The following is a 40,737-nucleotide window of genomic DNA, read 5'->3' on the forward strand; positions in this document are numbered from 1 at the left end:
GGAGAGCCGGGACCAGATTGCCCGGGTTGCCCGGTCGGCTCGCGCGACGGCGCGGCGGTTCCACAGAAAGCTCTCCGGACTTCACGCCGTTTCTGATCGCATTGTAGACAGCCATCTCGTCTTCGCAGTCGGCGAGCACGCGGTGTGCGTCGTCGTTTTGGATGTCCAGTAAATCTCGAAGGTCCTCCATGCACCAGCGTCCGAGATTTGGCCATGCGCGTTGCGCGAGCTGATAAGTGTCGATTGCGATGTTGTAGTTAAAGTCCAGGCCAAAGCCGTCCCAGGCAGAACGGCTTTGTTTCCTTGATTATCAACTTTATCCGGACACTTCCCGGATTCACCCGTGTGTGTACGGATGAATGCGGGGCTCGATAGCCCGGCGGCCTGATCGGCAGACCGCCGGGAATTCTCACTCCTCGAAAAAAGCCGGCACTCGGTTAGTCCTGCGCATCTTGAAATCGCCAGACTCGTGGGAGACGTAGAGAATGCCGTCCATCCCATCTCGTGATGCATACGACAGGTGAACTGAACCGCAATCCGCTCCATCATTGTCGAGAAGATCGAACGAATTCGGGTCGCTCGTTGCGGCCAAACGACCACTCAGACAAGAGCCATCGTCATTACAGATTTGCCATTCCATGTCTTCGCCTGCAAGAATCGCCATAGACGGCCTGGTCGCGCCATCGTTGACATACATCCCGTCTATGCCAAACCCATTTTCAGCGCCATCGATGAACGACTGCTCGGACCTATACCTCGCAAATGATGCACATAGCACCATTGCAAGACAAAGTACAAAGCCAACAATCGCTATCTTTGCATAGCTCTTGCCTATCATGTCATTCACCTCCTTCGTATGTATCGAGGTATTCCTGCTTGAGCGTCTGCGAGGACGACTTGATCTTTTCCACGAGCGTGCCGGCTTCGATGAAGTAGAACGAGTTGGTAAGGTCTGCCAGGTCGTCGAGTAGATGGCTTGAAATGAGCACGCTGCGTCCCCGCGCCACTTCGCTGCGCATCGCGTCGCAGGAGGTTTTCCGTTTTCCCGGATCGAGGCCGTTCAGCGGTTCATCGAGGATGAGGTACGGGCAATCGGTCGCTATCGCCATGGCAAGCTTTACCTGCTGCTTCATTCCTGTCGAGAGTTTACGGGTCGGCTTGTCGAGATATGGGGAGATTCCGAGGGAGTCGCAGAGCGAGTCGATGTCGGCGGCCGATTTCCACGCCTCCCTAACGAAAGCAAGGTGCTCGATGGCCGATAGCGTGGGATAGAGATCCGCGCTGCCCGAAGAGCTCAGGTAGACGAGTTCTGCAAATTCGGCTGATCGACGCTGGCAGATTCCGTCTGCCGCCAGGCTTCCCGAGCGGATGCGGGTGGGAAATTGGCCCGACAGCGCTTCAAGAAGGGTGGTTTTCCCCGAGCCGTTGGGAGCAACGAGGCCCGCCGCCGTTCCCGGGCTCAGGAAAAGCGACCCGATTGAAAGTATCGTCGTGCTTCCGTATCCCACGCTCGCGTCTAGAAGCTCGAGCCCATGGTGCTTTTTCGCGGGTCCAGGCTGTTTGGGGGAACGTGTCGCAACGGCGCCGACCGCAAAAAAGACCGCGACGTATATCAGGGCCACGGCAAGCATCGATGCACCGCTTGAACCGGAGTCAATGAATTCTGTCGGGAAGCATCCTACGTAACCCGTTGCCTCGATAGGCGAGAATACGGCCAGCGGCAGGAGATTGAGCGCGGCGTTATGCTCCAGTGCCGAATCGGACAGTAACGGGAATACCGGGGCCGCGACAAGCAGCGCGGAGGTAAGGGGGCCCGCGAGGACGCGCCTCGTTGCGGTCGATAGGACGGCGGAGCAAACGGATATCAAGGTTCCGCCCGCAAGCAGCGCGAGAAGCAGGGCTGTGAAGACGTTTCCCGCAGTCGTGGTGGTAAGCGCGCCGTCATGGAAGAAGGCGATCGGGTACCCAATTTGCCCGAAGCCGTTTAGGGCCAAGGCGTAAATGCCCCCGGGCGCAAGGCCGGCGAGGAGCATCGCGGTCCCCGCGGCGATTATCGAAAACACGATCTGGATAAGGCGCCGGAATTTGGGCACGGGCGCCTTCGCCGCCAGGGTCGCAGGCCTTGTGGCCCCGAGCAGGAGTATCGACGAGAGAAGGAAGGGAATGAAGGGGAGGAAAGACGGCGCCGTGGCAATGGCGTAAGGCAGGAAGGAAAGGAATGGCAGGTCGTTTGCGGAGGCCGGGATATCCGTGATGCCGGAGCTGCTCAGGGCACGGCAATACGCGAGGTCTGCGTCATTGGTCTCTCGGTCTCCCACGATGGACCCGGATTGGAAGCCTTCGCCCATGAGCGCGTAGTAGCTCTCGGCAGAATCGAGAAAGGCGGCGTCGGTTTGAGCGGCAAGGGCGGCGTTCGCGTATCTTGCAAGCTCCGCGTCAGCTTGCTGCTCTGGCGATAGGTCTGTGCCGTTGGCCTGGGGTGCGCGCGTATTGAATGCGTCGACAAAGCTCTGCATACCCTGCTTCATAAAGAAGGGCCCGTAGATGGGTGAATTGAACGCAATGGGGACGGAAAAGGCTGCAGCGAGAACGAGCGTACAAATCCATGCGGCCTTGTCTCTTAGGATCAGTTTGAGAAGAAGTCGACAGTACATTTGGAAGCACCTACATTCCTCAAAGAATCGTTAGATTAAAAGTAACAAACCGGATGAAGATACGTGCGACGGGGGCGAGGCGAATGGCTGAGCGGTATCGATACGCGGGTTCAACGGTATTATATTGACCACATAGATTTTTAACTTGCATTTCTAACAGTTAAGGAGACGGGTGCTTTCCAGCACACTCCTTCGATGATGCCTTCCGCTAGTTGCTATGCCGGTTTCAGCCAACAAAGAATGTGCCCGGGCGCTCAGGTTCACCGTTAGCGTTGGCAACATATGAGATGGGCCAGACCCTTGCCGCGCGCCGATTGCGCGAGAGGTGTCGGGCTCCATGTTTATTCCACCTGCTTGTTATCAACCAGCTTCGTTCAACGTTAGACATTCAAGATGTCAGACGTCGAACCTGCGCCAAAGACGCAGCTGGGGCTACTAGTTGCCTACAATCGCTCGCGAAGCTCGCCTGTTCGTGCGTGAATATCTGACAGCTCCGTCAGACATTGTCGGACATTTGATTGTTCGACAAATGCGCACGTGGTCGCGTTCGCAAAGATTACTGAACGGTCGATGGGTGCGTTGAGACCGGAGCAAACGGCGGATGCCAGAAAAATGGCCTCACAGAATCGCACCCATGGTTGATAAAATTGACCGCCTTGGCGCAAATACCCGGGCGGTCAATTCATCCCCTCGTTCGCGATCCTGTTGGGTTTTGGGGCTTTGACATGTTGTTGACGGATGGATCAGCCGTACAGCTTGATCTCCCGGGGTTCCATGTGGTCGTCCCCCAATAAGACGTCCCTGATGTAGCTCTGCGGCAGGAACTCAACGGGCAGCACTGGGTCCTCGACGTAGCCGGGCACGGGGAGTAGGCGTGGCCTTTGGATATAGCGTGGCCGCCTGCCGGCGGTCGGACTGCCACTTCAGTCAAAAGCTCAGGCGCGCGCATTAAAATAATGGATATATCGCTTGATGGGCTTTTGACCAAGCATGATCATCGCAGGTAAATCCGTGTACCAATTTTTGGTACACGGATTTACCTGCGGTTTGTTGAAAGCTCTGACATGCGCTGTCGACTTCATTAAAATCGATTGCCGATCAAGTCTTCCTATATATGCGAGCCCCAAGAAACTGCGCTGTGAACCTGAGTCCTCTATCGATCGGCCCGGTGCACCGGGCCGCTGCCCTCGAGCCGGCAACAGCTTGCCGGTCTCAAAACGTATACTTGATTTAAGTCGGAGTGGAATGTGGGCGCGCAAGGAGATGCGGAATCGATGAGAGCCTCAAAAAAAATTACTGCAGTGTTATCATCTTTCATCCTCTCTATTCTTCCATTTCTGATTCTATGGGCGGCTTGGTCAGTCCTCCCTGATACAATTCCCGCTCATTGGAGTGGGGGTGTGGTTGATCGATGGGGTAATAAGCTTGAATTGCTGGTTGTTCCGCTGTTTTCTCTGATTGGTTCTATTGCAATTTCTGTGTACCTTATTGTTTCCACGCGGCGAAGAGAGTTCGCGGATTTCTCTGTTCGAATGCGACGGGACTTTGTTGCGTGCTATATTTCTAGTCTTCTTTTATCGACAACCTGCTCAGTGATAATTGCCGTTTGGGTTCAGTTGATTCTTACGCAAAACACTGCGGTTGATGGGGGGCTTGGACTATCGATCCTGTATTCCCTTCCCGGGCTATATGTGATCTTGTGCGCTTTGCCGCCTTTTTATGCGAGCGGCGAGAGTAAAAAGGCAGAGCGCCTGATAACAGTTCTTATTGGCGGCGCGGAGATTGTTCTTTGTGGAATAGTGCTTGAAGGTTCGGCTGCCTCTTATGCGATGATTGGACTGATGATTCTGTTCTGTGCGTTTGAGATTGTGTCACAGGTAAGGGATAGCCGGTCCTTATGAGTTGAATTACGCGCGTGCGGATATAAAGGGTGGCATGTTAAATTTGTTGAAAACTCTGACATGCGCTGCCGACTTCATTAAAATCGATTGCCAATCAAGTCTTCCTATATATGCGAGCCCTGAGAAGCTGCGCTGTGAACCTGAGACCGCTATCGATCGGCCCGGTGCACCGGGCCGCTGTCCTCGAGCCGGCATCAGCTTGCCGGTCTCAAAACGCATGCCGTCCGGTACGACCAACAGCCGAGTCTTGCGCCCAGTTCGAGCAGCGCCAGAGCCCCGTGCCGGAACCCACGCAGCCGATGGCAGGGGAATTCAGCCGCGGCCATCGAGGAGCCGACCCAGGGACGGCGCCCCCAGTCCTCAAAAGATTTCCACCGCCCCCTACAGGCCTGGATTGATTTAACAGTTGATTTAATCCGGCTGAACAAGCCGAGCATGGGCCGGTTGACAAAATGTAAGGTAAAAAAGCAGATACGACCGTACGCCGGTGCGGGGTTCGGGTGATGTGATAGAAAGTAATACACGTATTACATCTAACCGGGAGGTGCATCATGGCAACCGCCACCGCAGCCCTGAGAACCCCCGAGGACCTCGCGAACAGGTACGACCGCCTGGCGAAGTCGACGGGCCGCACGAAAACCTTCTACATGACGGAGGCGCTTGCCGCAGAGATAGGCAGGCTCGAATACGAGTACGGCCTCATGAATTATCCGGGAAGCGTTTGGTTGCGAGGTATGCCAGTGTGAGGGCCTGATTCGTCAGGCCCCGCACAGGGGGACCGCGATGGTGGCCACCGCGCCGCCCGAGGGGCTGTTGGCGAGCGAGACGGAGCCCCCGTGGGCGCTCGCGGCCTCGGAGGCGACGTGGAGGCCGAGCCCGTAATGGCGGCCTCCGTCGCGCGAGGAGCGAGAGGAGTCGTCTGTGAAGAGGCGCTCGCAGCCGCGTTCGAGGGCGGCGGGAGAAAAGCCCGGTCCGTCATCGGCGACCTCGATGACGAGGTATCCACCAGCGACGTCGCAGGAGACCACCACGCGCGAGCGCGCGTGCTCGGCGGCGTTGGCCACGAGGTTCGCGGCGGCTCGCGCCAGGGTGGTTCGGTCGAGTGGGGCCTCGGGCGCGCCCGCGACAGCGGGGCCCGTGGCTGCGTCGAGCGTCACGCCTCGCGCCCGGGCGATCTGGGCGGCCTCGGCGAGGACCTGCTCGCAGAGCTCGGCCGGCCGCATGGGGGCCCTCTCCGCCCCGCCGGACCCGCGCGAGGCCTCGATGAGCAGGCGCACGTAGCCGTCGAGCCTTTCGACACTGCCGGCTATGTCGCGCGCGGCGGCCGCGAGGTCGGCGTCTTTCTCGTCTTCCAGCTCCTCCGCCACGAAGTCGGCGTTGGCGCGCAGCACGGTGAGCGGCGTCTTGAGATCGTGGGCGAGCGACGCCACCTGCTCGCGCTGCCCCCGCTCCGCGATCCAGCGGGCCTCGAGCGACTCGGCGAGGGAGGCCCGCATGGCGTCCATCGCGGCGAGGACGTCGTTCACCTCGCGCACGTTGGTGCTGTCGACCGCGAAGTCGAGCTCCCCCGCGCCGACGCGCCCCGCCGCCTCCGCGAGCGGCGCCATCTTGCGCGAGATCACGCGGCTCGCGCGGCGCGCCACGAGCGCGAGCGCGAGCGCGCTTCCCGCCGCGGCGCCGACGAGCATGAGGTTCTGCGGGTTGGGAAGCAGGCCGGCGAGATCGCGCGAGACCCACTGCGGCAGGTACTCGCTGACGAGCGCGCATGCCCCGCCGTCCTTGAGCGGGAACGCGGCGTAGGTGAGGCCCGAGCCCCCGCCCTCGATCTCCACTGTGCCCGGATCAGCGGCGAGTGCCGTACGGGCCATTTCCGTCGCGTCCTCGAGCCGCGTGCCCTCGAGGTCTGTCATCAGCGCGTATCCGTCCTTGTTCAGGATGAGGTAGCGGTACGCCGTCGGCACGTCCTGCTGCCCGCAGACGCCGTCGCGTGCCAGGCCCTCCGCGACCTCGCGCGCATTGGCCGGCCCCCAGCTTGCCTCGTAGACGAAGCCCACATTGATCGCCGCGGAGAGCGCCATGAACGAGGCGAGCCACGCCGTGGCGACCGCCGCGAACGCGTAGGCGAAGTAGCGCGCGATGACGAAGGAGAGCGGCATGCCCCCGCGACCTCGCGCCCCGGTCCTCAGAGCTGCCACTTGTACCCCATCCCCCAGACGGTCGCGATCGGATCGGCGCCGGCCTCGGAGAGTTTCCTCCGGGCGCGGCTGACCTGCATGGGTATGGCCGCGTCGTCGGCGTCGCTCTCCCAGCCGAGCACCGCCTCGCGTATCTGCGCGCGGCTCATGACCTGCCCGGGGTGGCGGGCGAGGTACTCGCAGATGGCATACTCGGTGGGCGTGAGCGGCACGGCCTCGCCGCCCACGGCGAGGCCGCGCGCCCCGAGGTCGATCCGCACCTCCCCGAAGGAGAGGGCGTGCGAGCGCGGCCGGCGCTCACGGCGTAGATGGGCCGCGACCTTGGCGCGCAGCTCCGCGGCCCCGAAGGGCTTGCGGACGTAGTCGTCGGCGCCCAGGCCGTAGGCGGCCACGGCATCCTCCTCGGCCACGCGAGCGGTCAGGAAAACGATGGGCCCGTCGAAGTCCGGACGGATCTGCCGCACGAGCTCGAAGCCGTCGAGCCCCGGCATCATGACGTCGCAGAGCACGAGGTCGAAGCGCGAGAGGTCCATCCCCGGGACCGCCGTCGGGTCCGCCGCCCTGACGACCTCATGGCCGTCGCGGCCGAGGACGCGCGCGAGCGCGTCGAGGATCGCCCGTTCATCATCCACTGCCAGTATCCTCGCCATGTTCGACCTCCTGAAACTTCCGTCGGAATTGTACTAGCGCCGCGCTCAGCGGTCCAGCGCCCCGCGCGCAGCGCCGACCCCCAGCCGGCGTCGAGCAGGGCATTCCCGCCCAGGACGAGCGCTGCGGAGAGGAGGACGAGCATGGCGGCGAGCGGCCTCCTACGCATCCGCCCTCCCGTCCTCGAAGCGGCAGAACCAGGCGAGAAGGACGGCGTCGGCTGCCAGGGTGAGCACGAGGCTAGCGAGCGCAGTCGTGAGGAGAGGGCCCGCCGCGCGTGCGGCGTCGATGAAGGCCTCCACCCCGAGCGACCCCAAGCGCGCGGGCCAGGCGAGCGGCACCCAGCTCAGGGGCGTCGCCAAGGCACCGGTGAGCTCGCCAGTCATGAGGCCGTGAGCAAGTCCGCCCACTGAGAAGAACGCGAGGAGCATACCCGCCGCGCCGGCGCCGATGGCGGCGTTGCGGCCGAGGCGCAGGGCCACGCCGAGCCCCAGCGCGTAGAGGGGCAGGCTGCCCAGCACGATGCCCGCCCAGGCGGCCGCAAGCGGAGCGGGCCCGAGCGGCAGGCGCCCGGCGACGGCGAGCACGGCCCCGAACACGCCGAGCGCCACGGCCAGCGCGCCCGCGCCGAGCGCCGCAAGGGCGAGTAGCTTCGCCGCGACGGCGCGCCCGCGCGAGGGGACCGCCGTGAGGTTGGCGAGGCGCCCGGCAGCGCGCTCGTCGTCTACGGCGAGCCCGCAAACGATGGCGGACATGAGCGGCATGAGGGCGCCGAGGAACTGGACGTAGGCGTCCGCGCCCAGCGCCGGGTCCCATCGGGCTATGGAGAAGTACTCGCCGCAGGCAAGTCCGGCTGCCAGGCCGCAGACGAGGTGCACCGCCGTGAGCGGGGAGCGCGTCAGGCGCAGGGCCTCGGAGAGCAGGGCCCGCGAGAGAGTCATGCGCGGCGTCGGGTCGGAGAGTCGTGTCATGGCCATCACCTCTCCTCGGAGCGCGCGAACCAGGCCGCGCCCGCCGCCGTGAGCGCGGCGAACGCGAGCGCGCTGACCGCAAGGCCCGCCAGCGTAAGCATGCCGTCCGCCGCGAGCGCCCCGCCGAGCGCCATGTCCGCCGCGAGTGGCTCGCCGCTCGGCAGCACGGGGATGAAGCTCGTGGGGATGACCATGCTCGCCGACGGCGGAAAGAGCTGCGGCAGCGGCACCAACGACCAGGCGAACCCGCCCACGAGCTGCGCGGCGAGCGGGCAGAAGATGCCCGCGAGCATTCCGAGCCGCGCCGTGAGGAAGAGCCCTGCGGGGATCATCCACGCCGCAGTCACCGTGTTGGCGAGCGCGCAGAGGAGCATCGTGAGCGTGCCCGCGGCCGTGAGGCCCTGCGAGGAGAACGCCGATCCCGCGAGGTAGATGCCGAAGACCACGAGGTTCGAGAGCGTGCAGAGCGCGAGGCACCAGAGCGCCTTGGCCCACCAGGCGCGCCCGAGCGGGAAGCCCAGGCCCAGAAGCCCCCGCATCCGCGTGCGAGCGTCCGCCCGCGCGACGCACGCCACCACGAGCGAGAGAGACACAGGCAGGAAGAGCGCGTACCAGTAGTTCCACGCGCTGAAGATCTGCACGCCCCGGTAGGGCATCGCGCCGAGCAGCGGCATCGGCAGCGCCATGAGCACGGCCAGGCGAACCGGTGCCGCGTGGCGCGACTTCAGGGCCTCGGCGCGCAGGCCCGCGAGCAGGCCGCCTTTCTCGCCCGTCATGCCGCCACCTCCCCGCGTGCTCGTCGCCCTTCCCGGCAGAAGCTCATGAAGAGTTCCTCGAGGTCCTGCCCGGGCCGAAGCGCATCCTCGTAGGCGAGGCGCCCCCCGCAGATGATGCCGATGGTGTCCGCCATCTGCTGCACCTCGGAGAGGATATGGCTCGAGACGATCACCGTCGTACCCGCCGCCGCGAAGCCGCGGATCTGGTCGCGCAGCTCCTCGATGCCGATGGGGTCGAGGCCGTTGGTGGGCTCGTCGAGCACGAGCAGGCGTGGCCGGGCGATCAGCGCCAGCGCGAGCCCCAGGCGCTGCCGCATGCCCATCGAGAAGCGCCCGGCGCGCTTCTTCCCGGTGTCCGCGAGGTCCACGGCGGCGAGCACCTCATCTATGCGGCTCTCGGGAAGGCCCAGCAGCGTGGTGCGCACGCGCAGGTTCTCGCGCGCGGTGAGGTTGGGGTAGAGCGGCGCCTCCTCGATGAGGCTGCCGATTGCGTAGAGGTCCTCGCGGCGCCAAGCGTGCCCGGCAAAGAGGATCTCCCCGGCCGTCGGCCGCAGCATCCCGCAGATCATCTTAAGCGTTGTCGACTTGCCGGCGCCGTTGGGGCCGAGCAGCCCGTACACCTCGCCCTCGCGGATATGAAGGTTCACGTCGGCCACGGCGTCCTGCGCCTGGTCGCCGCGGCCGAAGCGCTTGGTGAGCCCGCGCGTCTCGAGCATGTAACCCATGGGTTTATCCTTTCTCTTCCGGGCGCGCGGGCCGATTCACCGTGCCCGCGCGTCTTACCTTTCGGGTTCACCATCCATGGTGGGGCGCGTTTCTAACGAAGCCGTAACGGCCGATGGGCTCTTTTGGTGCCAGCCAATCTCGACCCGCACGCATTTGCTTAAAGCAACAACTTTCCCGATCGATGTAATCACCGAATCAAAACGTGTACACCAGCCACCAAAGATGCCGAAAAATGTCGCTTTTGGAGGCTGATGTACACAAATGCAGAATCCAGCGCAGCCCAAAGGCGCCCTCCACATGTCTGGACTCTCTATGCTTACGCTGGATAGACATCGCTAGAACGGGTATAGTATCGAAAGTTTTGTCGTTTACCAGCGGGGGAGTCCTGTGGGCATCAAGAAGAAGATCAAAAAGGAGCTTATCGGCACTTCCGATTACCCGTCGAATAAGATCTTTACGATCTCCAATTTCATCACCTTTACGCGCCTGGTCCTCACGCTCGTCTTCCTGTACTTGTTTGTGACGGACAACAACCGTGTCGTCGCCATTGTCATCTATGCCATCGCGGCTTCCACCGACTGGATGGACGGTCAGATTGCCCGTATGACCAAAACGGTCTCGTGGCTCGGCAAGGTCATGGATCCCATCTGCGACCGTGCGCTGCTGTTTACCGGCGTGCTGGGCCTGGTAGTCCGCGGCGAGCTTCCCATCTGGGTCTGCGTGCTCATTATCGGCCGCGATATCTACCTGGGCATCGGCACGCTCATCGTGCGCCATTATCACCGTCGTCCCATTGACGTCGTCTTTCCTGGCAAAATTGCAACGGCGCTGCTCATGACCGGCTTCTCGCTCATGCTGCTTGGGTTCCCCGTCGTGGACGGCTGGCATCTGCTGCCTGCCACGTTCACGGCATTCCCGGGCCTCAACGGCAGCTCGGTGCCCCTCGGCATCTTCTTTGTGTATGGCGGCGTGATTTTCTCCATGCTCACCGCCGTCATTTACTCTGTTAAGGGCGGTATGGCCATTAAACAGGCCATCGCGCATCCCGAGGACGAGGACACCGACTTTCTCAACCCCGAAATCGAAGACTGATTCATTGGGGTATGATTACGTACGGTACATTTTTTGCGGCACGTCCGCGTTAGATAGGGGTTGTCATGGACAACAAGGTTAACAATATGCCTCAGAACGATAAGACCGCGGACGCTACCTGCGTTTTCCGTGTTCCTTCGAGCGATGTCACCGTTCCCGACCTTATGGCCAACGTGCGCATCACCGCTCCGGTTCTGTCCATCGTCAAGGGCCCGCAGACCGGAGCTGCCTTTGAGCTCGAGGACGACGTGACCACCATCGGCCGCGATCCCGCGAACGGCATCTTCCTCAACGACATGACTGTCTCGCGCAGCCACGCACGCATTATTCGCGAGGGCCTGGGCGCCCGTATTGAGGATCTGGGCTCGCTCAACGGCACCTGGGTCGACGGCGCCATCGTCAACGGTGCTCCGCTGCACGACGGCTCTTCCGTTCAGATCGGTACGTTCACGCTCATCTACCACGAGAGCACGCCGGAGCGCATCGAAACCGGTGAGTAGGTAATGGCCGAACGCAACTATCTGAGTATCGGCCAAGTCGTCAACCTTCTTCGAGGCGCATACCCCGATCTATCGAACTCAAAAATTAGATTTCTAGAAGATGAGGGGCTCATCACCCCTCATCGTACGCCTAAGGGGTATCGCCAGTACTCCAAGGAAGACGTTGACCGTCTCGAGGTCATACTGCACCTGCAGAAGACCCGCTATATGCCGCTCAACGTCATTAAGCAGCGCTTGGAAAACGCAACGGACCTTTCCACGTTGGCTTACGAGGTGGGTCTTCTGTCCGATGTTCCGCTTAAGACGGAGCCCAAGGAGACCAAGCAAAAGCTGCATCCTATCGAGACGATCCCCGACATGCTCGGTGTTGAGATTTCGTTTATCCGCTCCCTTGCCGAGAACGATCTAATCCGCATCATCAAGAGCCCGCAGAACCGAGAGCTCGTCGATGGCCGAGATTTCCCGATTATCCGTTACTGCTCGGAGCTGTCGCGCTTCCACATTGAGCCGCGTAACCTGCGTCAGTACGTATCGTCGGCAAACCGCGAGTCTTCGATGTTTGAGCAGGTTCTCGTGAGCATGCTCGGCATGGATACTTCCGATGACGAGCGCGACGCCAAGCTCGAGCGTGCTTTTAAGAAGCTGCACGACCTCACCGAGGGTGTGCACACCGCGCTACTTAAGAACCGTGTCTTTGAGTCGCTCAACGCCGTGGTCGAGGACGCTGACATCGATGCCCTCGATGAGGAGATCGCGCGTTCTGAATCCACCAAGGCTAAAAGCGATGGGGCAAGCGTCCCCGCGGTTGCCGCGCACGACGAGTCGCTCGTGCAGCCGTCCAAGGTCGTCGTCCCCTCGCATAGCTCGTCTGCTAACACGGACAAATAACCGCCGTTCACCCGGCAATCCATGAAAGGTCACGCCATGTACGACTTCGAATCTCATATCGTCGATATCCCCGACTATCCCGAGCCCGGAGTCGTCTTTAAGGACATCACGCCGCTCTTTGGCAATCCCGAGGCCCTGAAGGCCATGGTGGATGCCTTGGCCGAGCATTTTGCCGACATGGGCATTACCAAGGTCGTCGGCCCCGAGGCTCGTGGCTTTATGGTCGGTGTGCCCGTGGCCGTCGCCCTGGGTGCCGGCTTTGTTCCCGCACGTAAGCCGGGCAAACTGCCGCGCAAGACGGTAAGCGAGAGCTACGAGCTCGAGTATGGAACGGATTCTATCGAGATCCACGCCGATGCCATCAGCTCTAAAGATACCGTGTTGATTCTGGACGACTTGGTCGCGACGGGCGGAACCGTCGAGGCAACAGGTAAACTGGTGCGAGATATGGGCGCAAAGCTTGTGGGCTACGGTTGTATCCTCGAGCTTGCGTTTCTCAACCCGCGCAAGAAGCTCACGCCTTCTAACGAGGACGTTGAGCTCTTTAGCCTGGTAACGGTGGACTAGCCGCTACCCTTAGATACCGGAAAGGAAGCTACATGCGCACAGCAAATACGCACAAAAACATGGCACGCTGCGCTGCTACGGCAACCCTCGCTTGTGTTTTGGGCCTGGGCCTCGTGGCTCCGGCCTACGCCGATACCGCATCCGACCTTGCCGCTGCTCGAACTAAACTCGAGCAGATTGGCACCCAAACCCAGCAAATTCATGAAGAACTCTCCGCACAGACGCAGGAGCTTGATCAGACTGCAGGCGAGATCACGCAAAAGCAGCAAGAGATTGCCGAAGGTCAGGCAAAGCTTTCGAGCTATGTTGCCGGTGAGTACAAGACCGGCGGCCTGAGTCTCCTTCAGGTCCTGACGGGCGTCGACGATCTGGGCGACATGCTCAACCGTCTGTTCTACTACGGTAAGGTGTCCGACAAGCAGGCCCAGACCATTCAGGAGGTCAAGGACCTTAAGCAGCAGCTCACCGATAAGCAGACCGAGCAGGAGAAGAACGTCGCCGCGACGCAGAAGAAGGTCGACGAGCTCAATGCCCAGCAGGCTGAGGCCCAGAGTGTCGTGAACTCCCTGGATTCTCAGCTGCAGGCCGAGCTTGCTGCCGAGGCCGAGGCCAACGCCGCGCTGCAGGCCGGTATCAACGCCAGCACTGCCGAAAAGGCCACGGTGAGCAACGATACCGCCGGTACGACTGAAAACACCAACAATGGTGGCGGTACGACCAACAACGGCGGCGGCAACACGCCCGCGCCTACGCCCGCTCCTGCTCCCACGCCGCAGCCCGTGACGCCCGCTCCGACTCCGACGCCTTCCGCACCGAGCCAGTCCGTTGACGGCGGTTCCGTTGTTTCGCGCGCCTACAGCAAGCTCGGATACGCTTACTCTTGGGGCGGCATTGGTCCGAACAGCTTTGACTGCTCCGGTTTTGTAAGCTATTGCCTCACGGGCCGCTACTGCCGTCTGGGCACCACCGGCACTTTCATGGGTTGGACCCGCGTGTCCGATCCCCAGCCTGGTGATGTCGTGGTTAACTCTTACCACACCGGCATCTATATCGGTAATGGTCAGATGATTCATGCTTCCGACTACAAAACGGGCGTCATCATCAGCTCCGTCGCAGCCGGTATGAACAACAACTACATCTTCGTACGCTACTAATTTTATTACTGCAGCGAACGAACGTGGGCCTCGCGATCTTGAATCACGAGGCCCATTCTTTTTGCCCCAACCGTTTGCCATAAGATCAGTACGGCTATCTAGTATTCAAAACTAGATAGCCGTCCAATCAATCAAAAAGATGGCTATAATTGTTGGGGAACAATTAGAAAGGACCCTCAATGAGCTGGGCACTTATCTCCGATTCGAGCTGCAATCTTCGCGATTGGCAACCAACCGCACCTCATACCACCTTTGCATTTGCACCCCTTAAGATCCGAGTGGGGGAGCGTGAATTTGTTGATAACCTCTCGCTCGATGTTCACGAGCTCAATTGCGCCGTGCAGGCGGAGTCGAGCGCTTCTTCGAGCGCCTGTCCAAGCGTAGGGGAGTGGGCTGAACTTTTTAAGCTTGCCGACAAGACGATCTGCATGCCCATCTCGGAGGGCGTATCGGGAAGCTACAATGCCGCGGCCACCGCACGTGACATGGTGCTTGCCGAGGAGCCCAACCGCCAGATTCATTTGGTTAACTCACGAGCCGCGGGTGGCAAAATGGATCTGATCTTCTTGCTGTTCGACCGCTATCTTGCGAGCAACCCGGACGTTTCCTTTGAAGACGCCTGCGCTTACTTCGATAGTCTCGAGCAAAACAGCAAGATCCTCTTTAGTTTATGCAATTACGAAAACCTTGCGAAGGCCGGACGTATCCCCAAGGCGGCCGGAGTTATTGCCAACAAGCTCAATATCCGCATTTTGGGCACGGCGAGCGAAGCGGGCAAAATTGAACTCGTTGGGCACACGCGCGGCGAAAAGAAGATGCTCACCAAGATTGTCGACACCATGGAGGCCGAGGGCTTTACTGGCGGCGAAGTCGTTATCGACCACGTCGAGAATGAGACGGGCGCCCAGGCACTAGCCAGCCGCATTGTGGAGCATTGGCCCGGCTCTAAGACCATCATCATGCCCTGCAACGGGCTAGATTCTTACTATGCCGAGATGCACGGCCTCATCATCGGCTACGGCATGGGCGTGGCTTCGGGCCGATAATATCCAACTAGACAAACGTACGGGCGGGATAAGGAGCCTTGGCTCTTTATCCCGCCCGGTCTTATACCTCGGTTAGCTATTAAACCCATTGAACTTTAGGTAGCTCATCAGGTACGCCTTCGATACAAAAGACGAAACCGCACTGCGTACGAGCAGCGATTCGCGCGTAACCTGGTGTGCGGTATCGGGCACGGGAGTCTGCTCGACGGAAAACGCCGCACGAATCGATGCCTCAAGTTGATCGACTACATAATCGAAGGCCGTCGGAGCATCGTAGCTCAAGCGCTGAATATTAAAGAGCGCCTGAACCGCAGCGATGGGCAGCACCTGCTTAAAGATGCAAATGGCGATGAGACGCGCAATCTGCTCACGGCCATACTGCTTTTTAACCGGAGCAGGAATGAGGCCGACCTTCACGTAGTTATTGATCATCGAAGGCGTGATAACGGGCTGCTCAACGCAAATCGAAAGCGGCTCCATCCACAGCGCAACATATTCAATAACCTGATCGCGATAGAGCGTTACGTTGGGCAACTGGTCATAGCGTGGCAGGCTCAACGCGTTAAGTTTACCCACCATATCGGACTGAATAAATGCATCCGGCAGCACCGTCGGCTGAATATCCTCCGGCTTAATGCTGACCGATGTATCGGACATCGGGATAACATGTTTAACGTGGTTCATAAGGGTCCTCCGTTCGTTTACTATATTGTATTCTAGGTTATCTAGTTTTGCATACCACATAGCCGCTAAGTAAAAGTGGTTGGACAGCACATTGTTGCACCGTCCAACCACTATGTTTAAAGATAGCAACCTTACATAAGATATATTATCGTACTTATCCACGGAGAAATGCGTATGCGCTGGTTGCCGCTATGGCTCCATCAGAAACGGCGGTCACAACTTGGCGTAAACGCTTGGAACGGATGTCGCCAGCGGCAAATAGACCTGGCGTGCGGGTCGCCATGGATTCATCAGTCAGAATGCCGCCATCAGGCGCCAAATCAACTAGATGCTCAACAAGCTCGGTATGGGGTTGCGTTCCGGTAAAGACAAAGATGCCAAACGAGCCGGGCTCAAATGACTCGGTATGAGTCTCGCCGGATGCATTGTCCTTAAAGGTAATCGTCGTTGGCATGACTTCGCCGGAGAGCTCCACAATACTAGTTTGGTACCTAACTGAAATATTATCTTTTGCAAGAACTTTTTGAACCACACCATCGGGGGCACGGAACTGATCGCGGCGCAAAACGACGGTCACGCTGCTGGCAATTTCTGACAAGAACAGAGCTTCCTCACAGGCAGCATTGCCGCCGCCGATGACAAAGACCTGCTTGCCGCGGAAGAACATGCCGTCACATGTTGCGCAATATGAAACGCCACGACCGCGATACGTATCCTCGCCAACGAAACCAGCAGATCGCGGCGTGGCACCCATGCAAGCGATAACGCTCGAAGCCAGCGTATCGCCCATATCATGATGCACCGTAAACAGCGCTGTATCGGCATCGTAATCGATACCCGTAACCATGCTCCATGCAACCTGTGCTCCCAGGCCCTCTGCATGTTGCTGAAAACGCTCGCCGAGTTCGGCGCCACTCAAGAGCGGAATGCCCGGATAGTTCTCGACCTCATTGGTTGTGGCGATCTGCCCTCCCGACATGCCCTGTTCAATCACGGTCGTCGTTAGGTTGGAGCGCGCAGCGTAAATGGCGGCAGCATAGCCCGCGGGGCCGCCACCGATAATAGCAACATCGATCGGCTGATGGGTAGTCATGAAGAGACCTCCTGTCGAAAGATTGGCGTTCTTTGCGCTCATACCCAAATTTAGGCAAACGTGACACTCATGCACTACAATGATTCTTTGCAAAACAAAGATTAAGGGGAGTTATCGATGGATCAAACGCAGACGAGCGACGACGCTCCCCTGCTCACGCACAGCACTCCCCAATCGGAGCAAACCACGCTCTTGGCGAAGCAAAAACCTCTCGTGACCATCGTGCACGCCTCCGTCGGCTCGGGCCACAAAGCCGCTGCAAATGCGATTGCGCAGGCATTCGACCTCATCCGCGGCACCAATGGCATCCCCGAGGATGTTGAGATTGAAGTGCTCGATATCCTTGATTTTGGACGTATTAAATTCGACGGCAATAAGACCGCGGCTTCTTTTACGGGAGCCACGCGCCCCATTTACGACCTGACCTGGCGATATACGCTTACGGGGCATCTTCTCTGGGGTGGCGGCACGGCATGGTCGCGTATTATGTTCCCCGCCTTCAATGAATATGTCCGCAGCCGCAGGCCCATAGCCGTGGTTGCAACACACATTACGGCAGCCAATGTTGCTGTGGGCGCCCGCGTCATCACGGGTATCGATTACCCGGTCATCTGCGTACCAACAGACTATGAAGTCGAAGGCTTTTGGCCCCACAAGGACACCGACCTGTTCTGCGTAGCCAACGAATTTATGGCCGAGACACTTCGCCCCCGTAAGGTTCCCGAGACCAAAATCCGCATTACAGGCATCCCCATTCGCGCCGGGTTTGATACGGACTACAATCGCGAGGAAGAACTTGAGAAGTTCAATCTCCCCGCTGACAAGACCGTTGTGTTGGTGATGGCCGGTGCCAGTTTGCCTCAACCGTACGTTCGCTTTCGCGCGGAGATGGACCGCACACTCCCCTTCCTGCGCAGCTTCGAGGACATGCACTTTGTCTTTTTGCCGGGCAAGGACGAGGAATACGCCACCCGCCTCAAGACGCTCTTCGACGCCATGAAGCTCGACAACGTCACGGTTCTGGACTACGTGGACGACATGGCGGCCCTCATGCACGGCTGCGACCTGGCAATCCTCAAATCGGGCGGACTCACGGTCACCGAGTGCCTATGCGCACATCTGCCGATGATCCTGCTGGGCAAATCATACGGTCAGGAAAAGGCCAACACCACGATGCTCACCGGCATGGGCGCCAGCATGCATGTCACCACCGCACGTGAACTCATCGTGACGTTGCGCCATCTCCACGATCATCCAGAGTCGCTCAAGGCACTGCTCATCAATGGCGAAGTGCTGCGCCGCCCCCGCGCAGCCGAGGACATCGCCATCGCAGCCATGGAGCTCGTAGGCAAACCCCAAAAACGTAAACGAGCCTTCTGCCGCTTCTACTGGGGCGGAAAACCTGCTCATATCAGGTAGACGAAAGTCCGCTGTTCAGCGGGAGCCGCCCATATATCATTCCATGCTCAAACATTCTCGCTGCGCTGCGAAACTGCGCGTGGAACGATATATGGGCGGCTCCCGCTGAACAGCTACGTTTACTTACTAGCAGCTACTTCGGTATCCCCTCCATTAGAACCTGCAAAGGTAAAACAGGAAAATATAAATAGAGTTAGTCGATGCGACAAAGGAGGCATCCCTTTATCGCATCGGCTAACTAGAAAGATTGTTTTATGTCAAGCATGGAGCCCTTTCGCCTGAGCCCCATACATATCGTCCCGCGCGCAGTTTCGCAGTGAAGCGAGAATGTTTGAGCACGGGATGATATGTATGGGGCTCAGGCGAAAGCGGGATCCGTGCGCCCCTGCGAAGCGAGAATGTTTGAGCATGGAATGATATGTGTGAGAGGCGGGCGGGAGGAATACGAGCGTCCCTAGGCGACGCCGCTGGAGCCGAAGCCTCCTTTGCCTCGGTCGGTTTCGTCTAGTTCTTCTACTTCTACGAGGTTGACCGTGGGGACTTCTTGGATGACGAGTTGGGCTATGCGGTCGCCTTTGTTGATTTGGATGTTGTTCGTGGGGTCTAGGTTAATGAGGATGACTTTGAGTTCTCCTCGGTAGTGGGCGTCGATGAGGCCCGGCGTGTTGACTATAGACAGGCCCTGCTTGATGGCCAAGCCGCTGCGGGGCTGGACGAAGCCGGCGTAGCCATCGGGCAGGGCGATGGCCAGCCCAGTAGAGACCAGACGGCGTTCGAAGGGCTTCAGGACGCAGTCCTCGTTGGAGCGCAGATCCAAGCCGGCATCGGTGGGATGGGCGTATTTGGGAAGCTCGACGGTGGGGTCGAGACGCTTTATGTTGACGGTAATGTTGGACATGGAATCACCTTAGCTTGTCGAGCTCTAGCAGAAACTCATCGACGTCTTTGAAATCGCGGTAGACCGAGGCAAAACGGATGTAGGCCACCTTGTCGATCTTGGCCAAGCGCTTGAGCACCATGTCACCCAACTCATGGGACGTGACGGCCGTCAGCGTGCGAGAGCGCAGCTCGACCTCGATGTCGTCGATAATCTCATTGAGCTTCTTAGTGTCGATATCGCGCTTGATGGTGGCGCGCATCAAGCCGACGAGCAGCTTATTGCGATCGAACCGCTGCTTGGTTCCGTCTGACTTAATGACCTCGATTGGGTCTTCGCATCGCTCAAACGTTGTAAAGCGATAGTTACACGAGCAACATTCGCGACGGCGCTTAATGGTGTTATTTGACTCCTGCATACGAGAATCAACGACGCGGGTATGTGCCTTGCCGCATTTGGGACAGCGCATGGTACCTCCTCTTAAACGATAACAAGGGTACCATGCGCAGCGCGATAATGATTACGAACGAGCAGGAACCTTAAGATGCGCACCGGCGGCGAGCGAACCATGCTCCAGATGATTGACGTTACGGATCATGTCGGAAGTCTCTTGCGTGGAAAGGCCTTTGATAGGATATTCCTCGGCAAGCGACCAAAGAGAATCACCAGGCTGAACGCGAATAGTCTCGTAGGTAACGTTGGAAACGGACTCGGCATACGCGGCGTGACGAGCGCTAAAGACCGACGTAGCGAGGACAACGAAGAGCGTAAGCGCAACGGCAACGGCGACAATCGTCGGAACCTTCAGGGCAACGCGGGCCGGCGCAACTACAGCCTGCTGATTGCGAGCAGACTTTACGGTCAAAGGCTGAAAGCCGGAGCGGCCACCCTGAACAACCGTAAAAGTGGGTTCTGCAGGCGTCTCGAGTTTAAGGGCAAGGTTTCCCTGGACCATATTCGTTGCGTTCATCATGTTCTCCTCTCGCGTGTTTTGCTGAGAACAGTTTTATCAAGCCGCGCGGACAAAAATGTCTAGCGCGAGAACGAATGTTCGGTTATTATTATCTTCGAACAGTTGTTCCTGTCAAGCAAAATTCGAACATTTGTTTGACATGGGTAGAGAGGATGCCCTGATGGCTCGCAAAATTACCAAGCGTCAGCAGCAAATTTACGACTTCATCAAGGAATATCAGCAGGAGAAAGGTTATCCGCCCAGCGTGCGCGAGATGGCTTCTGCCGTGGGCCTTTCCTCCCCCAGCACCGTGCACGCCCATCTATCTGCCCTGGAGGCGCGCGGGCTACTCAAGCGCGATGCCACCAAACCGCGCGCCCTGGAACTCTTTAACGAGGACGGTTCCTCTGTCTCAATTTCTAAATCTGACGAGCCCACCGCACCTCGCGGAACGGTCTCGCTACCGCTCGTTGGTCGCGTCGCGGCTGGGATTCCCATTCTGGCCGAGCAGAATATAGAAGACACTTTTACTATCCCGACCGAAATCGCCACTGATCAGGGTTCCTTTATCCTTGAGGTGCATGGGAGCTCAATGATCAATGTCGGCATCTTCAATGGCGATTACATCATCGTCCGTGAACAAAAGAGTGCCATGAACGGCGAAATTGTCGTGGCCATGATTGATGGCTCAGCGACCGTCAAGACATTCTACAAGGAGCAGGGACGCGTACGCCTGCAGCCTGAGAATGACACCATGGAGCCTATCTATGCAACGAATCCCGTTATCTTGGGCAAAGTCGTCGGCTTGATGCGCCGGTTCTTGTAATGCAAAAACGCATCACCATCTTTGATACCGTCCGCGGGTTTACGATGATTTCAATGGCAGGTTTTCACGCTTGCTACGATCTCGCCTACCTGTACGACTGGGATATGCCCTGGTTTACCCAGACCGTCTTTCAAGACATCTGGCGCGCCAGCATCAGCTGGGTATTTTTGTTTATCGCGGGTTGGATGTGCACGCTCTCACGCAACAATGCCAAACGAGCGGCCAAGTACGCTGCCGCAGCTTTGGTCGTCTGGATCGCAACAACGCTCGTATCGGTCGACGATTCAGTGAACTTTGGCATCATTTATTGCATGGCGGCGTGTACCGCTGTGACAACCGTAGCACGACCGATGCTTAAGAAAGTGCCCAGCACGTGGGGCATTGCGATATGCCTCGCTCTCTTCGCGGCGACATGGGGCATCCCGAAATCGACCTATTCATTCCCCTATTTGGCGTGGCTAGGATTTCCCGGCCCCCGGTTTGTTTCAGGCGACTATTATCCAATCATCCCGTTCATATTCATGTATCTCACAGGATACTTTGCTGCGCGCACCGCTCAAAGATGCGAACATCCCGCCCCAAGCTGGGCCTACGCCAACCCCCTGCCGGCGCTCGCCAGCCTTGGACGTCATGCACTCCCCTTTTATCTGCTACATCAGCCCATCATACTGGGCATTTTGGAGCTCGCCTACTCGGTGCGATAACGCTCGAGCCGCGGTGCAATACGAGCCGGCAGTTTCGCCACAATACGAACGCCATCCTCAAGATATTCCTCGTGCAAAAGGGTCCCCTGCTCATGCACGACTGTGATGAGTGCACCTTCACGATATGGAATGTCGGCGGAAAGCAGCACATCGGTGGCGGCCGCCTCGCGAGCAATGCGATCGACGAGATCGTCGAGCCCCTCGCCCGTTTGGGCCGAGAACAGAACAGCTTCCGGATAACGACGACGGAAACTCAATCGATCGACGCTATCGAGAAGATCGATTTTATTGAACACCGTAAGCGTTAAACGCTCTCCGGCACCGATCTCATCAAGCACGCGGTCGACAGCCTCAAGCTGTCGCTCATAGTCCTCATCAGACGCATCCACGACTTTGAGAATTAAATCGGCACCCAACACCTCAGACAACGTCGATTTAAAGGCATCGACCAGACCATGCGGCAGCTTTTGAATAAAGCCGACGGTATCGGTAATCGTCATGCCGCGACCGCCAGGCAGGCGATATGAACGCGTCGTCGGGTCGAGCGTAGCAAACAGCTTGTCCTGCGAAAGTACCGTAGAGCCGGTCAGACGATTGAGCAACGTCGATTTACCGGCATTGGTATAACCGGCTAACGCGACGCGAAACGCCGGTGACTCAATACGACTCTTGGATTGAACATCACGACGCTGTTCAACCTGCTTGATCTCACGTCGAAGCGCAGCGATCTTATTACGAATGAGGCGACGGTCGACCTCGAGCTGACTTTCGCCCTGACCAAAGCGTGAGCCGATGCCGCCGCGCGTCTGTTCCTTGGCGAGATGGCTCCACATGCCGCGCAGACGAGGCAACAGATATTGAAGCTGCGCCAGCTGTACCTGTAGGCGTCCCTCACGCGTCTGAGCATGCAGGCCAAAGATATCCAAGATCAGTGCAGTACGATCGATAATCTTTACCGGCTCGCCCACGGCTTTCTCCAAATAGGATTGCTGCGAGGGCGTCAGGTCGTCGTCAAAAATAACGACATCGGCATCCATGCGATGTACCAGGCCGCACAGCTCTTCAACCTTACCGGAACCGATAAACGATTTAGGATACGGCTTTACCAAACGCTGCGATAAGCGTGCCACGCACTGGGCACCAGCCGTGTGGGCAAGGCGCTCCAGCTCATCAAGTGAGCGATCGAGCGGCCATGCATTGTCGCGCCATTCAACACCAACCAAAATGGCACGCTCGGGCTCGGGTGCCGTGGGAACAAGAGGAAAACGGGCCATTAGGCAGCCTCAATACGATGCAGGATATCCTCAACGAGCTCATCGATCGTACATTCATCCATATCAAACCACACGATACGGTCATCGCGCTTAAACCACGAAAGCTGACGCTTGGCATAACGACGCGAACGCATCTTGATGAGTTCGCGAGCCTCATCCATGCTCATCACACCATTGAAAGCATCGATGATCTCTTTATAGCCAATTGCCTGCATCGACGTCAGGGCATCTCCCAGCCCCTGGCCCATAAGACCGCGGACCTCATCGACAAGGCCCTGCTCAAACATCAGATCGACACGCAGGTTAATGCGCTCGTAGAGCACCTCGCGATTACGCGTCAGACCAAACCACAGAGCGTGATAATGCTCGCGCGGAACACTAAACTGCGACTTTTGCTGCGCATAGGAGACGCCATCATCGTGCATTTCGAGCGCGCGAATCACGCGACGCACGTTATGGGGATGAATAACAGCAGCCGATTCTGGATCACGCTCGGCAAGCAGGGCATGCAGTTCTTCCTCACCAATACGCTCGGCAAGCTCCTGATAGCCCGCACGGCGATCGTCCTCAAGTTCACCCGAGGGAAAGTCCATCTCATCAAGGGCAGCCTTGAGATACAGCCCCGTACCTCCGCAAAAAACAGGCAGGCAACCCGAACCAAGGAGACGTTCAACATGCGCGCGAGCGTCAGCCTGATAAAGCGCAGCAGAATATGCCACACCCGGCTCTACAATGTCGACGAGACGCAGTGGCGCCGTACACTCATTGGGCGCCATCTTTGCGGTACCGATGTCCATGCCGCGATAGATTTGCATCGCATCGCACGACAGCACTTCGGACGAAAGACGAGCTGCCAAACGGTCGGCAACATCACTCTTACCAACCGCCGTCGGACCGACGATCGCAACGGCGGAAAGACCTGTCCCGGGAGAAACCATTAGCGCGGCTCGCCCACAACGGAGCCGGATAAATACCAGGTCTTGGCAACGTCAACGTCAACATCAACGATCTTGCCAACAAGCTGATCGATGCTGTAACCCTCGGGGATAGGCGCATGCACGGTCTGATTCTTGGGACTCTTGCCCAGCAGGACCGCGTCGTTCTTTTTACTCGTTCCCTCAATGAGCGCCGGCACCACAGTATGAAGCTCACCCTGGTTATACTCGTGTGCCGTGGTCTCGATAACCTTAACCAGGCGGTTGAAACGCTCGAGAATAACCTCATGCGGCGTAGGGTCGTCAATCTCTGCAGCCGGGGTACCGGCGCGCTTGGAATAGATGAAGGTATAGGCCTGAGCATAGCGGACCGTCTCGGCAAGTGAGAGCGTCTGCTCAAAGTCTTCTTCAGTCTCGCCCGGGAAGCCAACGATAATGTCGGTCGAGAGCGCGATATCGGGCATGCGATTGCGAATGCGATCGACCAGGCCCAGATAGTCCTCGCGTGTATAACGGCGATTCATCTCTTTGAGGATGCGCGTGGAGCCCGACTGAACGGCCAAGTGAAGCTGCGGCATGACGGCGGGCGTCTCGGCCATAGCGTCGATGGTCTCGGGCAGCAGATCCTTAGGATGAGAAGAGGTAAAGAAGATGCGCTCGACGCCCGTATCGCCCACCGCGCGCAGCAAATCGGCAAAACGCAGCTTGCCAAACAGATCGCGACCATATGAGTTAACGTTTTGGCCCAACAGCGTGATCTCGCGCACACCCTGGCGCACCAGACCGGTCACCTCGTCGACAATCTCCTCGAAGGGGCGGCTCTTTTCGCGACCGCGCACGTACGGCACGATGCAATAGGTACAGAAATTATTGCAGCCCGTCATGATGGGCACCCAGGCGTGATACTGGGTCTCACGATGCCACGGCATGCTCATGGCATCCGTATCCTCATGCTCATTGGTGCGGATATGACGCTTACCGTCCAGGAACGCCTCGGCAATGAGCTCGGCCACATGCGCGATGGAATGCGTACCAAAGATGACATTGACGTTATCGACGTTGGTGAGCAGGCCCTCACCATCACGCTGCGCGATACAGCCACCCACGGCAACCACGCGCTTGCCCGAAGGCGAAGGCGGCAGGCTTTTGCAGGAATTGCACTGACCGTACAGGCGAGTATCGGCGGCCTCGCGTACGCAGCATGTCATGAAGACAACAATATCGGCATGCTCGGGATCGAGCGCCATGAGGCAACCATACGAATCGAGCAGACCGCTCACGCGCTCAGAGTCGTGCTGATTCATCTGGCAGCCAAAGGTGCGGATAAAGTAGGTTTTACCGGCAAGAATATCGCGTACGGAACGCTGGTCCATGTGCATAAGTCCTAACGATGGGGAGAGGGGGGGGGCGAATCGAGGCAAGCAGAAGCTATGCCACAGGCTTAACATCATCCATGACGACGTTATCCATAGCAGCTCGATTGATCTGGTGAACGTAAATAGAAAGACGGATGGCCGTGCGCGACTCCCCGTTAATAAGGATGTCGGAGAACACGGGCGCGCAGGAAATATCAAATCCGGTTGGAATCAAAAAACCGCGCGCAATAGCCACGGCCTTTATGGCCTGGTTGACCGCACCGGCGCCGACACACTGGATGTTGACGGGTACACCATCCTTGACCATGCCGGCGATGGCGCCGGCAACGGACGCGGGCGATGATTTGCTTGATACCTTCAGGCAATCCATGAAGAAACTCCTGCGTTTAAAAGTACGTTTTAACTGCAATAACTTTATCGTACCGAGTGGACTCGGTAAAGGCACTATTCCTCTTTGGCAAGATCGAAGGTCACGGTGATTCGATCACGCGAAACGCGAATCTTTGGGTCGCCGCAAAGGTTGAGATAGTACCGGGCGGCAAGGTCATTAAAGTCGCGCTCCACAGCACGCGAAAACTGTGCCATGTCATCCTTGGCAATACGTAGCCCGCGACGATCTTTCGCAAGATCGACAGGAGCCGGCGCATGCGAGGAAGAATCACGCTCGCGCAGCAAACGCGCGGTCACACCGCGAACGGGCTTAATCTGCCCTGCCAAAATGCGATGTGCCGTGCGCTCGGACATCTCAAGACCCAAACCCGAACAGATGCGGATAAAGTCCTCGGCATCAGAGGCAAGGCCTAAACGATCGACAACCGGAAGCTCGCTCTCGTCATCAATAAACAGGAGACGCGACGTATCGAGCCGGCTTGACGCCTGAGCATAAAGGGTCGCGGCAATCTCAGACGGAGAACCAAGATAGACATCGCAACCACGCAACTCCTCGAGCGCAAACTCACAGGCAGCGCGAATAATATTATGCGGACCGCGAGCACAGACATAACGTCCGTCCTCGTCCTTGACGGCCTGGGGCCAGCTGGACTGATCGGCGCGCTCACTGAGGCGGTCGGCCGCAACGCTCACCTTAAAGGCTGAACCAAGATCGACACCGGACGTGACCACACGGGCCTCGTCGGTGTTCTGCTTGATCGAAAACAATGCCATGCCACGACCGTGAACGCCCCAACGGTCCATCTTCATGCTCTCGAGCTTGGAGGTAACGCGAGCATCGAAGATTTGCTCTTGCATATCCTGCGGAACACCCGAGCCGTTATCCAGAAAGACAAGCGTGCGGACGCCATCTTCCTTGGTCGTGGCGAGAAAGATCTTGTCGGCGCCGGCATCGCGAGCATTACGGAGCATTTCGATGACGATATCCTCGACATGCTGAATGTCGTGCTTTGCCTGGCGCCGCTCGGCCTCCGAAACGCGGAGGCGGACATACCCCTCGCCAAGGTTCTCCTCGACGCGAAGGTTGCCCTCCCCCGACATCGACGCGATAAATGAGATGAGCTCGTTCGCGTCGCTCATGTTATTTAGCGATATCGACAGCGCGGCTCTCGCGAATCACGACGACGCGCACCTGACCGGGATACTCCATCTCTTCCTCGATCTGATGGGCGATATCGTGAGCCAGAACCGTGGACTGGGCATCGGAGATCTTGTCCGGCTGAACCATGACGTGGACCTCGCGACCAGCCTGCATGGCATAGGTACGCTCGACGCCGTCATGGGAGTTGGCGATCTCCTCGAGCTTCTCAAGACGCTTGATGTAGTTCTCGGCAGACTCGCGACGGGCACCGGGGCGAGAGGCAGAGACAGCATCGGCGGCCTGTACCAGGACATCGAGCACCGTGTTGGGGTCGACGTCGGCATGGTGAGCCTCGATAGCGTGGACGATAACGGGCTTCTCGCCATAACGGCGGGCAAGCTCGGCGCCGATGACGGCATGCGGGCCCTCGACGTCATGGTCGATTGCCTTGCCCAGGTCGTGCAGCAGGCCGGCGCGCTTGGCGGTAACAACGTCCAGGCCAAGCTCGGAAGCCATTACGCCGCACAGGTCAGAGACCTCGAGGGAGTGCTGAAGCACGTTCTGACCAAACGAGGTACGGTAGCGCAGGGCACCAAGGGTCTTGACGATCTCGGGGTGCAGGTCGTGAATGCCGGTATCGAATGCAGCTTGCTCGCCAGCCTCGCGCACGCGCTGCTGAACCAGGTCGGCAGCCTTGTGATACATCTCCTCGATGCGGGCGGGGTGAATGCGGCCGTCGGCGATGAGGTTCTCCAGGGCAACACGGGCGGTCTCACGACGGACCGGGTCGAAGCTCGAAAGAACGACGGTCTCGGGCGTGTCGTCGATCACGAGGTTGACGCCGGAAACCTGCTCGAAGGTCCGGATGTTGCGACCCTCGCGACCGATGATACGGCCCTTGAGGTCATCAGAGGGAATGTGCACGGAGGTAACGGTGACCTCGGCAGTGTGGTCGGCAGCGCAGCGCTGAATCGCCAGGGACAGAATCTCCTGGGCGGTCTTGTGGCACTCGGCGCGAACCTGCTGCTCGGACTCGCGAATAATCGTGGCGGCCTCGTGGGTGACCTCGCCGCGAACCTTATCGAGGAGCTCCTTGTGGGCATCCTCGCGGGTAAGGTCGGCGATACGCTCGAGCTCGGAGGTCTGCTTTGCGCAGAGCTCCTCGAGCTCACGGGAGCGCTTCTCGACCTGACCGGCCTGACTGGACAGCTGATGCTCGCGCTTGTCGAGAGCGTCGTTGCGGCGATCGAGGGATTCCTCGCGCTGCATCACGCGGTTCTCGAGCGTACGAATCTCGCTCTTGCGCTGCTTGTCCTCGGCCTCGGCGGCCTGCTTGTTCTTGATGATCTCCTCTTTAGCCTCGAGCAGAGCCTCTTTTTTGAGGGTCTCGGCCTGACGCTTTGCATCACCGATCAGGGACTCAGCCTGTGCGTGTGCCGACTGGATCTTTTCGTCGGCCTCGTGAAGACTACCCTGCTTGGCGGTGCGCATGTAGGCAATGGCGGCGATGGCACCCAAAACGATGCCAACGAGCGCTGCAATGATAGGCATGCTCACTCCTTTTTATGGATTCGTTACACAACAAAGCGAACCGTCCTTATGAACGGCTCGCGACATTTGAGTAATATGGGCGCAGCTTATGCGGGTCGGATACAGATAAACATATAAACAAACTCATCACAGATGAGCACATATCACAAAGCAAATGACAGTGTTTATCGTACGTTGAACCACAACAACTGTCAAATAAATGGCCCCAGTACGGCGGCTAAAACGCGGTGAGCGGCGGGGCCACAAAACGCATACGCCTAAAGCGCACATTCCTCGCATTCGGCATCGAGACGTGCCTTAACGGCATCGGCGGCGATGTGATACGAGAAGCCCTTGCCCATCAAAAACCGAACCAGTTTTTCGAATCCGCGCGTCTCTGGAACACGCCGCTTGGCGAGCAGGGCTGACGCACGCGCCAAATCGTCTTCGACGGCAAAATAATCCTCGGGATAACCGGGAATGTCATCGAGCACGACATGACGTCGCTTGAGCTCGGTCTCGATTTTGCGCTGTCCCCAACCGCGCCGCTTGCGTTCCTCGATAAAGTACGAGCAAAAGCGGTTCTCGTCTAAAAAGCGATACTCGGTGGCGCGCTCGACGGCGAAATCGATCGCGGGCTGGTGAAAGCCGTAGCGAGCCAGCTTGTCACGGACCTCACCCGTCGCATGGTCGCGGCGCGATAACATCTCAGTCACCATGGTAAGTGCACATTTACGCTCGATGAGCTGCACCGCCTCACGAAAGTTATCCCAATCACAGGGAAGATCGGGGCGGTTTTTGACATACAGGCGCGCGACCCGCACGGGAATCCAAATAGACCGCTCAAAACCGCCCTCAAGCTCACAATCGATATGTGCGCAAGGCTTTTTGGACGCATACCCGCTCGAGAACGAGGAGGCCGCCTTCTTATCGGGAAAGACGGCCGTGGCCTCGGTCACCGTATACGACATGAGCGTAACCGCTACTCGTCGTCATCATCGAGCATGGCGGAACCATCGATGGCGTAAAGCTCGTCAAACTCCTCAGGCGCAGGCTGATCGGTCAGCTCTACCTCGGACGGAGCATCGTCATCAAACTCAAGCCCGCAGGCAAGACGGACCTTATGCTCAATCTCGTCGGCGCAATCGGGGTGTTCGCGCAGGAACGCCTTGGCGGCCTCGCGACCGTTGCCGAGCTTGTCCTCGCCATAGGCAAACCAGGAGCCCATCTTCTTGCAGATGCCGCACTCGACAGCCATGTCCAGAATCGAGCCCTCCTTAGAGATGCCCGTACCGTACATAATGTCGAACTCAGCAGAACGGAACGGAGCTGCCACCTTGTTCTTAACGACCTTAGCGCGCACGCGGTTACCGATAACCTCGTCCTTAAGCTTAATGCTATCGATACGGCGAATGTCGATACGCACCGAAGAGAAGAATTTAAGGGCGCGGCCGCCCGTCGTGGTCTCGGGGTTGCCGAACATGACGCCGATCTTCTCACGCAGCTGGTTAATGAAGATGCACGTCGTGTTGGACTTAGACAGCGAGCCGGCGAGCTTGCGGAGCGCTTGGCTCATCAGGCGAGCCTGAAGACCGACCGTAGTGTCGCCGATTTCTCCCTCGATCTCGGCACGCGGGGTCAGCGCGGCGACGGAGTCGACAACGATGGCATCGATGGCGCCGGAACGCACGAGCATGTCAACAATCTCGAGCGCCTGCTCGCCCGTATCGGGCTGAGAAATGAGCACCTCGTCGATATCCACGCCGATACGCGCGGCATAAGTGGGATCGAGCGCATGCTCGGCATCGATAAATGCCACAACGCCACCCATTGCCTGGGCCTCGGCCAGGATCTCGAGCGAAAGCGTCGTCTTACCGGAGGACTCAGGACCGTAGATCTCGACGATACGGCCACGCGGCACGCCGCCGATACCCAACGCGGCATCGAGTGCCAGAGCGCCCGTAGGGATGGCCTCGACCTCGAGCTCGGGGCCACCGTCGCCGTACCTCATGATGGAACCCTGGCCGAATTTCTTCTCGATCTCGGCCTTGGTGGTGGCGATCATCTCATCGCGCTCTTTACCCGTCGTGCGAGCATGAACGGTACGTACGGGACCTGAATTCTTGGCCATGAATAGCCCTCCTCTTAACAACCTGCATCGATAATAAACGAACGGCTGTTCGTGGTCAACCGTTCAGATAAATCATATGCAGCCGACCTTTCCAAAACCCAACCAAAAGCCGACCAAACACTGACCAAATGCTTGACCATAAAGGGCCAAATAAGAACAAGGCAGGCAAAAATACACCTATGAACAGCACAAACGCTAAATTCTTCTGAGGTCCCCATCTCCACAATTAAGGGGCCCGGAGGCCCCTTAAAACACGTCTATTCCATAGAATCGAGCACGCAGACAATGCGACCCAATGCCTCCGTGACCGCATGGGCACGAACACACGAACGGTCGCCCTCATAGTGGCAGCGCACAGAGTCCACGACCGGCACTCCCCCATCGGCGGAACGATGTGCCCAACCAATATAGAAAGTGCCAGCAGGATCGTCCTCAGTACCACCGCCGGGGCCGGCATAACCCGTTGCGCTCACTGCAATATCGCTCTGGTACAGCTCCAGCGAACCCGACGCCATCTCGCGCGCAGTTTGATGCGACACCGCGGTGTAGCGGTCGAGCGTCTCCTGCTCAACACCCAGCACGCGATGCTTAATCTCATCGCAGTAGGTCACCGCACCGCCACGCAGCACCGCCGAGGCGCCCGGGATATCCGCAATCGTCGAGGCGATCATACCCGCCGTCAGCGACTCAGCCGTCGAAACCGTCACACCCCGAGCGCTCGCGCGCTCGACGATATCGCGCGCCAACTCCTCGTTATGTGCGAAAATCTGCTCAAAAGAGTCCGTCATACCCACCAGGACCTAGACCGAAAAGACGATCTTGCGGCAGTTCCAGAAGTACTGGGCGCCCGAGATAACGGTCAAGACAACGGCAACGGCATACAGGAAGCGCGACACCGAGTAGATGCCGAGCGTCAGCGCCACCGGGCCAAGGTGCAAGCCGGCCATAGCAAAAACGCACAGGTAACCGCAGATGGAGACCATCGTGGTCGCCGTCTTGTACTTGCCGAGCTTATCGGCCGCAACGACCACACCGGCCGCACTCGCGACCATGCGAAGGGCGCTCACCAGAAGCTCACGGAACAGGATAATGAACACGGACCACACGGTCACCGCGCCAAAATCCAAGAACAGCAGCAGGGCCGAAAACACGAGCAGCTTATCGGCGATGGGGTCCAAGAATTTACCGAAGTCGGTGATCTCGTTGCGCGAACGCGCCAGATAACCGTCGACCTTATCGGTGCACGACAGGATCACATACAGAATGAAGGCAGCGGCGGCGAGCGGGCCGTCGAAGGTGCTCCAATCCGTACCGGCAACACTCGTGTGAGAAAGCGCCGACACGATCATGAACACCGGGATAAAAACGATGCGAACGCACGTCACGATGTTGGCGGGCGTCCAAACACTCGTCAGTTCCTTATTGCTCTCGTTTGCCACGATGCTCTCCTACTCCACAACATGGCCGATAAGCTCATAGCAGAAGCTATCGGTAAACTCGGCCGTCAGAATATCGCCCACAGATGCCTCGCTGGCATCCAAGTGCACCGCGCCATCGGAATCGGGCGCCTGGAACCAGGCATGGCCGATCAGCTCGGCGCCGTCCTCGGTTTCTTCGATACCGTCGACGATCACCTGGGCGCGCTCGCCCACATGTGCGGCGGTGGCGGCAAAACCGAGCGACTCGGCCAGGTCCATGGCCTCCTGGGCGCGCTCGAGCTTGACCTCTTCGTCGACCTGACCCTCCATCTTAGCGGCCAGGCTGCCCTCCTCCTGCGAGTAGGCAAAGACGCTCGTGTAGTCAAAGCCGACGGTGTCCATAAAGTCGATAAGATCACGAAACTCGTCGTCGGTCTCGGTCGGGAAGCCGACCATGGCCGTGGAGCGAATCACGATACCGGGGATGCGCTCGCGAAGGTCGCGGAACAGGTCCTCGAGCTCCTGGCGCGAACCGGAGCGACGCATGGCCTTGAGGATGCGCGCGTCGCAGTGCTGCACGGGGATATCGATATAGGGCAGCACCTCGGGCGTATCACGAATGGTCTCAATGAGCTCGTCAGTCATGCCCTCGGGCTGCAAGTAGAGCACACGGACCCAGACGTTCTGCGGGCGCACGGCCTCGGCGACGGCACGCAGCAGCTGCGCCAGATTGCGCGGCGAGCCCTCGGCGACGTCCTCGTCGGCAAAGTCGGTGCCCCAAATTCCCGTGTCCTGGCCGATCAGCACGATCTCGCGCACACCGCCGGCAACCAGGTCGCGCACCTCGGAGATAATACTCTCGGCATTGCGTGAATGATAGCGACCGCGAATATAGGGAATCATGCAGAAGCTGCAGAAGCGGTTGCAGCCATCGGAAATCTTGACGTAGGCGACAGCGCCCTCGACAGTGCGCTTGACCTGCGGAATATAGGCTGCGATCTCACGCTCGACACCCAGCACGCCATCGATGACCGCTACGATGCCGTCCTCCTCGTCGGCCTTCACAAAGGCAGCGACCTCGGGCAGCTCGTCAGGCAGGTCGTCGCCATAGCGCGACGGCACACAGCCGCACATGACGATGGGGCAAGAACGAACGCCGTCCTGAACCTCGTTGGCGAGCTCGAGCGTGGTCTCGATGCTCTCGGACGTTGCGGAGGCGAGGAACGAGCATGTATTGACGATGGCGATATCGGCATCCTGCGGGTCGAATGCCTCTTCGTAGCCTGCGGCGGTCAAAAGAGAACGCATGCGGTCGGTGTCAACCTCGTTCTTAGCGCAGCCGAGGGTGATGTAGAGCACGGAGCCCAACGGTGTATCCATGTTGGAGAGCGGTCCTTTCGAATGATATTAGCGGTAGTTGGTGAACTGCAGCGGCTGGCCGTAGTCCTGGTCGCGCAGAAACTGGATCACGGTCTGCAACGCGTCCTTCGAAGCAGAGGAAACACGCAGCTTGTCGGCTTCTATGGTCACCTTGACCTTGAGCTTTTGGTCCTTGATGTCCTTGTTGATCTTCTTGGCGGTCGCCTGGTCGATACCCTCGACGATATGGCCGAGCACGCGCACGGTGCCGCCCGATGCCGCCTGCGGAGCATCCCACGAGACAGCCTTGAGGTCGATGCCGCGCTTGATGAGCTTGGAGCTCAGCACGTCGACAATCTGCTTGGAGACAAAGTCGGCCGGGGCGTTGATCGTAAAGAGCTTGTCGCCCTTGGAAAGCTCGATCGTGGCGCCGGAATCCTTAAGGTCATAGCGCTGAGAAATCTCGCGCGTGGTCTGCTGAAAGGCGTTGTCGACCTCTTGCATGTTGACCTCGGACACGACGTCGAAGCTGGAATCTTTAGCCATGATGTTTCCTTTCGCGTACGAGTGGCTTAGTAGCTATCGTACGAATAGTCGGTAGAATCGGTGGGCGTCTGACCGTCAGTTGCGGTATCGGCGCCATCCGTGGACTGGGCATCGGTACCGTCGGTGGTATCGGTACCATCGGTGGTGTCGGTACCATCAGAACTTTCACCATTCTCGGAATCAGTCGTCTCCTTCTTGGGAACGGTGATCGTCACGCGCGCCACGCCGGAGGTCTTGGTATCGTAACGGACCTTTTCACCGTTCTTGGTAACGGTGACATCGGAAGGCTTGGACGTGGTGATCTCGATCGAGGACTCGGGCGTGTACTCCTGCTCAAAGGGACCAGTCGCCTGGGCGCCATAGACCGACTTGCCGTCGACCTTGACCTCAATCCACGCGGTCTTTCCCTTGGCAACGGAGACCTTGACCTTCGTTACCTCGTTCTCTTCCTTTTTAGCCGTCGTCTTGGTAGCGTCCGAATCAGTCGACTCACCCGTCGCTTCATCGGTGTCTTCGTCCTCGTCGACCGTTTCGGTCTTCTTAGAAGACTTCTTGGTCGTCGTCTTGGTAGCAGTGGGCGTCTCGGGCGTGGTCTCGGTCGCCGAAGATGCGCAGCCGCGCAGAAGCACCACGATGAGCACGATCAACAGCAGCGCAACGGCACCGATGCCGGCGTAGACGACACGCGGATCGAGCCCGTTGTTTTGAGGAGTAAGGGATCCGCCGCGTCCACGACTGGAACTGCTGCGGCCGCCTCCCTGAGGCATACGACCACGATTGCTATCGGAACGGCCGCGATAGCCACCCTGGCCCTGAACGCTGCGCTGACCCGAGCGGGGCGCAAGTTCACCGCGGCCTTGATAGCCACGCTGGCCCGAACGCGGAGCCGAAGAGCGCTGGCCATACGGCTGTGATTGAGAGCGAAGACGCGGCGTCACCTGCGTGATATCGGCATCCGCATAGCCACCGCGAGAGCGTCCCGTAGAGGCACCACGGTAACCGCGATCGGAATAGCCACCGTCGCCGTAGCCGGCACGAGGGTCACGCGCCACGCCGCGGGCAGCGGGGAGTGCGCGGTCCTCGGGCATCGGCGTACTGCGGAACCGGTCACGCTGTGAGCGAATCTCCTCGCCTGAACCCGTCTCGGTAATATAACCGGCCTGCTGAGGACGCTGTCCATAGCGGGTCGAACGACCGCCCTGAACCATCAGGAAGCGCCCGTTGTCGACCGAGGAACGCGAATTGACGTAGCCCGCGGCGTCCTGAAAACGACCGCCCTGCTGCGACGTCTCGCGCTCATATGCCATCAGGTCGTCAAAGTAGGCATTGACGACCTCGCGCGGATTGAGGCCCAAAAAGCGAGCATAGCTCGAAATCATGCCCTGCGCATAGCCGCGCGGCGGCATCGAAGCAAAGTTACCGGTCTCGAAAAACTCGATGATCTGCGGCCTGATTTTGATGGTATTGGCGACCTGCTGAATGGAAAGGCCCATCCGGCGACGCTGCTCGAGCAGCATGTCACCAAAGCGTGCAGCCATCAGAATCCTCCAAACTCACGATCTTCACGTGCCATCTCGGCGTCGACAGATTCCAGCGCGGCAAGCCCCTCCTCGTCCAACAGGACCTCACGCGGCTTGGAACCGTCAGGCGGTCCGACGACACCCTTTTCTTCCAGCATGTCCATAATACGCCCGGCACGCGCATAGCCAACCTTCAGACGACGTTGCAGGCCAGATGTGGAGCCAAGCTGCGATTCCACCACAATATGGGCGGCTTCCCAAATGAGCGGATCGTCGTCTTGCGGCTCGGCGACTCCGGTGCGGACAATGCCGCCGCCACCCGCCATGGACATGGAAGCGGGCGCCACGGCAGACAGGATCTCCTCGTGGTAGTCGGGCTCGCTCTGCGACTTAACGAACTCGACAATCTCGTTGATTTCGTCGTCCGAGACAAAGCAGCCCTGGATACGGCGAGGCTTGCCCCAATCGACCTTGGAGAACAGCATGTCGCCCAAACCGGTGAGCTTTTCAGCACCCATCTGGTCGATAATGACGCGCGAGTCGATGCCCGTGGCGACGTTAAAGGCGATGCGGTTGGTGATGTTGGCCTTGATAAGGCCCGTCACCACGTTGGAGCTGGGGCGCTGCGTGGCCACGATAAGATGAATACCGGCGGCACGACCCAGCTGTGCAATACGTACGATCGAGGCCTCGACATCCTTACCGGCGACCATCATCAGGTCCGAGAGCTCGTCGATGATAATGACCAGATAGGGCATCTTTTGCGGCGGGTTATCGTAATGCTCAAACTCGCCGGCGGCCTGCTTTTCGTTGTAGGTCGAGATCTTACGCACGTTAAGGCGCTCGAAGACCATCAGGCGACGCTCCATCTCGGACACGGCCCATTGCAGAGCGCTCGCGGCCTGCTTGGGCTCGGTAACGACCGGCACATAGAGATGCGGCAGGCCGTTATAGCCCGCGAGCTCGACGCGCTTGGGGTCGACCATGATCAGGCGAACGTCCTCGGGAAGCGCGCGCATGAGCAGGGTCGTGATGATGGAGTTGATCATCACCGACTTACCAGAACCCGTGGTACCGGCGATCAGCAGGTGGGGCATCTTGGCAAGGTCGGCGACGACCGGCGTGCCCTCGGCATCGCGACCGATGGCCAGCTCGAGCGGACCGCCCTTCACATAGGGAAGTACGTCGCCCAGGTTGACGTTCTGGCGCTTACGATTGGGGATCTCGATACCCACAAGCGAGGTACCGGGGATCGGGGCAAAGATGCGCACCGACTGAGCAGCGAGCGAAAGCGCGATATCGTCCTCGAGGCTCGAAATCTTGCTCACGCGCTCGCCCTCGCCAGGTTGCAGCTTAAAGGTCGTCACCGTGGGGCCGGCGATCCAGCCGACCACGCGGGCACTGCGGCCAAACTCAAGCAACGTGGACTGAAGCGACTCGGCAGTCTGCTCAAGTTCCTTGTCAGAAGACGCGGAGGATGCCGACTGCGGGTTGGCGCGCAGGATCTCGAGCGGCGGAAGCTTAAGGCCATCCTCTTCTTCGCCCTCTTTATCTGCGGCGCCGCCGTCCGCTCCCTCATCGCTAGCCGCAGCCGATTTGACAGCACTCGAGGCAGGCGCATCGGCAACCTTGGGATGCTTCAAGAAGTCGGGAATCTGAGGTGCAGCCGAGACAGGATTCACGGCAAACGGCGGCTCGGACTCGTCAATCTTATCGGGATCGTCTTCCATCGAAAGCTGGCCGGTTACCTGGTCGTGCTTTGCATGGCGGCGCGGCAGCAAAGCTGTCTTTGCGGTCTCAATCGGAGCCTCGTCATCCTCGTCATCGCCCTCGGTGAGCTCAATCTCACTATCGGACCAAGACGGGTCGGGCTCGCTTGTATTGAGCTTAGGCGCAGCCTTGCCCTTCTTGGCATGGCGGCGCGGCAGCAGCGTCGTCTTAGCGCGCTCAGCCTCAACCGACTCGGACACGTCGACAAACGGATTCTCGTCCTCGTCGTCATCGTCCAAAACCGGGTCCACATCGTTGCCCATAACCGTGGTCACGGCAGCATCGGAGCCCTTTTGACGAAGAATGCTCAGGTGCGGACGGGCAACGCCGGGCACCGACAGGGCTTCGTCGTCACCCCACGGGCTCGCGTTAACATCGGCACGACGGCGCTCGGCAAAATCGGCCGCGCAGTCGCGAGCAGAGCGCAGCACGCCACCCACCGAAAAGCCGATGATGACCAGGCCCACGACGGCCAGACCCAACAGGACCACCATCGCGATAGGCTTACCCAGGGCATTCTGCAGCGCACTCGCAATAAACGCACCGATGTAGCCACCCGAGGCGGACAGATTTTGCGGCGTGAACATAAGGTCACACGAGTCGCTCGTACCCGGCACCATCAGCGAAAGAATGGAGACAACGGCGATAAAGACCACGGCTCCGCCCGCGACCGAGCGAATGTTGAGCGGCGAGTCCTCGCCTAAAAAGAGCGTGGCGGCAAACAGCAAAATGACGATCGGCAGCACGTAGGCGCCCAGACCAAAGCCCAGGTGGTAGAAACCGGCAACCGCAGCCGTAACGGGTGCTGTTGCCGGAGAAATCACGGCAATGAAGGACGCAATCGCCAAAACGGCGATGACCACGCCGGCAATATCGCGGTTGGCCGAGGGCTCGACCAGGGGCTCAAAATCGTCGAAGTCGGCCTCGTGGCCCTTATTGGCACGAAGATAGGAACCGGCACCCTTAGCAGATGCCGGTTGGTTATTGGCCTTATTGCCTTTGGCGTTTTGTGCAGATCCGCGCGCCAAACTAAACCTCCATGACGACCGGGATGATCATCGGACGAGTGCGCGTACGACTCCAGATAAAGTTAGAGAGCGAGTCGCGCACGGCCTTGCGAATGGCATCGGAACCGCTGCTCGTAAAGCTGAACTTGCCCTTCTCAATCGTCTTCATAATAGACGCGGAGGCATCCTCGGAGAACTGGTCGTCGATGGCAAACGAGACGCCGCGGCCCGAGAACTCGATGGCCTCGATCTTCTTGTGCTTGAGCGAGACGATGGCGACGGCCGTGACCATACCGTCATTGGCGAGCTTCTGACGATCGCGCAAGACGATGGGGTCGGTATCGCCAATACGCAGGCCGTCGACGTAGACGACGCCGGACTCGACGGGCGTACCGCGCTTGACGATACCGCCGCGCATCTCGAGCGTGTCGCCGTTATCGAGGATAAAGATATGATCGTCCTTGATGCCCATCTTGCGGGCCAGCTGGGCATGGGCGCGCAGATGCACGGCCTCACCGTGAACCGGCATAAAGTACGTGGGCTTGGCCATGGCCATCAGGAGCTTAAGCTCCTCCTGGCTGCCGTGGCCCGAGACGTGGACAAGAGCGCGGTTCTTATCCCACACGTCGCAACCGAGCTTGGCCAGGCTGTTGACGACCTGCTGGACGGCCTTCTCGTTGCCAGGAACGGGAGTTGCCGAGAGGATGACGGTATCGCCCTCGTGGATGGAGAGCGTCTTGTGCTCTCCGTTGGCCATGCGGGACAGGGCCGACAGCGGCTCGCCCTGCGAACCGGTGCACATGACGACGATCTTGTCGTCGGGCAGGTTATCGATATCGAAGGCATCGATGATATCGGCATCGTCGATGTTGAGGTAGCCCAGCTCGCGCGCGACGCGAGTGTTGGTGAGCATGGAGCGACCGGTCACAACGACCTTACGGCCGCACTTGCGGGCGGCATCGCAGATCTGCTGCAAACGATGGATATGGCTCGAGAACGACGCGACGAACACGCGACCCGGGGCGTTCTTGATGGCATGCAGCAGGTTGGGACCAACCTCGGCCTCGGACTTGGTAAAGCCGGGAACCGTGGCGTTGGTGGAGTCGGACAGCAGCAGGTCGATGCCCTGCTTGGCAAAGCGGCTGATAGCGGCATAGTCGGGCGTGACACCGTCGATGGGCGTCTGGTCGAGCTTAAAGTCGCCGGTGTGCATAACGGTGCCCTGGTTGGTGCGGATGAACACGCCCAGAGCGCCGGGGATGGAGTGCGTCATCGAGAAGAAGTCGAGAGAGATGCCGCCGAGGTTGACATGACTACCGCCCTTGACCTCGCGGAACTTAGGTGCGCGGATGCGGAACTCGGAAAGCTTGCCCTCGATAAAGCCAAGCGTCAGCTTGCTCGAGAAGATGGGCACCTTATTATTGAGGTCCTGCAGCAGATACGGAAGCGAACCGGTGTGGTCCTCGTGGCCGTGGGTGACGATGATGCCGCGGAGCTTCTCCTCGTTCTCCAGGACATAGGTGTAGTCGGGAAGCACCAGATCGATACCAGGCTGGGAGTCATCCGGGAACATGAGACCGGCGTCGACGAGCACCATGTCGTCGCCACACTCGAAGACCGTCATGTTCTTGCCGATGCCGTCAAGACCGCCGAGCGGAATGATCTTCAAGGGAGATGATTTTTTAGCTGCCATAGGTTAGTGTGGTTTCCTTTCTTCGAAACGGGTCTGGAACAACCGACGGGGCGCTTCTGGCAAACCGACCGCCGGGAACGTACAAACATGCATCATAGAGTCGACGCAGTAACCACAGTATGATACCCATTTGCCCACCAACAGACCACCCATGCATCAAAGCCCCATCTGAACTGGTCCATCCCGCCGGTTTCCCGTGGGGCGGGCACTGATGAAGTTTCCTGCTCTACAGTCCTGCTCACGACTGAGGCCACATTAAGTGGCCTCCTGTTCGTGCGGAACTCGCGATAAACTTCATCAGTGCCCGCCCAACGGGAAACCTGCCAATAAGGGATAGGTTTGTTTTAGTAGGTTTTATCTGCGGGAATGCCGAGGCTATGATCCAATTGCCTCGTTGTAGGCATTCAGCTGGCCTTGCCAGAGCTTGCGATCGCTGTCGGTAATCTCTCGAATGATATGAGCTGGATTGCCGCCGATGATGACGTGGCTTGGAACGTCTTTAACAACAACTGAACCTGAGGCTATGACCACATCGTCTCCGATTGATACGCCCGGATTGATAATCACCCCGCCGCCCATCCAGACGTTGTTGCCGATTACGACAGGCTTAGCATACTCGAGGTCTAGATTGCGCACATCGGCGTCAATTGGATGCCCAGCAGTAAATATACTCACATGGGGTCCTAGAAAGACGTTGTCGCCAAAGGTCACGTAATTTTCGTCCAGAATCGTCAAACCGGTATTCGCATAGAAATGGTTACCAAACGAAACCCTGTCGCCGTGATCAAAATAAACGGGAGCCGTTAAGACCATATCGTCCGGAGCAACGCGAAAACACTTCTTTAGTGCAGAAGGTACTCAAGCGCAGCAAGGAAGAGGCCGAGAAGATTGCCGTCGAGGAGCTCACTAAGGTCGGTCTGGCCGAGCGCATCGATTTTATGCCGAGTCAGCTTTCGGGCGGTCAGCAGCAGCGC

Annotated in this window: 40 protein-coding genes and 1 pseudogene; 12 read left to right on the plus strand and 29 right to left on the minus strand. The window is 58.8% G+C overall.

Annotated features, from left to right (window positions below):
• The 3 genes from AAAX31_RS08405 to AAAX31_RS08415 all read right to left on the minus strand — a co-directional run.
• Positions 1–190 (minus strand): hypothetical protein (locus tag AAAX31_RS08405; RefSeq protein WP_349076874.1); only part of this gene is annotated, 190 nt, incomplete at its 3' end.
• A gap of 219 nt (positions 191–409) precedes the next feature.
• Positions 410–838: a hypothetical protein gene (locus AAAX31_RS08410; protein ID WP_349076877.1), complete on the minus strand. Its 429-nt coding sequence runs from the start codon at positions 836–838 to the stop codon at positions 410–412.
• A 1-nt stretch (position 839) separates the two neighbouring features.
• Positions 840–2,516, minus strand: coding sequence for an ATP-binding cassette domain-containing protein (locus AAAX31_RS08415; RefSeq protein ID WP_349076880.1), 1,677 nt, complete (start codon positions 2,514–2,516; stop codon positions 840–842).
• A gap of 1,385 nt (positions 2,517–3,901) precedes the next feature.
• On the opposite strand from AAAX31_RS08415, the gene AAAX31_RS08420 reads away from it, so the two are divergent.
• Positions 3,902–4,555 carry a DUF1648 domain-containing protein gene (locus tag AAAX31_RS08420; protein ID WP_349076881.1) on the plus strand — a complete coding sequence of 218 codons (654 nt, stop codon included), beginning with the start codon at positions 3,902–3,904 and terminating at the stop codon, positions 4,553–4,555.
• A gap of 551 nt (positions 4,556–5,106) precedes the next feature.
• Positions 5,107–5,301 (plus strand): ribbon-helix-helix domain-containing protein, encoded by a 195-nt coding sequence (locus AAAX31_RS08425; protein ID WP_117717075.1) that lies wholly within the window; start codon positions 5,107–5,109, stop codon positions 5,299–5,301.
• 12 nt (positions 5,302–5,313) lie between these two features.
• On the opposite strand, the gene AAAX31_RS08430 is transcribed toward AAAX31_RS08425, so the two are convergent.
• The 5 genes from AAAX31_RS08430 to AAAX31_RS08450 form a co-directional block, all read right to left on the minus strand.
• Positions 5,314–6,711, minus strand: a complete 1,398-nt coding sequence (locus tag AAAX31_RS08430) for a HAMP domain-containing sensor histidine kinase (RefSeq protein ID WP_349076883.1) — start codon at positions 6,709–6,711, stop codon at positions 5,314–5,316.
• A 26-nt stretch (positions 6,712–6,737) separates the two neighbouring features.
• The gene (locus tag AAAX31_RS08435; protein WP_349076886.1) at positions 6,738–7,400 is read right to left on the minus strand and encodes a response regulator transcription factor; all 663 of its coding nucleotides are present in this window, start codon (positions 7,398–7,400) and stop codon (positions 6,738–6,740) included.
• Positions 7,401–7,559: 159 nt separating this feature from the next.
• Positions 7,560–8,369: a lantibiotic ABC transporter permease gene (locus AAAX31_RS08440; RefSeq protein WP_349076888.1), complete on the minus strand. Its 810-nt coding sequence runs from the start codon at positions 8,367–8,369 to the stop codon at positions 7,560–7,562.
• A gap of 5 nt (positions 8,370–8,374) precedes the next feature.
• Positions 8,375–9,145, minus strand: a complete 771-nt coding sequence (locus tag AAAX31_RS08445) for a hypothetical protein (RefSeq protein ID WP_117839911.1) — start codon at positions 9,143–9,145, stop codon at positions 8,375–8,377.
• On the minus strand, positions 9,142–9,870 hold the full coding sequence (locus AAAX31_RS08450; RefSeq protein ID WP_349076891.1) for a lantibiotic protection ABC transporter ATP-binding protein: 729 nt from the start codon (positions 9,868–9,870) through the stop codon (positions 9,142–9,144). The genes AAAX31_RS08445 and AAAX31_RS08450 overlap by 4 nt, the downstream gene beginning before the upstream one ends.
• Positions 9,871–10,258: 388 nt before the next feature.
• On the opposite strand from AAAX31_RS08450, the gene AAAX31_RS08455 reads away from it, so the two are divergent.
• From AAAX31_RS08455 to AAAX31_RS08480, 6 genes are all read left to right on the plus strand, one after another.
• Complete coding sequence (locus AAAX31_RS08455; protein WP_349076893.1) at positions 10,259–10,963, plus strand: CDP-alcohol phosphatidyltransferase family protein; 705 nt, start codon at positions 10,259–10,261, stop codon at positions 10,961–10,963.
• A gap of 65 nt (positions 10,964–11,028) precedes the next feature.
• Positions 11,029–11,463, plus strand: a complete 435-nt coding sequence (locus AAAX31_RS08460; RefSeq protein ID WP_195544586.1) for an FHA domain-containing protein — start codon at positions 11,029–11,031, stop codon at positions 11,461–11,463.
• A 3-nt stretch (positions 11,464–11,466) separates the two neighbouring features.
• Positions 11,467–12,351, plus strand: a complete 885-nt coding sequence (locus AAAX31_RS08465) for a MerR family transcriptional regulator (RefSeq protein WP_349076895.1) — start codon at positions 11,467–11,469, stop codon at positions 12,349–12,351.
• A gap of 36 nt (positions 12,352–12,387) precedes the next feature.
• Positions 12,388–12,918, plus strand: coding sequence for an adenine phosphoribosyltransferase (locus AAAX31_RS08470; RefSeq protein WP_117776247.1), 531 nt, complete (start codon positions 12,388–12,390; stop codon positions 12,916–12,918).
• Positions 12,919–12,950: 32 nt separating this feature from the next.
• Entirely contained in the window at positions 12,951–14,072 is a 1,122-nt protein-coding gene (locus tag AAAX31_RS08475) for an NlpC/P60 family protein (RefSeq protein ID WP_349076899.1), read from the plus strand.
• 179 nt (positions 14,073–14,251) lie between these two features.
• A complete protein-coding gene (locus tag AAAX31_RS08480) occupies positions 14,252–15,118 on the plus strand; it encodes a DegV family protein (protein ID WP_349076901.1) in 867 nt (288 codons plus the stop codon).
• 72 nt (positions 15,119–15,190) lie between these two features.
• Here the strand turns inward: AAAX31_RS08480 and AAAX31_RS08485 are convergent, their stop codons facing one another.
• Complete coding sequence (locus AAAX31_RS08485; RefSeq protein WP_349076902.1) at positions 15,191–15,802, minus strand: DUF1836 domain-containing protein; 612 nt, start codon at positions 15,800–15,802, stop codon at positions 15,191–15,193.
• Between the two features lie 154 nt (positions 15,803–15,956).
• On the minus strand, positions 15,957–16,937 hold the full coding sequence (locus AAAX31_RS08490) for an FAD-dependent oxidoreductase (RefSeq protein ID WP_349076903.1): 981 nt from the start codon (positions 16,935–16,937) through the stop codon (positions 15,957–15,959).
• A gap of 75 nt (positions 16,938–17,012) precedes the next feature.
• On the opposite strand from AAAX31_RS08490, the gene AAAX31_RS08495 reads away from it, so the two are divergent.
• Entirely contained in the window at positions 17,013–18,314 is a 1,302-nt protein-coding gene (locus tag AAAX31_RS08495; protein ID WP_349076905.1) for a glycosyltransferase, read from the plus strand.
• Positions 18,315–18,768: 454 nt separating this feature from the next.
• On the opposite strand, the gene dut is transcribed toward AAAX31_RS08495, so the two are convergent.
• The 3 genes from dut to AAAX31_RS08510 are packed head-to-tail and all read right to left on the minus strand — an operon-like array spanning position 18,769 to position 20,164.
• Positions 18,769–19,212: a dUTP diphosphatase gene (dut, locus tag AAAX31_RS08500; protein WP_346971948.1), complete on the minus strand. Its 444-nt coding sequence runs from the start codon at positions 19,210–19,212 to the stop codon at positions 18,769–18,771.
• A gap of 4 nt (positions 19,213–19,216) precedes the next feature.
• Positions 19,217–19,660, minus strand: coding sequence for a transcriptional regulator NrdR (gene nrdR / locus AAAX31_RS08505; RefSeq protein WP_349076906.1), 444 nt, complete (start codon positions 19,658–19,660; stop codon positions 19,217–19,219).
• 51 nt (positions 19,661–19,711) lie between these two features.
• Positions 19,712–20,164 carry a LysM peptidoglycan-binding domain-containing protein gene (locus tag AAAX31_RS08510; protein ID WP_349076907.1) on the minus strand — a complete coding sequence of 151 codons (453 nt, stop codon included), beginning with the start codon at positions 20,162–20,164 and terminating at the stop codon, positions 19,712–19,714.
• A 160-nt stretch (positions 20,165–20,324) separates the two neighbouring features.
• Between AAAX31_RS08510 and lexA the strand changes: the two genes are divergently transcribed.
• Positions 20,325–20,969 carry a transcriptional repressor LexA gene (lexA, locus tag AAAX31_RS08515; protein WP_349076908.1) on the plus strand — a complete coding sequence of 215 codons (645 nt, stop codon included), beginning with the start codon at positions 20,325–20,327 and terminating at the stop codon, positions 20,967–20,969.
• Positions 20,969–21,673 (plus strand): heparan-alpha-glucosaminide N-acetyltransferase, encoded by a 705-nt coding sequence (locus AAAX31_RS08520; protein WP_349076909.1) that lies wholly within the window; start codon positions 20,969–20,971, stop codon positions 21,671–21,673. The genes lexA and AAAX31_RS08520 overlap by 1 nt, the downstream gene beginning before the upstream one ends.
• On the opposite strand, the gene hflX is transcribed toward AAAX31_RS08520, so the two are convergent.
• The 16 genes from hflX to AAAX31_RS08600 all read right to left on the minus strand — a co-directional run bounded on the left by hflX (position 21,658) and on the right by AAAX31_RS08600 (position 40,576).
• Positions 21,658–22,947, minus strand: a complete 1,290-nt coding sequence (hflX, locus tag AAAX31_RS08525) for a GTPase HflX (protein ID WP_117746578.1) — start codon at positions 22,945–22,947, stop codon at positions 21,658–21,660. The two genes, AAAX31_RS08520 and hflX, sit on opposite strands and share 16 nt — an antisense overlap.
• Positions 22,947–23,885 (minus strand): tRNA (adenosine(37)-N6)-dimethylallyltransferase MiaA, encoded by a 939-nt coding sequence (gene miaA, locus AAAX31_RS08530; protein ID WP_349076911.1) that lies wholly within the window; start codon positions 23,883–23,885, stop codon positions 22,947–22,949. Before miaA ends, hflX begins: the two co-directional genes overlap by 1 nt.
• Positions 23,885–25,255 (minus strand): tRNA (N6-isopentenyl adenosine(37)-C2)-methylthiotransferase MiaB, encoded by a 1,371-nt coding sequence (gene miaB, locus AAAX31_RS08535; protein ID WP_349076913.1) that lies wholly within the window; start codon positions 25,253–25,255, stop codon positions 23,885–23,887. The genes miaA and miaB overlap by 1 nt, the downstream gene beginning before the upstream one ends.
• A 55-nt stretch (positions 25,256–25,310) precedes the next feature.
• Positions 25,311–25,628: a stage V sporulation protein S gene (locus tag AAAX31_RS08540; protein ID WP_006235982.1), complete on the minus strand. Its 318-nt coding sequence runs from the start codon at positions 25,626–25,628 to the stop codon at positions 25,311–25,313.
• A 74-nt stretch (positions 25,629–25,702) separates the two neighbouring features.
• Entirely contained in the window at positions 25,703–26,788 is a 1,086-nt protein-coding gene (locus AAAX31_RS08545) for an ATP-binding protein (RefSeq protein ID WP_349076914.1), read from the minus strand.
• Between the two features lies 1 nt (position 26,789).
• Positions 26,790–28,340, minus strand: a complete 1,551-nt coding sequence (rny, locus tag AAAX31_RS08550) for a ribonuclease Y (RefSeq protein WP_115596193.1) — start codon at positions 28,338–28,340, stop codon at positions 26,790–26,792.
• 257 nt (positions 28,341–28,597) lie between these two features.
• The gene (locus AAAX31_RS08555) at positions 28,598–29,290 is read right to left on the minus strand and encodes a regulatory protein RecX (protein WP_349076916.1); all 693 of its coding nucleotides are present in this window, start codon (positions 29,288–29,290) and stop codon (positions 28,598–28,600) included.
• An 11-nt stretch (positions 29,291–29,301) separates the two neighbouring features.
• Complete coding sequence (recA, locus tag AAAX31_RS08560) at positions 29,302–30,450, minus strand: recombinase RecA (RefSeq protein ID WP_022094695.1); 1,149 nt, start codon at positions 30,448–30,450, stop codon at positions 29,302–29,304.
• Positions 30,451–30,707: 257 nt separating this feature from the next.
• Complete coding sequence (locus AAAX31_RS08565; RefSeq protein WP_349076918.1) at positions 30,708–31,238, minus strand: CinA family protein; 531 nt, start codon at positions 31,236–31,238, stop codon at positions 30,708–30,710.
• A gap of 12 nt (positions 31,239–31,250) precedes the next feature.
• Complete coding sequence (pgsA, locus tag AAAX31_RS08570; protein WP_040359858.1) at positions 31,251–31,889, minus strand: CDP-diacylglycerol--glycerol-3-phosphate 3-phosphatidyltransferase; 639 nt, start codon at positions 31,887–31,889, stop codon at positions 31,251–31,253.
• Positions 31,890–31,898: 9 nt separating this feature from the next.
• Positions 31,899–33,248: a 30S ribosomal protein S12 methylthiotransferase RimO gene (gene rimO / locus AAAX31_RS08575; protein WP_349076920.1), complete on the minus strand. Its 1,350-nt coding sequence runs from the start codon at positions 33,246–33,248 to the stop codon at positions 31,899–31,901.
• Positions 33,249–33,275: 27 nt separating this feature from the next.
• A complete protein-coding gene (locus tag AAAX31_RS08580; protein WP_006235971.1) occupies positions 33,276–33,773 on the minus strand; it encodes a YajQ family cyclic di-GMP-binding protein in 498 nt (165 codons plus the stop codon).
• 26 nt (positions 33,774–33,799) lie between these two features.
• Positions 33,800–35,311: a helix-turn-helix transcriptional regulator gene (locus AAAX31_RS08585; protein ID WP_349076922.1), complete on the minus strand. Its 1,512-nt coding sequence runs from the start codon at positions 35,309–35,311 to the stop codon at positions 33,800–33,802.
• On the minus strand, positions 35,311–38,091 hold the full coding sequence (locus AAAX31_RS08590) for a DNA translocase FtsK 4TM domain-containing protein (RefSeq protein WP_349076923.1): 2,781 nt from the start codon (positions 38,089–38,091) through the stop codon (positions 35,311–35,313). Before AAAX31_RS08590 ends, AAAX31_RS08585 begins: the two co-directional genes overlap by 1 nt.
• Position 38,092: 1 nt before the next feature.
• Positions 38,093–39,763 (minus strand): ribonuclease J, encoded by a 1,671-nt coding sequence (locus tag AAAX31_RS08595; protein WP_117654800.1) that lies wholly within the window; start codon positions 39,761–39,763, stop codon positions 38,093–38,095.
• Positions 39,764–40,138: 375 nt separating this feature from the next.
• The gene (locus AAAX31_RS08600; RefSeq protein ID WP_349076925.1) at positions 40,139–40,576 is read right to left on the minus strand and encodes a sugar O-acetyltransferase; all 438 of its coding nucleotides are present in this window, start codon (positions 40,574–40,576) and stop codon (positions 40,139–40,141) included.
• Positions 40,577–40,614: 38 nt separating this feature from the next.
• On the opposite strand from AAAX31_RS08600, the pseudogene AAAX31_RS08605 reads away from it, so the two are divergent.
• Positions 40,615–40,737, plus strand: a pseudogene (locus tag AAAX31_RS08605) (ectoine/hydroxyectoine ABC transporter ATP-binding protein EhuA); the annotation flags it as partial.

This window comes from Collinsella sp. CLA-ER-H5, from assembly GCF_040092375.1.
GTDB lineage: Bacteria > Actinomycetota > Coriobacteriia > Coriobacteriales > Coriobacteriaceae > Collinsella.

Coding starts and splice junctions, on each gene's coding strand:
- AAAX31_RS08410 (WP_349076877.1), bottom strand. CDS start 838: ATGATAGGCAAGAGCTATGCAAAGATAGCGATTGTTGGCTTTGTACTT.
- AAAX31_RS08415 (WP_349076880.1), bottom strand. CDS start 2,516: ATGCAGAGCTTTGTCGACGCATTCAATACGCGCGCACCCCAGGCCAAC.
- AAAX31_RS08425 (WP_117717075.1), top strand. CDS start 5,107: ATGGCAACCGCCACCGCAGCCCTGAGAACCCCCGAGGACCTCGCGAAC.
- AAAX31_RS08430 (WP_349076883.1), bottom strand. CDS start 6,711: ATGCCGCTCTCCTTCGTCATCGCGCGCTACTTCGCCTACGCGTTCGCG.
- AAAX31_RS08435 (WP_349076886.1), bottom strand. CDS start 7,400: ATGGCGAGGATACTGGCAGTGGATGATGAACGGGCGATCCTCGACGCG.
- AAAX31_RS08440 (WP_349076888.1), bottom strand. CDS start 8,369: ATGACACGACTCTCCGACCCGACGCCGCGCATGACTCTCTCGCGGGCC.
- AAAX31_RS08445 (WP_117839911.1), bottom strand. CDS start 9,145: ATGACGGGCGAGAAAGGCGGCCTGCTCGCGGGCCTGCGCGCCGAGGCC.
- AAAX31_RS08450 (WP_349076891.1), bottom strand. CDS start 9,870: ATGGGTTACATGCTCGAGACGCGCGGGCTCACCAAGCGCTTCGGCCGC.
- AAAX31_RS08460 (WP_195544586.1), top strand. CDS start 11,029: ATGGACAACAAGGTTAACAATATGCCTCAGAACGATAAGACCGCGGAC.
- AAAX31_RS08465 (WP_349076895.1), top strand. CDS start 11,467: ATGGCCGAACGCAACTATCTGAGTATCGGCCAAGTCGTCAACCTTCTT.
- AAAX31_RS08470 (WP_117776247.1), top strand. CDS start 12,388: ATGTACGACTTCGAATCTCATATCGTCGATATCCCCGACTATCCCGAG.
- AAAX31_RS08475 (WP_349076899.1), top strand. CDS start 12,951: ATGCGCACAGCAAATACGCACAAAAACATGGCACGCTGCGCTGCTACG.
- AAAX31_RS08480 (WP_349076901.1), top strand. CDS start 14,252: ATGAGCTGGGCACTTATCTCCGATTCGAGCTGCAATCTTCGCGATTGG.
- AAAX31_RS08485 (WP_349076902.1), bottom strand. CDS start 15,802: ATGAACCACGTTAAACATGTTATCCCGATGTCCGATACATCGGTCAGC.
- AAAX31_RS08490 (WP_349076903.1), bottom strand. CDS start 16,937: ATGAGCGCAAAGAACGCCAATCTTTCGACAGGAGGTCTCTTCATGACT.
- AAAX31_RS08495 (WP_349076905.1), top strand. CDS start 17,013: ATGGATCAAACGCAGACGAGCGACGACGCTCCCCTGCTCACGCACAGC.
- dut (WP_346971948.1), bottom strand. CDS start 19,212: ATGTCCAACATTACCGTCAACATAAAGCGTCTCGACCCCACCGTCGAG.
- nrdR (WP_349076906.1), bottom strand. CDS start 19,660: ATGCGCTGTCCCAAATGCGGCAAGGCACATACCCGCGTCGTTGATTCT.
- AAAX31_RS08510 (WP_349076907.1), bottom strand. CDS start 20,164: ATGATGAACGCAACGAATATGGTCCAGGGAAACCTTGCCCTTAAACTC.
- lexA (WP_349076908.1), top strand. CDS start 20,325: ATGGCTCGCAAAATTACCAAGCGTCAGCAGCAAATTTACGACTTCATC.
- AAAX31_RS08520 (WP_349076909.1), top strand. CDS start 20,969: ATGCAAAAACGCATCACCATCTTTGATACCGTCCGCGGGTTTACGATG.
- hflX (WP_117746578.1), bottom strand. CDS start 22,947: ATGGCCCGTTTTCCTCTTGTTCCCACGGCACCCGAGCCCGAGCGTGCC.
- miaA (WP_349076911.1), bottom strand. CDS start 23,885: ATGGTTTCTCCCGGGACAGGTCTTTCCGCCGTTGCGATCGTCGGTCCG.
- miaB (WP_349076913.1), bottom strand. CDS start 25,255: ATGGACCAGCGTTCCGTACGCGATATTCTTGCCGGTAAAACCTACTTT.
- AAAX31_RS08540 (WP_006235982.1), bottom strand. CDS start 25,628: ATGGATTGCCTGAAGGTATCAAGCAAATCATCGCCCGCGTCCGTTGCC.
- AAAX31_RS08545 (WP_349076914.1), bottom strand. CDS start 26,788: ATGAGCGACGCGAACGAGCTCATCTCATTTATCGCGTCGATGTCGGGG.
- rny (WP_115596193.1), bottom strand. CDS start 28,340: ATGCCTATCATTGCAGCGCTCGTTGGCATCGTTTTGGGTGCCATCGCC.
- AAAX31_RS08555 (WP_349076916.1), bottom strand. CDS start 29,290: ATGTCGTATACGGTGACCGAGGCCACGGCCGTCTTTCCCGATAAGAAG.
- recA (WP_022094695.1), bottom strand. CDS start 30,450: ATGGCCAAGAATTCAGGTCCCGTACGTACCGTTCATGCTCGCACGACG.
- AAAX31_RS08565 (WP_349076918.1), bottom strand. CDS start 31,238: ATGACGGACTCTTTTGAGCAGATTTTCGCACATAACGAGGAGTTGGCG.
- rimO (WP_349076920.1), bottom strand. CDS start 33,248: ATGGATACACCGTTGGGCTCCGTGCTCTACATCACCCTCGGCTGCGCT.
- AAAX31_RS08580 (WP_006235971.1), bottom strand. CDS start 33,773: ATGGCTAAAGATTCCAGCTTCGACGTCGTGTCCGAGGTCAACATGCAA.
- AAAX31_RS08585 (WP_349076922.1), bottom strand. CDS start 35,311: ATGGCTGCACGCTTTGGTGACATGCTGCTCGAGCAGCGTCGCCGGATG.
- AAAX31_RS08595 (WP_117654800.1), bottom strand. CDS start 39,763: ATGGCAGCTAAAAAATCATCTCCCTTGAAGATCATTCCGCTCGGCGGT.
- AAAX31_RS08600 (WP_349076925.1), bottom strand. CDS start 40,576: ATGGTCTTAACGGCTCCCGTTTATTTTGATCACGGCGACAGGGTTTCG.